This is a genomic window from Brevibacterium sediminis (assembly GCF_024895295.1).
In the GTDB taxonomy this organism is placed as follows: Bacteria; Actinomycetota; Actinomycetes; order Actinomycetales; family Brevibacteriaceae; genus Brevibacterium; species Brevibacterium sediminis.
In genome coordinates this window covers 56,190-113,860 of sequence record NZ_JAHQRN010000009.1, presented here as the reverse complement: position 1 = coordinate 113,860, position 57,671 = coordinate 56,190, and the positions used below count along the sequence as shown (strand labels likewise).

Annotated in this window: 48 protein-coding genes (1 of these 48 only partly in view); 31 read left to right on the top strand and 17 right to left on the bottom strand. The window is 61.9% G+C overall.

The features are described from left to right. The first annotated feature begins 155 nt into the window (after positions 1–155). Together KTJ89_RS17470 and KTJ89_RS17465 are read left to right on the top strand one after the other, a co-directional pair. Entirely contained in the window at positions 156–1,544 is a 1,389-nt protein-coding gene (locus KTJ89_RS17470; RefSeq protein WP_259358701.1) for an MFS transporter, read from the top strand. Positions 1,545–1,619: 75 nt separating this feature from the next. Then, positions 1,620–2,606 carry a DUF2804 domain-containing protein gene (locus tag KTJ89_RS17465; RefSeq protein WP_259358700.1) on the top strand — a complete coding sequence of 329 codons (987 nt, stop codon included), beginning with the start codon at positions 1,620–1,622 and terminating at the stop codon, positions 2,604–2,606. Between the two features lie 11 nt (positions 2,607–2,617). Here the strand turns inward: KTJ89_RS17465 and KTJ89_RS17460 are convergent, their stop codons facing one another. Then, positions 2,618–3,523 (bottom strand): patatin-like phospholipase family protein, encoded by a 906-nt coding sequence (locus KTJ89_RS17460; protein WP_259358699.1) that lies wholly within the window; start codon positions 3,521–3,523, stop codon positions 2,618–2,620. 271 nt (positions 3,524–3,794) lie between these two features. Here KTJ89_RS17460 and KTJ89_RS17455 point away from each other — a divergent pair, with 271 nt between their 5' ends. The 8 genes from KTJ89_RS17455 (at position 3,795) to KTJ89_RS17420 (ending at position 14,022) form a co-directional block, all read left to right on the top strand. Next, on the top strand, positions 3,795–5,066 hold the full coding sequence (locus KTJ89_RS17455; protein ID WP_259358698.1) for a hydroxyacid-oxoacid transhydrogenase: 1,272 nt from the start codon (positions 3,795–3,797) through the stop codon (positions 5,064–5,066). Then, complete coding sequence (locus tag KTJ89_RS17450) at positions 5,063–6,433, top strand: MFS transporter (RefSeq protein ID WP_259358697.1); 1,371 nt, start codon at positions 5,063–5,065, stop codon at positions 6,431–6,433. The genes KTJ89_RS17455 and KTJ89_RS17450 overlap by 4 nt, the downstream gene beginning before the upstream one ends. Positions 6,434–6,446: 13 nt before the next feature. Further along, entirely contained in the window at positions 6,447–7,229 is a 783-nt protein-coding gene (locus tag KTJ89_RS17445) for an IclR family transcriptional regulator (RefSeq protein WP_172174597.1), read from the top strand. Positions 7,230–7,350: 121 nt separating this feature from the next. After that, positions 7,351–8,244, top strand: a complete 894-nt coding sequence (locus KTJ89_RS17440; RefSeq protein ID WP_259358696.1) for a universal stress protein — start codon at positions 7,351–7,353, stop codon at positions 8,242–8,244. 12 nt (positions 8,245–8,256) lie between these two features. Further along, positions 8,257–9,765 carry a MocR-like pyridoxine biosynthesis transcription factor PdxR gene (gene pdxR / locus KTJ89_RS17435; protein WP_259358695.1) on the top strand — a complete coding sequence of 503 codons (1,509 nt, stop codon included), beginning with the start codon at positions 8,257–8,259 and terminating at the stop codon, positions 9,763–9,765. A 158-nt stretch (positions 9,766–9,923) separates the two neighbouring features. Beyond that, on the top strand, positions 9,924–11,315 hold the full coding sequence (locus tag KTJ89_RS17430; protein WP_259358694.1) for an aspartate aminotransferase family protein: 1,392 nt from the start codon (positions 9,924–9,926) through the stop codon (positions 11,313–11,315). Between the two features lie 10 nt (positions 11,316–11,325). Next, positions 11,326–12,438, top strand: a complete 1,113-nt coding sequence (locus KTJ89_RS17425) for a phosphotransacetylase (RefSeq protein WP_259358693.1) — start codon at positions 11,326–11,328, stop codon at positions 12,436–12,438. Between the two features lie 15 nt (positions 12,439–12,453). After that, the gene (locus tag KTJ89_RS17420) at positions 12,454–14,022 is read left to right on the top strand and encodes an APC family permease (protein ID WP_259358692.1); all 1,569 of its coding nucleotides are present in this window, start codon (positions 12,454–12,456) and stop codon (positions 14,020–14,022) included. A 145-nt stretch (positions 14,023–14,167) separates the two neighbouring features. Here KTJ89_RS17420 and KTJ89_RS17415 read toward each other — a convergent pair whose 3' ends face one another. From KTJ89_RS17415 to KTJ89_RS17405, 3 genes are read right to left on the bottom strand one after another with little or no spacing between them, the layout of a single operon-like run. Beyond that, the gene (locus KTJ89_RS17415) at positions 14,168–15,886 is read right to left on the bottom strand and encodes a cobaltochelatase CobT-related protein (protein WP_259358691.1); all 1,719 of its coding nucleotides are present in this window, start codon (positions 15,884–15,886) and stop codon (positions 14,168–14,170) included. Continuing rightward, positions 15,886–16,836 carry an AAA family ATPase gene (locus KTJ89_RS17410; RefSeq protein ID WP_259358690.1) on the bottom strand — a complete coding sequence of 317 codons (951 nt, stop codon included), beginning with the start codon at positions 16,834–16,836 and terminating at the stop codon, positions 15,886–15,888. Before KTJ89_RS17410 ends, KTJ89_RS17415 begins: the two co-directional genes overlap by 1 nt. A 32-nt stretch (positions 16,837–16,868) precedes the next feature. Further along, a complete protein-coding gene (locus tag KTJ89_RS17405) occupies positions 16,869–17,756 on the bottom strand; it encodes an IclR family transcriptional regulator (RefSeq protein WP_259358689.1) in 888 nt (295 codons plus the stop codon). Positions 17,757–17,913: 157 nt separating this feature from the next. Between KTJ89_RS17405 and xsc the strand changes: the two genes are divergently transcribed. The 9 genes from xsc to KTJ89_RS17350 all read left to right on the top strand — a co-directional run bounded on the left by xsc (position 17,914) and on the right by KTJ89_RS17350 (position 29,720). After that, positions 17,914–19,734: a sulfoacetaldehyde acetyltransferase gene (gene xsc, locus KTJ89_RS17400; protein ID WP_259358688.1), complete on the top strand. Its 1,821-nt coding sequence runs from the start codon at positions 17,914–17,916 to the stop codon at positions 19,732–19,734. 115 nt (positions 19,735–19,849) lie between these two features. After that, complete coding sequence (locus tag KTJ89_RS17395) at positions 19,850–21,583, top strand: amidohydrolase (protein ID WP_259358687.1); 1,734 nt, start codon at positions 19,850–19,852, stop codon at positions 21,581–21,583. 4 nt (positions 21,584–21,587) lie between these two features. Further along, entirely contained in the window at positions 21,588–22,532 is a 945-nt protein-coding gene (locus KTJ89_RS17390; RefSeq protein ID WP_259358686.1) for a CobW family GTP-binding protein, read from the top strand. A gap of 27 nt (positions 22,533–22,559) precedes the next feature. After that, positions 22,560–24,203, top strand: a complete 1,644-nt coding sequence (locus KTJ89_RS17385; RefSeq protein WP_259358685.1) for an ABC transporter substrate-binding protein — start codon at positions 22,560–22,562, stop codon at positions 24,201–24,203. 2 nt (positions 24,204–24,205) lie between these two features. Continuing rightward, positions 24,206–25,246 carry an ABC transporter permease gene (locus KTJ89_RS17380; protein WP_219729019.1) on the top strand — a complete coding sequence of 347 codons (1,041 nt, stop codon included), beginning with the start codon at positions 24,206–24,208 and terminating at the stop codon, positions 25,244–25,246. Next, positions 25,243–26,157, top strand: a complete 915-nt coding sequence (locus KTJ89_RS17375) for an ABC transporter permease (RefSeq protein ID WP_259358684.1) — start codon at positions 25,243–25,245, stop codon at positions 26,155–26,157. Before KTJ89_RS17380 ends, KTJ89_RS17375 begins: the two co-directional genes overlap by 4 nt. Further along, positions 26,154–27,071, top strand: a complete 918-nt coding sequence (locus KTJ89_RS17370; protein ID WP_259358683.1) for an ABC transporter ATP-binding protein — start codon at positions 26,154–26,156, stop codon at positions 27,069–27,071. Before KTJ89_RS17375 ends, KTJ89_RS17370 begins: the two co-directional genes overlap by 4 nt. Next, positions 27,068–27,964: an ABC transporter ATP-binding protein gene (locus KTJ89_RS19280; protein WP_310650308.1), complete on the top strand. Its 897-nt coding sequence runs from the start codon at positions 27,068–27,070 to the stop codon at positions 27,962–27,964. The genes KTJ89_RS17370 and KTJ89_RS19280 overlap by 4 nt, the downstream gene beginning before the upstream one ends. A gap of 229 nt (positions 27,965–28,193) precedes the next feature. After that, positions 28,194–29,720, top strand: a complete 1,527-nt coding sequence (locus tag KTJ89_RS17350) for an amino acid permease (protein WP_259358682.1) — start codon at positions 28,194–28,196, stop codon at positions 29,718–29,720. Positions 29,721–29,771: 51 nt separating this feature from the next. Here the strand turns inward: KTJ89_RS17350 and KTJ89_RS17345 are convergent, their stop codons facing one another. Then, positions 29,772–31,787: an ABC1 kinase family protein gene (locus tag KTJ89_RS17345; protein WP_259358681.1), complete on the bottom strand. Its 2,016-nt coding sequence runs from the start codon at positions 31,785–31,787 to the stop codon at positions 29,772–29,774. Positions 31,788–31,944: 157 nt separating this feature from the next. After that, positions 31,945–32,799 carry a sugar-binding transcriptional regulator gene (locus KTJ89_RS17340; RefSeq protein WP_259358680.1) on the bottom strand — a complete coding sequence of 285 codons (855 nt, stop codon included), beginning with the start codon at positions 32,797–32,799 and terminating at the stop codon, positions 31,945–31,947. A 218-nt stretch (positions 32,800–33,017) separates the two neighbouring features. On the opposite strand from KTJ89_RS17340, the gene KTJ89_RS17335 reads away from it, so the two are divergent. From KTJ89_RS17335 to KTJ89_RS17320, 4 genes are read left to right on the top strand one after another with little or no spacing between them, the layout of a single operon-like run. Continuing rightward, positions 33,018–34,352, top strand: a complete 1,335-nt coding sequence (locus KTJ89_RS17335) for an MFS transporter (RefSeq protein WP_259358679.1) — start codon at positions 33,018–33,020, stop codon at positions 34,350–34,352. 5 nt (positions 34,353–34,357) lie between these two features. Continuing rightward, positions 34,358–35,905, top strand: coding sequence for an FGGY-family carbohydrate kinase (locus tag KTJ89_RS17330; RefSeq protein ID WP_259358678.1), 1,548 nt, complete (start codon positions 34,358–34,360; stop codon positions 35,903–35,905). 41 nt (positions 35,906–35,946) lie between these two features. Next, positions 35,947–36,945 (top strand): NAD(P)-dependent oxidoreductase, encoded by a 999-nt coding sequence (locus KTJ89_RS17325; RefSeq protein WP_139908349.1) that lies wholly within the window; start codon positions 35,947–35,949, stop codon positions 36,943–36,945. 37 nt (positions 36,946–36,982) lie between these two features. Beyond that, on the top strand, positions 36,983–37,618 hold the full coding sequence (locus tag KTJ89_RS17320; protein ID WP_259358677.1) for a class II aldolase/adducin family protein: 636 nt from the start codon (positions 36,983–36,985) through the stop codon (positions 37,616–37,618). Between the two features lie 112 nt (positions 37,619–37,730). Here KTJ89_RS17320 and dctP read toward each other — a convergent pair whose 3' ends face one another. The 4 genes from dctP to KTJ89_RS17300 form a co-directional block, all read right to left on the bottom strand. After that, entirely contained in the window at positions 37,731–39,008 is a 1,278-nt protein-coding gene (gene dctP / locus KTJ89_RS17315) for a TRAP transporter substrate-binding protein DctP (protein WP_259358676.1), read from the bottom strand. Positions 39,009–39,149: 141 nt separating this feature from the next. Further along, the gene (locus KTJ89_RS17310) at positions 39,150–40,745 is read right to left on the bottom strand and encodes a TRAP transporter large permease (protein WP_259358675.1); all 1,596 of its coding nucleotides are present in this window, start codon (positions 40,743–40,745) and stop codon (positions 39,150–39,152) included. Beyond that, a complete protein-coding gene (locus KTJ89_RS17305) occupies positions 40,742–41,236 on the bottom strand; it encodes a TRAP transporter small permease (protein ID WP_259358674.1) in 495 nt (164 codons plus the stop codon). Before KTJ89_RS17305 ends, KTJ89_RS17310 begins: the two co-directional genes overlap by 4 nt. Next, complete coding sequence (locus KTJ89_RS17300) at positions 41,236–42,174, bottom strand: LysR family transcriptional regulator (protein ID WP_259358673.1); 939 nt, start codon at positions 42,172–42,174, stop codon at positions 41,236–41,238. The genes KTJ89_RS17305 and KTJ89_RS17300 overlap by 1 nt, the downstream gene beginning before the upstream one ends. Before the next feature lie 110 nt (positions 42,175–42,284). On the opposite strand from KTJ89_RS17300, the gene KTJ89_RS17295 reads away from it, so the two are divergent. Together KTJ89_RS17295 and KTJ89_RS17290 are read left to right on the top strand one after the other, a co-directional pair. Next, positions 42,285–42,998 carry an aspartate/glutamate racemase family protein gene (locus KTJ89_RS17295; RefSeq protein ID WP_172174534.1) on the top strand — a complete coding sequence of 238 codons (714 nt, stop codon included), beginning with the start codon at positions 42,285–42,287 and terminating at the stop codon, positions 42,996–42,998. Positions 42,999–43,105: 107 nt separating this feature from the next. Continuing rightward, the gene (locus tag KTJ89_RS17290; RefSeq protein ID WP_259358672.1) at positions 43,106–43,474 is read left to right on the top strand and encodes a hypothetical protein; all 369 of its coding nucleotides are present in this window, start codon (positions 43,106–43,108) and stop codon (positions 43,472–43,474) included. Here KTJ89_RS17290 and KTJ89_RS17285 read toward each other — a convergent pair. From KTJ89_RS17285 to pabB, 3 genes are all read right to left on the bottom strand, one after another. Further along, entirely contained in the window at positions 43,458–44,243 is a 786-nt protein-coding gene (locus KTJ89_RS17285; protein ID WP_259358671.1) for a hypothetical protein, read from the bottom strand. The genes KTJ89_RS17290 and KTJ89_RS17285 overlap by 17 nt on opposite strands. Before the next feature lie 61 nt (positions 44,244–44,304). After that, positions 44,305–45,159 carry an aminotransferase class IV gene (locus KTJ89_RS17280; protein ID WP_259358670.1) on the bottom strand — a complete coding sequence of 285 codons (855 nt, stop codon included), beginning with the start codon at positions 45,157–45,159 and terminating at the stop codon, positions 44,305–44,307. After that, positions 45,156–47,582 (bottom strand): aminodeoxychorismate synthase component I, encoded by a 2,427-nt coding sequence (gene pabB, locus KTJ89_RS17275; protein WP_259358669.1) that lies wholly within the window; start codon positions 47,580–47,582, stop codon positions 45,156–45,158. The genes KTJ89_RS17280 and pabB overlap by 4 nt, the downstream gene beginning before the upstream one ends. A 167-nt stretch (positions 47,583–47,749) precedes the next feature. Between pabB and KTJ89_RS17270 the strand changes: the two genes are divergently transcribed. Continuing rightward, positions 47,750–47,914 (top strand): hypothetical protein, encoded by a 165-nt coding sequence (locus KTJ89_RS17270; RefSeq protein WP_259358668.1) that lies wholly within the window; start codon positions 47,750–47,752, stop codon positions 47,912–47,914. 75 nt (positions 47,915–47,989) lie between these two features. On the opposite strand, the gene KTJ89_RS17265 is transcribed toward KTJ89_RS17270, so the two are convergent. From KTJ89_RS17265 to pheS, 3 genes are all read right to left on the bottom strand, one after another. After that, a complete protein-coding gene (locus KTJ89_RS17265) occupies positions 47,990–48,871 on the bottom strand; it encodes an SDR family oxidoreductase (RefSeq protein WP_259358667.1) in 882 nt (293 codons plus the stop codon). Between the two features lie 179 nt (positions 48,872–49,050). After that, positions 49,051–51,636, bottom strand: coding sequence for a phenylalanine--tRNA ligase subunit beta (pheT, locus tag KTJ89_RS17260; protein ID WP_259358666.1), 2,586 nt, complete (start codon positions 51,634–51,636; stop codon positions 49,051–49,053). A 1-nt stretch (position 51,637) separates the two neighbouring features. Next, positions 51,638–52,681 carry a phenylalanine--tRNA ligase subunit alpha gene (gene pheS / locus KTJ89_RS17255; protein ID WP_259358665.1) on the bottom strand — a complete coding sequence of 348 codons (1,044 nt, stop codon included), beginning with the start codon at positions 52,679–52,681 and terminating at the stop codon, positions 51,638–51,640. Positions 52,682–52,862: 181 nt separating this feature from the next. Between pheS and KTJ89_RS17250 the strand changes: the two genes are divergently transcribed. Genes KTJ89_RS17250 through KTJ89_RS17235 form a run of 4 tightly spaced genes read left to right on the top strand, consistent with a single transcriptional unit; the run spans position 52,863 to position 56,596 of the window. Further along, entirely contained in the window at positions 52,863–54,494 is a 1,632-nt protein-coding gene (locus tag KTJ89_RS17250) for an acetolactate synthase large subunit (RefSeq protein WP_259358664.1), read from the top strand. A gap of 46 nt (positions 54,495–54,540) precedes the next feature. Continuing rightward, complete coding sequence (locus KTJ89_RS17245; RefSeq protein WP_259358663.1) at positions 54,541–54,954, top strand: hypothetical protein; 414 nt, start codon at positions 54,541–54,543, stop codon at positions 54,952–54,954. A 43-nt stretch (positions 54,955–54,997) separates the two neighbouring features. Beyond that, positions 54,998–56,068 carry a DNA polymerase III subunit beta family protein gene (locus KTJ89_RS17240; RefSeq protein WP_259358662.1) on the top strand — a complete coding sequence of 357 codons (1,071 nt, stop codon included), beginning with the start codon at positions 54,998–55,000 and terminating at the stop codon, positions 56,066–56,068. A gap of 21 nt (positions 56,069–56,089) precedes the next feature. Then, positions 56,090–56,596: a hypothetical protein gene (locus KTJ89_RS17235; protein ID WP_259358661.1), complete on the top strand. Its 507-nt coding sequence runs from the start codon at positions 56,090–56,092 to the stop codon at positions 56,594–56,596. 22 nt (positions 56,597–56,618) lie between these two features. Here KTJ89_RS17235 and KTJ89_RS17230 read toward each other — a convergent pair whose 3' ends face one another. Next, positions 56,619–57,278 (bottom strand): pentapeptide repeat-containing protein, encoded by a 660-nt coding sequence (locus KTJ89_RS17230; RefSeq protein ID WP_259358660.1) that lies wholly within the window; start codon positions 57,276–57,278, stop codon positions 56,619–56,621. An 84-nt stretch (positions 57,279–57,362) separates the two neighbouring features. Between KTJ89_RS17230 and KTJ89_RS17225 the strand changes: the two genes are divergently transcribed. Beyond that, a protein-coding gene (locus tag KTJ89_RS17225; RefSeq protein WP_259358659.1) for a hypothetical protein crosses the window boundary here: on the top strand, positions 57,363–57,671 show its 5' portion. 69 nt of this gene lie beyond the right edge of the window; only the first 309 of its 378 coding nucleotides appear in the window; the start codon lies at positions 57,363–57,365; its stop codon lies off the right edge, out of view.

Below are 57,671 nucleotides of genomic sequence, written 5' to 3'. Positions count from 1 at the left end.
GCACCTTCGGAAGTCCGCACTATCGCCGAATCTGCTCACACCTGCTGCTTGTCATCTCAACTGACGACGCCCTCAGATGGACCGGCAAGCAGCACCACCGCCAAATAGGCCGTAGACAGCGAGAGCTGCAACGCCTGGAATGATCAAGGAAGCTCATGCCTGTGAACACCACCGCAAATCCGGTCACATATCGGGACCCCGAGAAGCCGGGGCGCATCGAAGAGCTCGGCTATGGAATGGCAGGCGGTGCCAATAACGTCGTCTGGACCGGAATATCGACCTTCCTCGTCTACTTCTATACCGACGTCGTCGGCATCGCCGCCGGCCTGATCGGCACGATCTTCCTCTTCTCCCGCATCGTCGACGGCGCCAGCGACATGGTCATGGGCGTAGTCCTCGACAAGACCCGGACTCGCTTCGGCAAGGCTCGGCCGTGGCTGCTCTGGCTGGCGCTGCCATTCGCAGTGGTTGCGACCGCGCTCTTCGCGGTCCCCGACGCCAACAGCACCACCCAGATCATCTACATCATCGTCACCTACAACATCGCACTGCTCGTCTACACCGCGGTCGAGATCCCACACGGCACCCTCGGTGCCCTCATGACCTACGACCAGCACCAGCGTTCAGTGCTCAACGTGGCGAAGATGATCGGTGCTTATGTCGCCATCATCGCCATCACAAACATCACCCTGCCGATCGTCGACTTCTTCGGCGGCGGCCAGTCCGGCTGGATCTACACGTTCGTAATCTTCGGACTCGTGGCTGCCGCCATCTATTTCTTCACCTTCTGGTCGACGAAAGAACGCACTGACCCTGTCGGGACTAAGCAGGACAAGGACCGTCCGAGCGTCAAGGCCAGCCTGATCTCGCTCGCGCGCAACAAGTACTGGTTCATCGCGACCCTGGTCCTGCTGCTCATGTACATCTACAACGCCATCACCGCCGGCGTCGCAATCTACTACTCCGAGTACGTGCTCGGCTCACCAGCCTTGGTCGGCGTGGTCGCGACGGCTCTCACACTCGCAACCTTGGGCGGAATGTTCCTCGTCGTCCCCATCACTCGACGCTTCGGAAAACGCAATACAGCAATCGTCGGCTGCCTGATCGCGGTCGTCGGCTCACTCATCATCTTCGCTGTTCCCGACAGCACCGCAGTCGTGGTCGTCGGACAGGTCGTCCGCGGGATCGGCAAGGCCGCAATCATGGGAGTCATCTTCGCCATGCTCGCCGACACCATGGAATACGGGGAATGGAAAACGGGCATCCGCATCGAAGGTCTCATCTACAGCGGTGCCAGTATGGGGATCAAAATCGGCACCGGACTCGGCAGTGCACTCATCGGTTGGGGCTTGGCGGCCAGCGGGTACCTCGGCGGTCAGGAGACTCAGTCCGCAGAAGCCGTCTCCATGATTTCGAACCTCTTCATCTGGGTCCCATCGCTCGTCAGCGTCCTAATGGCAGTGCTCCTGTACTTCTTCAAACTCGACAAACAGTATCCGCAGATCCTCGAGGAGCTGCGGGCCATGAAAGAACGTCAGGCCTGACCGCCGAGAGCACGCCGGCCCCCGTTGAGGACCCCATCGACTCAGCACACCAAACCACGAAATCAAAGGAACCAAATGGAGAAAGAACTTCACCAGCCCGTCGACATGTGCCTCAAGAACGGGACACTCAACGAAGCTGCAATCGGGTGGAGTCGGTTCCCGGTGCACAACGCCAACCTCAAGGGCTGGGGCCGCAGGAAGCGGTTCGACTACTGGTGCATCGTGTCACCGGAGATGATTCTCGCATTCTCCATCTCAGACACGGACTATAAGGCCGCTACCTCTCTGTTCTTCTTCGACAGAAAGACCCAGACCGAGACAACCGCGAGCTCAATGGACTGGTTCAGGTCCAATCCGTCCTCGCGCGCACCGTGGTGCTCACAGCAGATTCGCTCCGGGGACAAAGACGTCGATATCTCGATTACCTTCGGCGATCAGATCATCGCGCTGAATGTCGCCAATGCGAACGTCAACGCCGAGGTGGAAGTCATCGTTCCAGACGACCACCAGTCGATGGGCGTCCTTGTTCCGTGGAACAGTCGACGCTTCCAATACACACGCAAGGACAACTGCCTGAGCGCCAGCGGGCGAGTTCGGGCCAACGGAGTCACCTATCGCCTCGATGAGTCCACAACAACAGCGACCATGGACCATGGCCGCGGCAAATGGCCCTACGACACCCTATGGAACTGGGCCTCCGGCAGCGGCACGACAGACGGGGAAGAGATCGGGCTGCAGTTCGGCGCCAAATGGACTGCCGGAACTCCGTCGACCGAAAATGCGCTGCGGCTGGGCGGCCAGATCGAAAAGATCAGCGAAGAGCTCGAGTGGACCTACAACACCGGTGACTGGATGGCCCCGTGGGCAATCAAGGGCGAACGAGTCGACCTCACCTTCATCCCCGAGTACCACCGGCACTCCGAATTCGACAAGAAGATCGTCAGCAGTCGCGAGGAACAGGTATTCGGCCATTTCTCCGGCGCAGTCTGGTCCCTAGCGGGGCGGGAGTATCGTGTGGAGAACATCTTCGGATGGGCCGAAGAAGTCCACAGACGGTGGTGATGGTCGGCTCCCTACGCTGTGGTCTGCACCCCGAGGAACTCTCGGATGGCCGGCATCTCTCGCCTCGCCTGCGACAACCCCATCCGGTGGGCCGCAGCGAGGCGAGAGAGGTCGCGGGTGCTGTTGTCGACGGGCATGCGGTCGGGAGCAAAGACATGAGCTTTCCCCTCCGCTTCCAGCTCGAAGATACGTTCGCGGGTTTCGTTGTACCGCTTCCAGCGGGTCAACAAGGCGTCGGCCAAAGCCGGATACCTGCGGAATATTCCACGGAAGACTGCAAGGAATCGCTGCGGCGCTTTCTTGTAACCACGTTCCTGCGTGAGCACAATTACGAACTTCTCGAAGCCTTCGCGTTGCGCTTGGGTCAGTGCGATTCCACCGTCCTCGCCCATAGCACCGTCGACGTAGACGTGCCCGTCGAGGTGGACAGGCGGCATGAGGCCTGGCATCGTCGACGACGCACGGACACGGATCATCAGGTCATCGATGCGCGGCGTATCCGCCTTCGACCACACCACGTCTTCACCGGATTCCGCATCGAAGCCGATGATCCGCATATCCCCCTTGCTCGCCTGGAACGCTTCCCAGTCAAAGGGCAGCGCCTCGTTGGGCCCGCCTGCCCGCTGATAGATGTACTCAGCATTGAACATTCCTTGGCCGCGGGCGAAATAGCGGAGTCCACCGAACTGCTCGTCGGCAGCGAACTCCACGAAAGACCGGCGAGCGCGCCATGCATCCCCGGAAAGATAGTTCACGGTGTTCGAAGCACCGGCACTGATACCGGCAACCCAGTCGAATGACAGACCAGCGTCCAGCAGACTGACGACCATCGCGCTGGTGAGTGAGGCTCGCATGCCCCCACCTTCGAAGATGAGAGCCGTATCCCTGATTCGCGTCGCAGTCGAAGGTTCCGTCATGCCCGCCATCTTAACGACGTTCGTTCAATCGCATTCATCGGGCCTCGCAGCGAGGCACTGTGCCGCCATCGAGATATCCCAGCGTCTTCCCGATTTCCAACTGCGAACATCTCTGCTGGTCAGATAGCCAAAAGTGCCATTCTCCCCTTCCCACCCTCGTGACATGAGCACAATTTCTTCTGTGAAGTGCTTCACATTTGCGCCCTCAGCTTTTAGGGTCGAAACACAATGTGGGGAGCCTTCCCACATATGAATGCAAAGGAGCATCAGCATGGGCACATCTCTGCAGAACGAATCCGTATTCACCTGGGCCGCACCGCCTTTGAAATTCGGAAACGGATCCCTCAGCGAGCTCTACTCAGACATCAAGGCATTCGGCGCGCAGTCGTGCCTCATCATCACGGATACTCACGTCCGCGCCACAGGCATACCCGATGACGTTCTCCACGCACTCCAGAACGAAGACATCTCGACCGACATCTTCGACGAAGTGGGAATCGAACCGACCAACGAAAGCATCGACTATGCCGTGCAGTGGGCGCGACAGAAGGACTGGGACTGCTACGTCGCCATCGGCGGCGGATCCGTGATCGACACAGCGAAAGCCGTCAATCTGCTCACAACCCACCCCGGCGAACTCCTCGACTACGTGACGCCGCCCATCGGCGAAGGCACCGCTCCCACGCTGCCGCTGAAGCCCCTCATCGCCGTGCCGACCACTGCAGGCACCGGCTCCGAATCAACGACGATCTGCGTCATCGACTTTCTGGACATGCACCTCAAAGCCGCGATCAGTCACGCCCGGCTTCGCCCGTCCATGGCAATCGTCGATCCGCTGACCACCGTGTCCCTCCCCTCCCAAGTCACTGCGGCGAGCGGAATGGACGTCCTCTCACATGCACTCGAAAGCTACACCAGCGTTGCCTTCGATGCGAAGCCTGCCCCCGACGATCCGACGAGACGTCCGGCCTTCTGCGGGTCCAACCCCATCAGCGACATCTGGTGCGAACAGGCACTTAAGCTGGTGGGCCGCAACCTGCGCAAAGCCGTGATGAATGGCCGGGATATCGATGCGAGAAGCCAGATGGCCCTGGCTTCGGCATCTGCCGGAACCGGGTTCGGCAACGCCGGCACCCACCTCCCCCACGCAAACGCCTACCCGATCGCCGGCGCAGTTGAGAACTACCATGCTGAAGGCTATCCGGAGATGGTCATGGTCCCGCACGGCCAAGCCGTCTCCTCAACCGCTCCCGCCGTCTTCCGCTGGACCTACCCGGCCGACCCTGACCGCCACCTCCGCGCCGCAGAGCTGCTGAGCGGTCAGACATTCACCCGCACCGACGGCGCCGAGGCGCTGGCCCATGTGCTCACGGAGCTGATGCACGACATCGATATGCCGAAGGGACTGCGCAGCTTCGGCTACATCGAAGACAACATCGACCAACTCGTCGATGGGACCCTCAAACAGACGCGACAGATGGCCGTCGTGCCCCGTCCGGTCACACGCGAGGCACTGACAGGAATCTTCCGGGAGTCATTATGAACTCGAATCCTCAGCCAACCGACGTCAGCTCTTTTACGAAGAAGGACATCCGCGTCGTCATGATGTCCTGCATCGTCGGGACCACAGTCGAATGGTACGACTTCTTCCTCTACGGAATGGCCGCCGGGCTCGTGTTCAACAAGCTCTACTTCCCCAGTGACTACCCCCTCATCGGCACCATTCTCGCCTTCGCCAGTTTCGCCGTCGGATTCGTTGCGCGACCCGTCGGCGGACTGGTCTTCGGCCATATCGGTGATCGGGTCGGACGGAAGAAGACTCTGGTCACCACCATGATGATCATGGGTATCGCCACATTCCTCATCGGCGTCATCCCCACCCACGCGATGATCGGCTTCGCCGCTCCCCTCCTCCTCGTCATCTGCCGAATCGCTCAAGGCGTCGCCGTCGGCGGCGAATGGGGCGGAGCCGTGCTGATGGCGGTCGAGTACGCGTCAAAAGGCAAGCGCGGCCTCTACGGCAGCTTCCCTCAGATCGGCCTCGCGGTCGGTCTGGTCCTCGGCACAGGTGTCTTCGCGTTCCTCGGCGGGGTGATGTCCGATGATTCATTCCTCAGCTGGGGTTGGCGAGTCGCCTTCATGTTCAGTGCTGTGCTCGTCGGCGTCGGCCTCTTCATCAGGCTGAAGGTGATGGAGACACCGGCCTTCGCCAAGCTCGAGAAGGCAGAAGCTCGCGCAGTCATCCCCGCCGTGGAACTGGCCAAGGACAGGCAGAGTCGACGCAACATCATTCTGGGAATGGGCGCGCGCTGGGCCGAAGGCGTCGCGTTCAACCTCTGGGCCGTATTCATCATCACCTATGCCACGACGAGCCTGGACGTCAGCCAGGGAACGATCCTGACCGCGGTCATGCTCGGCGCGATCATCATGGTCGGAGTCATCCCGCTCATGGGTCGGCTGTCCGATCACTTCGACCGACGGCGCATGTACGCTCTCGGCGTCGTCGCGCTGGGCATCCTCACCTACCCGACACTGCTGCTCATCGGCACCGGAAATCCGCTGCTGATCTTCATCAGCATCGGCATCGTACTCGGTGTCGTCTACCCGGTCGTCTATGCCCCGGAAGCCTCGCTCTTCGCCGAGCTGTTCCCCACGTGGACCCGATACAGCGGAATCTCGGTCGTCTACCAGATCTCTGGAATCGTCGCCTCCGGGATGACGCCGCTCATCCTCTCCTATCTTCTCCGAGAGAGCGACGGACATATCGGGTCGATCGTGGCCTATGTCCTCGCCGTCACGGTGATCAGCGGAGTGTCAGCTCTGCTGATCCGACGCACAGACATGTTCACCGAAGATACGGAAGACGATAAGCACCGTGAGCGGTCTCACAAGGCGCCTGTCGGCCCCTGATAAGCTCACCACCATGGCGAATGGGCATCCAGCAGGCACTCAGGCCGTCGGTCGTGCGCTGAACATCCTCAAGCTTCTGGCCGGCACCGAGGCGGATCTGCCCCTCTCCTCCATCGCTGAGGAGTTGGGGCTGTCCTCCGGAACCGTCTACCGCATTGCGAAGGCGCTTCTTGCTGAAGGCCTCATCGCCCAGAACCCGTGGAACGACGCGTACTACCTGGGCAGCGGCGCGGTGCTCCTCGGCCAGGCGGCGCAGCGGAGCTTCGGTATCGATAAGATGATCCCGTTCTTAGAACGGCTCAATGAGATGACCGAAGAATCAGTCAATCTCGCCATCCGCGACGGCGGCGAATCGGTCGTCATGACCCGCGTCCAATCCACCCTCCCCCTGCGCTTCGTGCAAAGAGTCGGAGCGCGATTCCCTCTGTACGCCACAGCCTCGGGCAAAGTGATCCTCGCGTTCTCGGACAATGCAGACGAGTACTTCGACTCGCTTCCCGATCGGCTCGAACCGGTCACAGCGAACACGCTGGGCACTCGCGACGATGCCCGGTCCGCCGTGCGTGCCACACGCGAACGAGGCTTCAGCATCGACGATCAGGAGAACGTGGACGGAGTTCGCTGTGTCGGAGCGCCGGTCCTCGATGCGACTGGCCAAGCGCAGGCCGCCATCGTCATCCAGGGGCCGACAGTGCGGATGGACGACGCCCGCCTCATCACATTGGGTGCGGACGCAGTCCGAGCGGCGCAGGAGGTCTCTCGGTTCTTGCCCGTCGACCATCCGCTCTCCATGTGAGGAAGACTCCTCATTCGACTGACCTGCGCTTTGTCGACGGTCAGAGGCCTCACCTATAGTCGACTTGGGGCACGGAAGAGCGCCCCAATCAGTTACAGAGCACCAGGTCAAAGGAGACTCAATGCGTTACGTCGTCGGAATCACTCTGGACAGACGCGACAGAGATGCCGTCTCTTTGGCCCTCACTCTGGCACGCTCCGTCGTTGCCCCGCACAGTGTCGCCATCGAACTCGTCCATGTCATTCGCGGGCCGCAGCCCGACCATGCTCAGTCAGCTCAGGAACGCGAGTTCCAACAGCTGCGCAAGGACTCAGCGCTGGAGGGTCTCGCCAAGGTCAGCGACCTCATTCCCAAGTCGATCAGGTCCACTGTCACCGTCCACTTCGCTGAATCGATGGCTGAAGGTCTGCTCGAAATCGCGTCCACCGCGCCCTGCGATCTCATCATCGTCGGCGCAGCCAGCCGCGGCCCGTTCCGACGGTTCACGGTGGGGTCCGTCGCCAATGCCCTGCTCCACTCGGCCTCCGTGCCGGTGGCCCTCGCACCGTCGGGTTACCTCCCTCCGAGCAGACTGACACGACTCACCTGTGCGATGGGAACACGAGTCGGTGCCGACGCAGTCCTCGACGTATCCGTCAGCTCATCGGTCCGACACGACGTCCCGCTGCGACTCATCTCACTCATCGGCTTGGACGCGTCCCCGAACACACCGGACGGACGGTCTCCCGCCGACCACGCGCGAGCGCTGCTGCTGAGCGCGTCTCAGCAGGTCGACGACGCGGTCGAAGTCATGGTCGATGTCGCCCACGGGCGGTCCGTCGACTCCGCGGTCGAAAGGCTGAGCTGGGACGACAGCGAGATCGTCATCATCGGTTCCAGCCGGCTGGCACAACCGAAGTCGCTGTTCCTCGGTGCCACGGCCAACAAAATGCTCCGCAGCATTCCCGTCCCGATGGTCGTCGTCCCCCGCTACCCGGTCGGATACGACAAAAACTCGAACACATTGGCACTGTAGGCCTACACCGCAATGACTCCAGACCCCGACATGGACCACCACCGCGACCAGGCGCAGCTCAGAGCCCCTATCGAAATCTCACCGAAGTCGAAAGAGCCGCTCTATCGGCAGCTCCGCAAGGCGCTCGAACACCAAATCCTCTCCGGCACGTACAGCCCCGATGTGCCACTTCCGTCATCGCGGGATCTGTCGCACGAACTCGGACTCTCACGCAATACCGTCAACGCCGCTATCCAGGAGCTTGTCGCCACCGGACTCATCGAGGCCCGACCGCGCAGCGGGCACTTCGTCAACAGCAGACTGCTCGCCGATGTGGCTGCCGTCAGCGCCGGCACCCGCCGCATGACCGGCCCCATCGATTGGGAACAGAAGATCAGACCTGTCCGCGACATCCACCTGCCGGAGATCACGAAGACGAAGAACTGGCAGACCTACCCATATCCATTCGTCGCAGGTCAGGTCGACCCGGAAGAGTTCCCCCGGCTCGCCTGGGCAAAAGCCCTTCGCACCGCCATGGAACCCGAGCATCTTCAGTACTCTGTCCGCGACGCCATCGACGAAGACGATCCGCTGCTGGTCAAGCTGCTGTGCCAGCGCGTTCTGCCGAGCCGCGGAATCCATGTCGATGCCGAGAACGTCCTCATCACAGCGGGTTCCCAACAGGGGCTCGACCTCCTGGCACAGCTGCTCGTCGGCCCGGACACCACGGCCGGCGTCGAAGATCCCGGATACGTCGACGCCAAACATGCCTTCGCCCGCGTCGGCGGTCAGCTGTTCCCCTTGAAAGTCGACAATCGGGGCATGATCCCACCGTCCGACCGGCTTGACCTCGTCTACGTCACCCCCAGCCATCACAGCCCCACCAACGTCACTCTCGATTCGTCGCGTCGAACCCAGCTCCTGACACACATGCGTGACACGGACTCCCTCATCATCGAAGACGACTACGATTCGGAGTTCCGCTACCGAGGCAAACCCACCCCAGCTCTCAAAGCCCTGCCCGGTTCCGAGCACGTGATCTACCTGGGCTCCTTCTCCAAATTCCTCGCTCCCGGCCTGCGGCTCGGCTACATCGTCGCCGAGCCCGAGCTGATCGGGCGCATGCGCCGGCACCGTCGCTATTCCATCCGCCACGTCCCCGGACACACCCAACGCGCCATGGCGCTGCTCATCGAATCCGGCCAGTACCATCGAACGATCTCGCGTCGCCGCACCCAGCTGCGCAAGAAATGGGAAACCCTCACGGCCGCTCTCGACGCACACCTTCCCTGGTCCGTTCCCTACCCTGCCGGCGGGGTCAGTGTCTGGATCCAAGCGCCCGCGCATCTCGACGCGAGCATCCTCGCTGACGAATGCCTGCGTCGAGGCGTCGTGATCGAACGCGGCGATCCGTTCTTCCTCTCCCCCGACTCCCACCGGAACAACTTCAGACTCGGCTTCGCAGCCATCGACCTCGAATCCATCGAACCCGGCGTGCGAATCCTCGCCGAGGTGATCGACTCGGTTCTCGGAGACCGCTGAACCGCCACTGACATCTGGCACCAAAGAAGTCATATCGGACTGGGTCTTCATTGGGAACCAGATAGTCGCGAGAGTGATGTCAGGCGCTCCAACGACGGAGTTGCCGGAGTCGGGACGCCTCGACGTGCCGACCCAGACAGTTCGAATGGAGGGTTCGCGTGACGATCTCGGATTATGCAAATCGTGCCCAGCAGCATCTTTTCCCCCACTTCACCACCGGCAGAGTGTGGAATGACGACGATCTTCCGATCATCGTCGAAGGGCACGGAAGTTACCTCATCGACGAACGAGGCGACCGGTACCTCGATGGTCTGGCCGGCCTGTTCTGTGCGAACATCGGCCACGGGCGACAGGATATTCCCCGGGCCGCCTATGAGCAGATGAGCAAGCTCGCGTACTGGACGAACTGGGGTTCGGCCCATCCCGCAGCCGTGGATGCGGCGACCCGCATCGCCGGTCACGCCCCGGGCGACCTCGACACAGTGTTCTTCGTCAATTCGGGTTCCGAGGCCGTTGAGTCCGCTGTGAAGTTCGCCCGCCAGTATCACCGTTCCCAGGGACAGTCCCAGCGCACGAAGATCATCGCCAGGGACATGGCCTACCACGGCACCACCCTCGGCGCCCTCGCCGTCACGGGCATCCCCGCCTACAAGGAGCCTTTCGGCGAACTCATGCCCGGAGTATTCCACGTGCCGAACACTTTGGGAGAAGAGGTCCCGGCCGGAGGCACCGCCGCCGACCTGCCCTCGATCCAGGCCATCAGAGAACTCATCGAGCGGGAAGGCGGAGACACCTTCGCCGCGCTCTTCGCGGAGCCCGTCCAGAACTCGCGCGGAGCACTCGTACCGCCGGAGGGCTACTGGCAGGAGCTGCGGAAGATCTGCGACGAACACGGAATCCTCCTCGTCGCCGACGAAGTGATCACCGGGTTCGGGCGGCTGGGCGAATGGTTCGGTTCGATCAAATTCGACGTCGTGCCCGACCTCATCACCTTCGCCAAGGGTTCGACCTCGGGCTACATGCCCCTCGGCGGAGTCATCATCCGCAAGCCGCTCGCAGAGGCCCTTCTCGACTCGCCCGATGCCGGGACTTTCACCCACGGAGCCACCTGGGGTGGTCATCCGGTGGCCACCGCGGTCGCCACCGCCAACCTCATCGCGCTGGAAGAGGAGAATGTCCCCGGCAACGTCCGCAGCCTCGCACCCTACTTCCAGAACGGCCTCGATCGGATCACCGACTCCTATCGCTGCATCAAGGAATACCGTGGCACCGGGTTCTTCTACGCCATCGAGATGATGGCCGACCGAGACACGGGTGCCGAACTCACCCCCGATGCGTCGAAGAAGGTGCTCACCGAGGTCATCCCGAAGGCGATGAAGGAAGTCGGGCTCATCACCCGTCCCGACAACCGCGGTGCGACGATGCTCGTCCTCTCTCCGCCTCTCGTCGCTGACCAGGCCGTCCTCGATGATCTGCTCGACAAGGTCGACCACGTCATGGGATCTGTCGACAAGCACCTCGGCGTCTCCACGCTGTCGGCTGCGGTCTGAGGATCGACCGATGTTGAAGACGCCGGCAGCTCGCGACCGCACTGCGGCCGAGGCCACCGTCGAAGCCGAGCTCGAGTCCGTCTCGATCGACTCGATGCTCCTCGATCGGGTGCTCGACCTGTGCGGAGAGGGACCACGGCCGAGGATCGTCCTCGCCGAGTCTCACGACGAACGTGTCCTTCGCGCTGCCGGCGCCCTCGCCGAGGCGGGCGTCCGCCCCGTCCTGATCGGCGACGCCCATGAGGTTCGCCACCGTGCGAAGCGACTGGGCATCGCCGCTGCCGACGGGTGGTCCGTCGAAGACCCGGCGAACCTCGCGGCCGGTCCAGCCGGCGAACGAATCCGATCCAGTGCGCAGAGGAAGCATCCTGAACTGGCCGCGCAATGGCTGACCGACCCTGTCTTCCTCGCCGCTGCAGCCGTCAAAGAAGGATTGGCCGAAGCCGCCGTCGCCGGAGCGGATCGGCCCACTGCCGATGTCATCCGGGCGGGGTTGGCCGTCGTCGGTCTCGCTCCGGATGCGCCCCTGCTCAGCTCCTCGTTCCTCATGTGCCTGCGCGACGGACGTTACCTGGGATTCGGCGATTGCGCGGTCATCCCGGTCCCCGATGACCAGCAGCTCTCAGCGATCGCTGTCGCCACTGCGCACACGTTCACAGCGATCACCGGCCTGGCGCCCTCAGTGGCGATGCTGTCGTTCTCAACAAGGGGATCGGCTCAGCACTCCGACATCGATCGGGTCAGAGCAGCGACCGAGCACATCCGCCGCAGCCACCCCGGCCTCGATGTCGACGGTGAACTCCAGTTCGACGCGGCCATCGTCGAATCCGTGGCGAAGTCGAAATGCCCCGAATCCGCGGTCGCCGGCCACGCGAATGTGCTCGTCTTCCCGAACCTCGCCGCGGGCAACATCGGATACAAGATCGCCGAACGCCTCGGCGGAGCACACGCCTACGGCCCGCTGCTCCAAGGACTCGCGGCCCCGATCAACGACCTCTCCCGGGGGGCGAGCGTTTCCGACATCATCAACGTCGGCCTCATCACGTGCCTGCAGGCGCTCACTCCTGCGCTGGGTGACCATCGCGGGATGAATTCCACTGCCCATACCTTCACAGAGAAGTGACGAAAGTAAGGTGCCATGTCGAAGTCAATAGAGAATCCGACCGAGAACGTCGCCGCCGCGCCACCTGGAGCACACGGTGAACAGCCGGAGAGGATGGCCAAGACACTCAAGCCTCGCTGGGTCTTCGCCATCGCTCTGGGCTCGGCGGTCGGATGGGGTGCGTTCATCCTTCCCACTGACTGGCTGGCGATGGGTGGTCCCTTGGGCACCCTCGTCGGCTTTGCCCTCGGCGCCGGACTCATGCTCATCATCGCCGTCAGCTACGGCTTCCTCATCCGCACCTTCCCCGTCTCCGGAGGTGAGTTGGCCTACGCCCTCATCGGCTACGGACGCGTCCACGCCTTCTTCGCCGGCTGGTTCCTCACACTCGGATATGTCTGCATCGTCGCACTCAACGCTTCGGCATTGGCTCTGCTGTTCCGGAAGCTCATGCCTTCGATCATGGAGCAGGGGTATCTGTACACCGTCGCCGGCTGGGATGTCTATCTGCCGGAGATCGGCGTCTCGATCACTGCGCTCGTCGTCTTCGCCATCCTCAATATCCGCGGCACCGCGCTGTCGGGGCGGGTCCAATACTGGGCCTGTGTGCTCATGATCATCGCAGTGTCTGCGATCATCATCTCCGTCATCGCGAGCCCGACAACCCATCTCTCCAATATGTCGCCGGCACTGCCCGATGGTGTCAGTCCGGTGGCCGCGATCATCGCCATCGTCGCCATCGCCCCGTGGGCGTTCATCGGCTTCGACAATGTTCCCCAGGCCGCCGAGGAGTTCGACTTCTCTCCGGCCAAGGCGCTGCGCCTCATCGTGCTCGCGATCCTCACAGCTGCCGCCCTCTACATGGCGATGATCGTCTCGGTCTCCATGGCTGAACCGTGGCAGGCACTGGCAACCTCCGGTTCCGCGTGGGGAACGGCTGAAGCGATCACCGGTGTCATCGGCGGTTCGGGCCTCCTGCTGCTGGCCATCGCCATCACGATGGGTGTGAGCACCGGCCTCAACGGCTTCTACGTCTCGGCCAGTCGCGTGCTCATGGCCATGGGCCGAGCACAGATGATCCCGCCGATCTTCGCCCGCCTGCATGCGAAGCACAAGACCCCGCACATCGGGATCATCGCCGTCCTCATCGTCTGCCTCATCAGCCCTTGGTTCGGCAGGGCGGCTCTGACCTGGGTCGTCGACATGTCCTCGATCGGTGTGACCATCGCCTACCTCTACACCTGCCTGTGCGCCTTCCGGATCTTCCGCCCCACTCGTGAGGCTCAGGACCCAGAGGCTCTCCCGGGAATGTACTCGACGACGAAGAAGGTCCTGTCCGGTGTCGGAGCGGTCATTGCGATCATCTTCATGCTGCTCCTGCTCATCCCGGGCTCGCCCGGTGCGCTGGGACCGCAGTCGCTCATCGCCCTGGCCGTCTGGATCGTCATCGGTGTCGTGTTCTTCCTCTCCCGCATCCGGCACAACAGGAAGCTCACCGACCTGCAGGTCGATCGTCTCGTCCTCGGCGACGAGCGTCCCGCCGTCACTCGGTTCAGCGAACGCGCTCAGCTGCGCCGCGAAGGACGCCTGACCGAGGCTGGCTGAGTATCGTCCGTGGCCCGCAACAGCATAGTGGTCGGCCCGCTGCCAGGATTCACGGCAGCGGGCCGACCGCCGTCATCTGACCGATCGCCGAGATGCGCGGGCCGACGAGCAGGATAGTTCACGACGGCCGTGCCGGCATCGTCGTTCAGCGATGGAGAACGGTGAGAAGTCCATCGACGACCGCCCGCACAGACTCCCGGCCGCCCAGGGACTCGGCACCGAGTTCGACGCCGGCGGGATAGAGGAGCCCCGGGTCTGTGCCGATGCCCACTCCGAGGACACCGATATCGCCGGATCGACGCAGGTCGGCCACCGTGGACTCGAGATCTCGGGCCAGGTAGTCCTCATCGTTGGCTGCGGCTGTCGCAGAATCAGCCGGGAGCCCATCGCTGATGACGACCACGGCTGATTTCGCCGCCTGCTGGCGGCGCAGCCGGCCGACCGCCCAGCGCAGAGCCTCAGCATCGATGCCCTCTCTGTACAGAGAGGTCTTGAGCAGACCACCGAGGTTGTTGCGCGTCCGCCGCCATGAGGACTGTCCGGACTTGATCACGATGTGATGGATTTCGTTGAGTCGACCCGGCCGGTCCGGTGCCCCGGACTTCGCCCACTCGGCGCGGACGCGTCCGCCGTTCCAGGAGTTCGTGGTGAATCCGAGGATCTCGACGGTCACATCTGCACGGTCGAGGGCGGTGGCGAGCACGTCGAGGAGGGCACCGAGCCCGAGCGCATGAGCCTTCATCGACCCCGAGAGGTCGAGCAGAAAAGTCACGGCGCAGTCGGTCTCGGCACGGTGCGACCGTCCGCGGAAGACGCGCGGATCGCCAGGCGAGGTGACCAACCGCGTCAGGCGGGCGGAATCGAGGACACCATCCTCGGAATCGACGAGCTCGTGCGCCTCCTTCGCTGCTTCCACCACGGCCTGGAGCCGAGTGACCAAGGGGGCCAAAGGCACCTGCAGTCGTGCCGTCTCCGCGGCGATCGCGGCACGACCGCTGCGCAGGCTCGCATCCCTGACGTCCTCGGCGATCGTCGAAACCCGGTCGAACCGCTTCGTCCATACCTGATAGCCACGGCAGCGCCGGAGCCCGCTGCTGTCTGCCTGCTCTGCGGGAGCGAACAGGTCCTCGGAGATGTCGAATACCAGAGGCAGGCTCGGGCTGAATCGCCGGCGCCGCGCTCCCGAACCTCGACCTTCTTCGCCTTCGATGTCCGCAATGCGGTCAGCGAGCGTGCGCGCGAGTTCGAGCGCCACCTCGGTGAATACGCGTTGGCTGTGTCGCGCATTGCGCAGCTGGATGAGGAAGGGACCCAGTTCGGGCGCGAGCTCGAACCGGGATTCTTCGATGAGGTCGGAGTCCGCGGGGCTGATGGCCTCCCTGGTGATCACGGAGTGGGTGACGAGGACGACCGTGAACAACAGCAGGCCCAGGCGAGTCTCGTGCAGACGGCTGCGAAGGTATTCACTGCGCCAGTGTGCCTGTCGAGCAGATAGATTGGCTCGGACGCCGGCCTGTCCAGCCAAGGATTCGCAGCGCTGCTGTTCGAGGATTTCGACGATGAGGCGCTCTTCCTGCGATTCCGGCAGCATCTGCCTGTGCAGATGAGGATCGCTCCACTTCCGGCGCATGGCCATGGCATCTGTGGCACCGCGCAGAGAAGTGAGGCTCGACGTTCCGGGATCGGGGTAGAGATGGGGTGCATTCATGGGCAGCAGCCCGTCTCCATCGGCGGGTCGGTGAGCCCACAGGTCGACCGTCGGATCGCCGCTGAGCGCCCTGAACACCGACGCCAGGCGTCGTTCCCGGGCGTGAATCTCACGATCCGATCGACTGATGCCGGGCCGTGCTCTCTGTTCAGCCATCAGCTGGCCGTCGCCGCGTCATCGACGCTGAGTTCACCGCCGAAGCAGCGCTGATAGTACTCTGCAACGACAGGATGTTCGGTCACGTCGCAGCGGTTGAGAAATGAGAACTTGAAGGCCAGCTCGACATCGCCGAAGATCACCGAGTTCTGGGCCCAGGAGATCACCGTGCGCGGTGACATGAGCGCTGATACGTCTCCGGCGGCGAAACCCGTGCGCGTCAACTGAGCGACGTCGATCATCTTTGCGACGGTCTCCTCCCCCATTGCTGAGGCGATCTCTGGGACCTGACCGGTGACGACGAGTCGTTCTTCGGATGGGTCGAGGTAGTTGAGTGAGGCGATGATGTTCCAACGATCGAGCTGCGCCTGATTGAGGCGATGGACCCCATGGTAGAGACCGTTGACATTGCCCAGCCCCACGGTGTTCGCCGTGGCGAAGAGTCGGAAGTGCGGGTGCGGACGGATCACCCGATTCTGTTCGGTCAGGGTGAACAGGCCGTCGCGTTCGAGCAGGCGTTGGATGATGAACATGACCTCCGGACGGCCGGCATCGTATTCGTCGAAGACCAACGCCATCGGTCTGGTCAAGGCATAGGGGATCACTCCCTCTTCGAATGCCGTGCGAGGCTGGCCGTCCTCGATGACGACCTGGTCCTTGCCGACGAGATCGCTGCGAGAGATCTGTCCGTCCAGATTGACGCGCATCAGCGGCCAGTTCAGGCGTGCCGCGATCTGCTCGATATGCGTGGATTTCCCCGTCCCGTGCAGTCCCTGGACCAGCACACGCGAACCGTGGGAGAACCCCGCGAGTATCGCTCGCGTCACCTGCGGATCGAAACGGTAGTTCTCGTCAATGGTCGGAACCAGGTCGCTATTGCCTTCAAGCCTCGGAACCGGCGTATCGGCATCGATTCCGAAAAGCTCCCGGATCCCTGATGGAGTGCTCATATGGACAGTCCTTTCGCAATCGGTCGATGTGGTCAGGCAGTCGAAGCAGTCGGATCCGAACGGTCGATCTCGTCGAGCACCGCCATGCGCTGGGCAGCGGCGCGCACCACCGGAAGCAGCTCGATGAGGTCGTCGATCGACTTCCGCAGCACCGGTGCCTGAATGGCCAATGCCTGATTCGACCGACCGACGTCGGTGGGGATGAGCACCGCCAAGCAGACGAGCCCTTCAAGGTACTCCTGCCGGTCGAGGGCATAGCCGCACTCGCGGACAGATCGCAGTTCCGCCTCCAGCTGTTCAGGATCCGTGACCGTGTTCGGGGTGAAGGCTCTCAGCTCGGTACTGGTGAGCAGACGGCGGCGGGGAGTGTCTCCGTACTGTGAGGTGATCATCTTCCCACTCGCGGAGGCGTGGATCGGCACACGGCTGCCCGCCTCGAGATGCACTCTCAGCGGATGTGCCGTCTCCACGCGGTCGAGATAGATGACGTCATTGCCCGAGACCGCGGTGAGGTTGCAGCTCTCCCCGATCTCTTCGGACAGTTGGGACAGGATCATCCGCCGCGCTCCCTGCCTGGAGTCGTTGAGCAGCACATCCTCGGCCATACGGCGCAGTCGCGCTCCCGTGCCGTAATGGCGTCCGTCGCTGTGGCGGGTGAGCAGGTCGGCGCCCTCCAGCTGCTGGAGCATCCGGTGCAATGTGGGCTTGGGCAGCCCGGTCTGAACGACGAGGGACTGCAGAGTGAAGATCTGGTCGCGGGTGGAGATGAACTCCAACAGCGACACCAGCCGCAGTGCCGGTGTCTCGCCCGCGAGAGAGACCTGCTCATCCCCCGCCGGTTCCGTCAGATCGTCCATGCTCGTCCTCTCCACCTCGTCCTCACCGGACTCGACGCTGTTGCCATCGGCCAGAATTGCCAAGTTCCGTTTTATCGTACCAAATGAAATCTTTTCCGGAACTTCGTTGACACCGAGGAAGGCGATCGCCTAATGTCACAGATGTTCCGCTTTTCGAAGTGAAATGAACAGAAAACCGAGACCACAGAGCTGTGGTCCCCGACGAACAGGAGACGTTACGATGACGGAACTGGCCGATCGAACCGACAAGGCGACACTGAGTGAAGCCGTGAAGACCCAGAAGATCACATCGTCCGAAGCCTTCGTCGAAACGATGGTCGCCAACGGCGTCACCGACATCTTCGGCATCATGGGTTCGGCGTTCATGGACGCCATGGACATCTTCGCCCCCGCGGGCATCGATTTCATCCCCGTGGTCCACGAACAGGGCGCTGCGCACATGGCAGACGGCTACGCCCGCGCCTCGGGCCGTCACGGTGTTGTCACAGGTCAGAACGGTCCGGGCATCTCGAACTGCGTCACCGCGATTGCGGCCGCCTATTGGGCCCATTCCCCCGTCGTCATCGTCACCCCGGAGGCCGGCACGAATTCGATCGGCCTCGGCGGATTCCAGGAGGCCAATCAGCTGCCGATGTTCCAGGAGTTCACGAAGTACCAGGGGCATGTCAGCAACCCGACCCGCATGGCCGAATTCACCGCCCGCTGCTTCGATCGCGCGAAGTCGGAGATGGGACCGACGCAGCTGAATATTCCCCGCGACTACTTCTACGGCGAATGTGCACCGGAGATCCCCCAGCCGCAGAAGATCGATCGCGGACCCGGTGGAGCCGAAAGCCTCGAAGAGGCCGCCGCGCTGCTCGCCGCGGCGAAGAACCCAGTCATCGTCTCAGGCGGCGGAGTCGTCATGGCCGATGGCGTCGATGAGTGCATCCCGCTGGCCGAGCGCCTCGGTTCGCCGGTGGTCAACAGCTACCAGCACAACGACTCCTTCCCCGCCAGCCACCCGCTGTGGGCAGGCCCCCTCGGCTACCAGGGTTCGAAAGCTGGAATGACCCTGATCAACCAGGCCGATGTGGTGTTGGCACTCGGAACTCGCCTCGGCCCCTTCGGCACGCTGCCGCAGTACGAATTCGACTACTGGCCCACCAACGCAAAGATCATCCAGGTCGACGCCGACCAGAAGATGCTCGGGCTGGTCAAGAAGATCGACGTCGGCATCTGCGGCGATGCCAAGGCCGTCGCCGAGGATCTCCTCGCCCGCCTCAACGATCGCAAGGTCGCCTGTGATGCCACGAAGGACCAGCGAGCAGAGCTCATCCGCGCTGAGAAGGAGGCGTGGGAGGCCGAGCTGGATTCGTGGACCCATGAGAAGGACGAGTTCTCCCTCGACGCCATCGAAGAGGCCGAGAAGGAGGACGGCAACTGGCTGCACCCACGTCAGGTGCTGCGGGAGCTCGAGAAGGCGATGCCGGCCGACGTCATGGTCTCCACCGACATCGGCAACATCAACTCCATCGCGCACAGCTACCTGCGCTTCGAACGTCCCCGCAGCTTCTTCGCTCCGATGAGCTTCGGCAACTGCGGCTATGCGCTGCCGACGATCATCGGCGCCAAGCGCGCCGCCCCTGATCGCCCGGCCATCGCCTATGCCGGCGACGGCGCCTGGGCGATGAGCATGGTCGAGGTCCTCACTGCCGTCCGCCACGACATTCCGGTCACTGCCGTCGTCTTCCGCAACCGTCAGTGGGGTGCGGAGAAGAAGAACCAGGTCGAGTTCTACGGACACCGCTTCATCGCCGGCGAGCTCGACAACGGTGAGAGCTTCGCAGCGATGGCCGAGTCGATGGGCGCAGACGGCATCGTCGTCGACCAGCTCGACGAGGTCGGCCCTGCTCTGCAGAGAGCCGTGGAGGCGCAGATGAACGAAGGCAAGACCACGGTCATCGAGGTCATGTGCACAAAGGAGCTCGGCGATCCGTTCCGTCGCGACGCTCTGCGCAAGCCGGTGCGGACCCTGGACAAGTACAAGGACTTCGTGTGAGTCGATGACCCTCAGGGCTCTTCTCGCCTGATGGTGTTCGGGTGCCGACCCCGTCTCGGTGCCCGAACACCATCGTCCCTGGTGACGTCGACGCATTACTGTAGCGCTGGCGTCATTGCCGACACCACTGCACCACCTCAATACTTCCGATCCGCGGTTCGACGACGTTGCCGAGACCGCAGAAAGCTGGCTCCCAGAGATGGAATCCTCCGAGCAAGTCATCTACCCCGCGAAACTCGTGAGAACTCTGGACCCGGCGCGGCCGAGTGCCGAAGCGATCATGGTCCGCGGCTCCCGCATCCGCGCCATCGGCTCGCTGGACGAGGTCAGGGCCTACGGTCCCTCACACATCGACGATCGCTATGCGGACTCGGTGATCTTCCCCGGTATGGTCGAAGCCCACGCGCATGCGAAAAGCGGCGGAATGTGGGAACAGACCTACATCGGCTACTACACCCGGAAGGGACCGGACGGCACGGTCTGGACCGGCTGCAAGAGCATCGAAGAGGTCCAGGACAGGCTGAGGGAAGCCGACTCGAAACTCGCCGACGGTGAGATCCTGAGAGCCTGGGGGCTCGACCCGATCTTCTTCCCCGGTGATCGGCTCGACCGCACTCACCTCGACGAGGTCTCGAACACCCGCCCGATCTTCGTCATGCACCAAAGCGGTCACCTCGCCACAATCAATTCCGAGATGCTCAGTCAGGAAGGCATCGACCGGGACTGCCCTGTCGAGGGAGTTGTCAAAGACTCAGCCGGTGAGCCCACAGGTGAACTGCAGGAACCGCCCGCGATCGCGCTCGTCAAGAGCGCAACGTCCGTTCTGGGTGGAGAATTCAGCGCGTCGGCCCTACGGAATTTCGGTGCCGACGCCTGCAACCACGGCGTCACGACAGCCGCCGACCTGGGCAACCCGTACCTCTTCACCGACGACCTCGAAGCGCACCGGGAGATCATCGACGATGAGTCGTATCCGGTTCGACTCTCCTTGTTCCACCGTGGGGGTGGGATGGGCGGCAACGGTGATGCGGCCGACGAAGCCGCTCGTCTTGCCGATCTGACGAGCACCAGCAGCGACAAGGTCCACCTCGGCGGGGTCAAACTCTTCCTCGACGGATCCATCCAGGGCTTTACTGCCCGACTCCAGGCTCCCGGCTACATCGAAGGTGATGACAACGGCATCTGGCTGTCCTCGCCCGAACAGTTCTACACCGCGTTCCGCGCGTATCACGCGGCCGGTGCGCTCGTTCACGTCCACTGCAACGGCGACGAGGCTACCGAGCTCTACCTCGACACCGTGGAACAGGTGCTCCAGGAGGTTCCCCGCTGGGACCACCGCCACACGGTCACACACAGTCAGCTGTCCACACCGGCGCAGTATCGCCGGATGAAGGCTCTGGGAATGTGCGCGAACATCTTCTCCAATCACATCTGGTATTGGGGCGATCAGCATCGTGATCTCATTCTCGGACCAGATCGTGCCGAACGGATGGATGCCGCAGCCACCGCGTTGCGCATCGGAGTGCCGATCTCGTTCCACTGCGATACGCCGATCACTCCGCTCGATCCCTTGGCGACGGCGTCCTATGCCGCCGAACGTGCCACACCCAGCGGCAGGATCCTCGGCGAACACGAACGGATCAGCGTCCCTGACGCGCTTGACGCGGTGACGATCGGAGCGGCCTATATGCTCAAGCTCGACCATCTCGTCGGCTCGCTGGAGTCCGGCAAATTCGCGGACTTCGCGATTCTCGACCGGGACCCATACGAATGCGAGCCTGCGGAATTGCGTGAGATCACAGTTCGCGGCACCGTTGTGGCCGGTCGACATTTCTCGGCGGTCGGGTGAACCCATGATCGAGCTGACAGTGATCGGCGGCTATCTCGGTTCGGGGAAGACCACCCTGCTCAACGAGATACTCGATCGTCAGGACGGCGAGCGCATCGCCGTCATCGTCAATGATTTCGGAACTGTCAACATCGATGCTGAGATCATCGGCTCCAGAGACGGCCGGACGATGGAGATCGCCAACGGATGCATCTGCTGCGATCTCTCAGACGGGATGGCCGCAGCCGTTGCAGCTGTGCGTCGTGCCGAACCCCCAGTCTCACGGATCTACGTCGAGGTCAGCGGCGTGGGCCAACCCGATATCGTCGCCCGCTGGGGCGATCATCCCGGCTTCTCCAGGGGCGGTGCCGTCGTCTGCGCGGATGTCACGACGATTCGCCGGGACGTCAATCGCAAGTGGGTGGGCGAAACAGTGCTTTCGCAATTGCGCGGCGCCGACAGGCTGCTGCTGACAAAAACCGACCTGGTCGATGACCAGACGGTGCACACGGTCGCGGACTGGCTGATCTCTCGTCCGGGCATCAATGCGGAGGTTGTCGACCGCAGCGAGATCCTGTCCGGGGAGCCGCCTCGGCGGTGGGATGTCCCGGCGGAGGATCCGACTCGTCCCCAGCAGGATTCTGTCTCCGACCATGTCTCACAGGTCCACAGCTCGTGGACGATCACGACCTCCTCGGCGATCGACCCGGACGGGCTCTGTGCGCTGGTGCAGAGACTTCCAGAGACGTTCGTCCGCGCCAAGGGAACCTTTCCCGACAGGCGGCACCCCGGACGCCGGTTCCTCATCCAATACGACGGATCGAGATGCGCGACCGGCCAGGTCGCCTCGGTCGGCACTACCTCGACGGACCCCGGGCACCTCGTCCTCATCGCGGTCGGCAGCCATACCGAAACTCCCGCGCCAGTGAACGAATTGGCACGAGCACTTCACGGACACGTCGGCGGCTAGCCGCCGACAGCCGTGAGAAAGGGAACAATGAAGTTCATCCGGAGAAAGAACGACGCGGACAGACCACGACGGCGTTCGTCGGTCCGCTGGATCATGCCGGCCGTGGCGTTCGCTGCAGCGCTGACAGTCACGGCGAGCGGCTGCGCCGCACCGTCAGCGCTGGTCGGCACGACCGACGACACCTTCATCTTCGGCACCAGGTCGGCACCACGTGTCCTCAATCCTGCTGTCCAATCTGGGCTGGCGACAGCCACCCCTGGTACCCAGCTGTTCGCCAGCCCGATTCGCCTCAACGACAAGCTCGAACCCGAGCCGTATCTCGCGAAGTCCTGGAAGGAATCAGCTGACGGGAAGACGATGACCCTCCATCTGGTCGAGAATGCGAAATTCCACGATGGACAGCCCATCACCTCCCAGGATGTGGCGTTCTCTCTCGGTGTGGTGAAGAGGGAACACCCGTTCGGTGCCAACCTCTTCGGACCTGTCACAAAGGTCGAGACCCCGGATGTCCACACTGTGGTAATCAAGATGTCCCGACGGCATCCCGCGCTGATGTCGGCGATGAGTCCGCCGTTCCTTCCCGTCATCCCCAAGCACGTCTACGGCAGCGATGACACGGTGGCCGACCATCCGCAGAACGCCCACGATGTCGTCGGCTCCGGCCCCTACCGGTTGGCCAGCAATATCGAAGGCAAACGAATCGTGCTCGACAAGGTCGACAACTTCTTCCTGCCCAATGACGATGCGCCGAAGCAGGTGCTCTTCGAGATCATCGGCGACGAGAACACCCTTGCCCTGGCGACGGAGAAGGGCGAGGTCGACATGATGGTCACGAATACCCCATCTGTTCTCTCCCGCCTGGGAAACGTCGATGACATCACAGTCGCGGACAAGGGGTACGAGGGCATCGGCTCGATCTCCTGGCTCGGGTTCAATGTGAAGAGCAAGAATGTCACCGACAAGCGGGTGAGGCAGGCGATCGCCTATGCCATCGATCGTGACTATCTCACCAACAAACTCCACCGCGGACAGTTCGAGCCTGCAACGAGTCCGATCGCCAGCGGCAGCCCCTACTTCGATGAGTCGATGCCGCACTATGATCGCGACCTCGACAAGGCCGCGGACCTGCTGGACGACGCAGGATACCCGATCGGCAAAGACGGCACACGGTTCACCATCCAACTCGACTACCTCCCCGGAAGCGCCGAGATGGCGTCGAGTGTGGCCGAGACCATCAAAGCCAACCTCAAAGAGGTCGGAATCATCGTCCGGATCCGCAGTTCCGCAGACGAACCGACCTGGGGCAGTCGTGTGTCCAACTACGACTACGACATGACGCTCGACAATGTCTGGAACTGGGGCGACCCAGCGGTCGGAGTCGAACGCACTTACCTGTGCAGCAACATCAAGAAGGGTGTTCTGTGGGCGAACATGTCCCAGTACTGCAATAAGGACGTCGACCGGCTATTCAAGAAGGCCGCCGCCGCACCTGACGAAAAGACACGCAAGGACGACTATTCGAAGGTTCAGAAGATTCTCACCGATGAGCTCCCCGTGCTTCCACTTGAGAATCAGACGTACCGCAACATCTATTCGAACGCTGTGAAGAATCCGCCCAATGGCCCGTTCGGCATCATGTCGCCGCTGCTCGACACCTCGATAGAAGGTTGACCATGTCATTGACCGCCCCACCGAAGATCAAGCTCAAGGGACGCAGGAGCATGGCGCTGGCCAGAGGCCGCTCGATTGCCTCCCGCATCGCCCAAGCTGTGCTCCTCCTGCTCGCAGTCATCATCTTCAACTTCATCCTCATTCACCTCGCTCCCGGCGATCCTGCCACCGTCATCGCCGGTGAATCCGGCGGCACGACCCCCGAGCAGCTCGAATCGATCAGAGAAGCCTACGGGCTCAACGATCCGATCATCGTTCAACTCTGGCACTACCTGGTCCAGATCGCCCATTTCGACCTCGGCTATTCGTTCTACTTCGGCCAGGACGTCACGGCTCTCATCGGTGAGCGGCTGTACCCCACGGTTCTCCTCGCCGGAACCGGAATGCTCGCCGGACTCATCATCGGCACGCTGCTCGGAGTCGTCGCCGCGATCAAACCGCAAGGGATCCTCAGCTACTTCGTCACAGTCATCGCCCTCGTCGGCTTCGCCGCTCCGGTGTTCTGGACGTCCGTGCTGCTGCTCCTGGCATTGTCGATCGCTATTCCGATCTTCCCGATCCAGGGAATGAACTCGATCATCGTCTCCCCGCATGCCCTACCTCAGATGTGGGACACGACGATGCATCTCATCCTCCCCGCCACCGCTCTGGCACTCATCTATGTGGCGCTCTACAGCCGCACTGCGCGCACGAGCATGCTCGAGGTCCTCGACTCCGACTACATCCGCACGGCCTGGGCAAAAGGGTTGGGCGGCAAAGTCGTCATCTTCAAGCATGCGCTGCGTAACGCGGTCCTGCCCGTCGTCACACTGCTCGGCCTCCACGTCGGTGCGCTCCTGTCGAGCGTGGTGCTCATCGAGGTCGTCTTCAACTGGCCGGGACTCGGTTCACTTCTGCTCGAATCGATCCTCCGCAGAGACACGCCAGTGATTCTCGGGATCCTGCTGGCCAGCTCCGTACTCGTCATCATCGCCAATCTGGTCACGGACGTGGCCTACCGCATCATCGATCCCAGGATCGCGATCTCAGGAGGGCCACAATGACCGACATCATGTCGGTGCCGGGCACCGGACAGGACCAACCCGAACAATCGCCCGCGGCAGCTGTGCAGACGAGGAAACGTCCCACGACGGCGTGGACTTTGTTCCGACGCAACCGGGTGGCCCTCGTGGGCCTTTCACTGCTCGCAATCATCCTGCTCGCCATCACCTTCGGGCCGATGGTCTATCCGAACAATCCGTTCGAAATCGTCGGCATCCCGATGGAAGCGCCGGGAGAATCCGATGTGCTGCTGGGAACAGACGCCTTGGGACGTGATCTCTTCGCCGAACTCCTCTACGGCGGACGCGCCACCATGCTCGTCGGTGTGGTCGCTGCCATCCTTTCGACGACCATCGGAATCATCCTCGGCGGCTTTGCCGGCTACCATCGCGGTTGGGCAGACTCCGTCGCCGTGCGCATCACCGAGTTCTTCCAGGTCCTGCCGCCGCTGCTGCTCGCGATGGTCCTTGTCACTCTGTTCAGTCCGAGCCTTTTGACCATCACGATCGCTATCGGAGTCGTCAGTTGGCCCGCGACGATGCGCATCACTCGAGCGGAATTCCTGCGCATTCGCGAACTCGACTATGTCAGGAACGATCGTGCGGCAGGCGCCGGCGACTTCTGGATCATCATGAAGACGATCCTGCCCAACGCTCTGCCGCCGATCGTCGTCATGTCCACCCTCGTCATCGGTCAGGCAATGCTCTTTGAAGCAGGATTGAGCTTCCTCGGCCTCGGTGATCCGAACACGATGAGTTGGGGACTGATCCTCGGTAACAACCGCGAACAGATGCTCACTGCGTGGTGGCCGGTGGCGTTCCCAGGTTTGGCAATCTTCCTCGCTGTCCTCAGTGTCAGCCTGTCCGGCGACGGTCTCAACGACGCCCTCAATCCCAAAGGACGTGAACGATGAACGCCACAGCGCTCACCGCTGATCCCGTCAGTGGTCCCACGGCAGCCGGTGGAGATGAGTCACCGATTCTGTCGGTGAAGAATCTGTCCGTAAAGTTCCAAGACAACGTTGCTGTCAATGACGTGTCCTTCGATGTCAGTCCCGGAGAGGTCTTGGCGATCGTCGGGGAATCAGGCTCGGGAAAGTCTGTGACTTCACTTGCCATCATGCGGCTCGTTGAACTCTCCTCCTCAGGGAAAGTCACCGACGGTCAGATGACGTTCTCTCGGGCAAGCGGTGACGTCGTGGACCTGCGCACCGCCTCGGAAGCGACAATGCGCACGATTCGCGGCAATGACATTTCGATGATCTTCCAGGAACCGCTGACGTCACTCAACCCGGTCTATTCGGTGGGCAACCAGCTCGCCGAGGTGCTGCGCGTGCACAAGGGGATGTCTCGCCGAGAAGCGAAGAAGGGCGTCATCGAGATCATGGAAAGGGTGCGGATTCCCGAACCGCATCGGCGTGCCCGCCAGTATCCGCATCAGATGTCGGGCGGAATGAGGCAACGTGTCGTCATCGCCATGGCGCTGGCGTGCCAACCACGGGTCCTGATTGCTGATGAGCCGACGACGGCTCTGGACGTGACGATCCAGGCGCAGATCCTCGCACTGCTGCGAGAACTCAAGAACGACCTCGACGCGGGGATCATCTTCATCACCCATGATATGGGCGTGGTGGCCGAGATCGCCGACCGAGTGCTTGTCATGCGGAAGTCCTATGCCATCGAAACCGGCAGTGTGGAAACGATCTTCCACCGTCCCCAGCATCCCTATACGAAGAAGCTCTTGAGCGCTGTTCCGACACTGGGGTCGATGAACGGCACTGACTCCCCCGCGCTGTTCCGCCTCGATCAGGAAGAGGTCGCCCAATGACGAGAATTCTCGAAGTCGAAAATCTGGTCAAGAGCTTCTCGATCTCGGGCGGAATGCGCGTCCATGCGGTCGAGGACGTGAGTTTTCATGTCGACAAGGCAGAGACTTTGGCGCTCGTGGGTGAGAGCGGTTGCGGAAAGACCACATTGGCGAACTTGGCTATGCGCCTGCAGAAACCCGACAGCGGGTCGATCAGACTGCTCGACACGGATATCACAGACCTGGGGACGAAGGAACTGCGACCGCACCGCCGGCATCTGCAGATGATCTTCCAGGATCCCTTCGCCAGTCTCAATCCGCGCAAGCCGGTGGGCAGGATCGTCGGCGATCCGATGCGTCTCAACCGAACGGCGTCGAATGCTGACGCGGAGGCTCGTGTTGCCGAGCTGTTCGAACTCGTGGGACTGACTGCGGACGATATGCGAAAGTACCCGCATCAGTTCTCCGGAGGTCAGCGCCAACGAATCTGCATCGCTCGAGCACTCACCCTCAATCCGAGTCTCATTGTCGCCGACGAGGCAGTGTCTGCGCTCGATGTCTCTGTGCGAGCCACCGTGCTCAACCTCATGATCAAACTCCAGAAGGAGTTCGACCTGTCGTATCTCTTCGTCAGCCACGACCTGGCTGTCGTCGAACGCATCGCCCACCGCGTTGCCGTCATGTACCTCGGGCAGATCGTCGAGATGGGCCCACGGCGACAGGTATTCGAGAACCCTCAGCATTCGTATACTCAGCGGCTCATGGACGCGGCTCCGATCGCCGATCCGGGGCAGAGGCGCGAACGCGCGCTCATCGCCGGCGAAATTCCGAGCCCAGTGTGGCCAGAGGGTCAAGGGCCGGAAAAGGTGACGCTTAAGGATCTCGGAGGCGGCCACCTCGTGGCTATCGACTGAGCACTCTCACACGCGCACGCCCTGCTCCGAGGCGTCCCTGGGCTCAGGAGCAAGGCGTGCGTCGGCGTGCGCTTCACCCTGCACATTCGGACACCCGAATCGCGATCAGATCTGGTACCGAATAAGTGATCTGGATTGGGTCTTCAGGTGGCACCACCACGCGAGGACAGTGAAGAGGGTCACATTGGCCAACTCTCACCGACACGGGCACCGCCGCCCAGGAGGACACATGACGCAGCTCAACGACGAGCCTATGGATCCGCAGGTATGGCATTCAGAGCACGATCCCGGCACCGATGCACAGCCAACTGAACTCAAACGGACGCTGAAGAATCGGCACACCTCGATGATCGCCCTCGGCGGGGTCATCGGCGCAGGCCTCTTCATCGGCTCCGGCAACCTCATCGTCTCCACTGGCCCCATCGTGATCTTCTCCTTCCTGCTGGCGGGGCTGCTGGCGGCCCTGGTCCTGCGGATGCTGGCCGAGATGGCGATCAACAAACCGATCACCGGCTCGTTCTACGAATACGCTCGCGTCGTCCTCGGCGATCGGGCGGGTTTCATCACGGGATGGACGTATTGGTACTTCTGGGTCGTCGTCATCGCTTTCGAGGTCTCCGCCTCCACGGCTCTGCTCAAGGGGATGATCCCAGGTGTTCCCTCGTGGATCATCGGTCTGGCCATCCTCATCGCACTTACCGTGACGAACCTGTTCTCGACGAAGTCGTTCGCCGAGTTCGAATACTGGTTCGCGATGATCAAGGTCGTTGCCATCACCGCGTTCATCCTCGTTGCCGTCATCTACATCTCGGGGCTGATCAACGGTGCCGACGGCCGACCCTTCGCCGATGGACTCGCGAACTGGATGGCCGGTGCCGATGGCGAACACGGAGGCGGCTGGGCCGGCTTCGCACCGCTGGGCATCATCGGCATGCTCATCGCGGTGGTGCCCGCCACCGGCTTCTTCTCCGGAGCCGAGATCGCGACGATGGCTGCAGCAGAGGCCGAGGATCCTGAGAACTCGGTCAGGAAGTCCACGCGGTCGGTGATCTACCGCGTGCTGCTGTTCTATGTCGGTTCCATGCTCGTCATCCTGACGATCACTCCATGGTCGAAGAAGACCGAGATCGCAGGCAATGTCGTCGGCTGGCTCTCGGCCGATGCACACGGCCCCTATGCCGGGACTCTGATCACGATGGGGATCACATGGGCCGGGATCGCGATCAATATCCTCGCGATCGTCGCTGTGCTCTCCTCGATCAACTCGGCACTCTATGTCACCGGTCGGACGATGTTCGCCCTGACTCGCCAAGGCCATGCGCCGAAGGCGCTGACGACACTGTCGAAGACCGGTGTGCCGCGCCGCGCCGTCCTGCTGGCAACGGTGCTCGGATATCTCGCCGTCCTCATCGATCATCTTGTTGGAGGCGGAGTCGTCCTCGATATCCTGCTGCATTCCTATGGGGCGCTTGCTCTCGTCGTCTATGCGTTCATCGCCGCATCGCAGATTCGCATGCGTCGGCGGATGGAGAAGAAGGGGGAAGTCATCAAGATGAAGATGTGGCTCTTCCCATATGCTTCGTACTTCGCACTGTTTGCGATGATCGCCGTCATCCTCGCGATGGCGATCCTGCCCAGCACCCGGCTCGACTTCACGTATTCGATGGGCTCACTCGCCGTCATCGCGATCGCCTACGAGTTCAATAAGCGGTATCGCAAGAAGCACGGAGTGCGCGAGCACCAGGTCGACATCTGAGGAGGTCGATTGGGTCGGCCCACCCGGCTCATTTTGTGAGTCGGTGGCCGACTACCCCAAGCCTTCCCACGTCATCCTCTGCCGAAGCGCCGGGGCGAGGACCAGGGCAGCGATGACGCTGCCGGCCAACAGCATCCACGCACCGAAATACGTGAAGAGTTTGAGTTCTGGCGCCAATGCCGGGCCGAAGTCTGCGGCCATGAGGATCACTCCACCGAGGATGAGGGCCGTCGAGACGATGACCTGGATGAACTGTTCGACAGTCGAGACAAGCAGATTTTTGATAGTCGCAATGTTCAGCCCGCTGGTGCCGACGTCGAGAGTCCCGTCCTGCAGGTGACCGGCAATGCGGGAGATCTGTCCGGGCAGCTCGGCGATCTGTGGTGCGGTCGCCGCCGCGTAGAGCGTCATCTCGTGTCGGTCGACTCCCAGTCCCCCGACCTCTCGCAGCAGTGTCTTGCCGTTCTGAGTCACCAGCGCCAGCAGGTTGAGTTCGGGCACCAGCCGGGTGATCGATCCCTCGAGGGTGCTGATGGCACGGAACGCCGTGGCCACCGAGGCAGGCATCGGGAACCCGAAATCGACAACGAAATCGATGAGCTCGCCGAAGAGCGCCGCCGAAGTCGACCCCGGAGCGCCGTCTCCGTATTTGAGCATGATCTGCCCGATCTCGCGCTGCAACTCCCGCAGGTTCACTTCGCTCGGAGTCCCGAGCAGCTCGAGGATCGCGGCGGTTGCCGCCTGCGAGTTCTGCGAGTCGAAGGCCATGAGCAGCAGTGCGATCGCTCGGCGATCGCGTTTGTCGATGCGACCGACCGCACCGAAATCGACGAGGCCGGCACGACCCGCGCTTGAAACGACGATGTTTCCGGGGTGGAGGTCGGCGTGGAAGATGCCCTTTCCGAGCACCTGGCGGACGACCATGAGGAAGAGGTCCTGGGCGATCTCTCTGCGCGCGATTTCGGAGAGGTGGTCGACCACCTCGGCGCCGTGGGACAGAGGGGAACCCTCGACAAGGTCCATGACAATGACGAACTCGCCGGAGAGTTCCTTGTACACGTGAGGGATGTGGACGACGGACTCGGTCTTCGTCGTCGACCGGCCGGTCTCATCGGCGAGGCGGAGGGCTTCGATGTGCGCGAGCTCGCCGCGGTAGTCGAGTTCGCCCTGTAGTGAATCGACGAAGCTGCGGGCGAGCTTCGCGATGCCGATCTTCTTCGCCCAATCGGTGGTGCGATCGAGACGGTCGGCCAGGGTGAGGACGATATCGCAGTCTGCCCGGACCTGTTTGCGGATCTTCGGTCGTTGGACCTTGACCGCGACGACGCGACCTTCCCAGGTCACGGCGCGGTGGACCTGGGCGACGGAGGCACCTGCGAAGGGTTTCTCATCGAACTCGGCGAACACCTCGGCGACGGGACGCCCCCATTCAGCTTCGAGTTGGTCTTTCACCTCGGTGAAGGGAACGGGCTTCACTCCGGCTTGGAGGGTGGAGAACTCCTCGACGAATTCGTGCGGGATCATGTCACCGCGGGTGGCGATGAACTGGCCGAGCTTGATGAACGTGACCCCCGAGGCGGCCAGGGCGTCACGGGTGGTGGCGGCGATCTCTCGGAGGGAGACGCGCAGGGTCGGGATTCGTGGCCTGAGGTAGCGGGAGAGGCCGAATTTGATGAGGATCTTCTGGATCTGGGCCAAGCGATTGACGCGGCGGTACCAGGTGGGGATCTTCGGTGCATTGCGGATGAGTGAGCTCAGCGTGCCCGAGGGCATGATGAGTTCGATCGCCAGGAGGACGAACATCTGGATGACGATGAACCAGGCGAAGAGCAGCAGGAAGACCATGATGGCGGGGAAGCTCATCGACAGATTCGGGTATTGGTCGGATTCGGAGATGCCGAGGAGTTTGTAGGCCTGGAGGGTGATGGGCCAGATCGAGAGGCCCATGATGAGGGAGACGATGGTGTTGCGGGCGGCTCCGGTGCCGGTGAGCATCATCCGCCGGACGAGGAATCCGACGATGAGCGCGCTGAGGACGCCCAGTCCGATGGTGTAGAGGATCGTCACCCGTCAGCCCTTCCCACTTGAGATACGTTCCGCGACCAGCCTAGTTGAACCGCTGCTTTAGACCCACGAGATGCTCAGACTCAAGGCGTTCTGTCATCTATACCTGCTGCCCGGTTCTCGAGTGCGTCGGCCAATCTGTCACTTTCACGACTGCCGCTCAGCCCGACTCTTCGAGAAGTGACTGTGCACACGACAGGTCGGTTGCAAGATAATTGACCATTCCTGAGACCAAGACAGCGCGAACGGCTGCCACTTTTGCTTGGCCTCCTGCAATTGCCAGTCGATTTGAAATTCTCCTCATTTGCGCGAGAGACAGCCCAATTACCCGACTGTCTAAGTCTTCGATGGCCGGCTCCCCCGAGGAATCAAAGAAGCGGGCAGAAATATCACCTACCGCAGTAGACCGTGCGATCGCCTCGAGATCGGGTTCACTGGTCTGCTGACGGAACACTGGTGCGACCTGATCAGCAGAACCCACGCCTACAATCAACAGATCAGCTCGCGCCGCCTCGTCAAGAACGTCTGCACACCCTGCTCTGTCCATAAGCGCCCCGTAGACTCTAGAGTCTGCGGCGATCAGCGGTGCTGGCAATTGATAACCTTGACCTCCTGTCGCGGTCGCAACAGTTGCCACCAACTCCTGCGGATTGGATCCACTGGCGCGGCCAGCTCTACCGCCAGCCAAAGGGAAAATCTCAAGTTCTGGAGCCGAAAACTTTGGCAGTTGCTCTGCGCTCGCGCTCACCGCTGCGCTCAGTCCAATTACCACTCGTCTAGTTCGGCTGAGTAGCAATTGCATTGCTTCGGCCCCAGTGACCCCTAGCACTTTTCCGTCAAATGCCTGTCCAGGCGCGTCGACACTATCCACCGGCGGTGAAACCCATACTCCTTTCAGCCCAAATTTTCTAGCAATTGCCCTCTCGACTTCAAAAAACGGTCGCTCATCAGAGTGGACAGTGATCTTCACGATGCCCAGATGCTTTGCTTCCGCCAGCATTCGCGTGACTTTCACTCTCGAGAGATTGAAGAGCTTTGCAATGTCTTGATGTGTCAAGCCGCTCTCGTAATGGAGCCGAGCTACCCTCCCGATCATTCGCCTATCACTCATCAACACCCACCCCTTCGTGACAAACCATTACGGGTTCCTCTTGACTTCGCCCTCGCAATGCTTATCCTACCTTTACGATTGTTCACTTGGGTGAACAAATGTTCAAGCTCAAAGGAGAGACGATGTCCGATCTCACTGCCGCACCACAGCCGAGCGGCTTCTCTCGATTCCTCACCAGCCAAGGAATCTCGTCGAAACTCGCCTGGGGCTTCCTGGCTCTGATGCTTTTCATGGTGGGCGACGGAATCGAGCTAAGTTTCTTGTCCAACTACTTGACCGACCAAGGGTTTGGCGCAGGCAGTATTGCCACACTGTTCTCCGTCTACGGCCTGATCGTTGCTATCGCCGCATGGCTCGCTGGAGCTCTAGCTGAATCGTGGGGTCCTCGGAGAGTGATGATCATCGGAGGCGCGATCTGGATTGCCCTCGAAGTGGTGTTCCTCGTCGGAGGAGTAATTCCGGGCAATTACACGATCATGCTCATCGCATACGCGATCAGGGCTATCGGGTATCCCTTTTTTGCTTATGGATTCCTTGTCTGGGTCACGATGGAAACGCCCAATGAGGTCATGGGCAAAGCAGTTGGATGGTACTGGTTCTTCAACGCGATGGGGCTCGGAGTTATCAGCGGCTACTTCGTATCGGCAGTAGTCGAGCCATTCGGAGCGCTCGGTACTTTGTGGTCTGCAATCGTCTTCGTCATTATCGCGACCGCGATGGTGGCTGTACTCGTCAAAGCCCCGAAGAACGACCGCCGGCCGACTAAGAAGGAAACCATTGACGGCCTGGTCAAATCTGTCACGATCATGGCGGAGAAACCTAAAGTTGCAGTCGGCGGAATCTTGCGACTTATCAACACCATGTCCTACTACTCGTTTGCAGTCTTTCTCAACGTCTACATGGTGCAGACAATTGGTTTCAGCCAGTCCGAGTGGTCCTCGATTTGGGGCACAATGCTTTTCGCGAATGTTCTCGCCAACCTTGTCTCGGGCTACGCATCTGACATCTTCGGACGCCTGAACGTAATTGCCTGGGGTGGAGGCCTTGCCACCGCGATCACCGTGCTCGGCTTCTACTATGTGCCCCAAGCCGTCGGCGCCAACTACTTTGTCGTCATGTTCCTCGGAATCATTTACGGTCTCGCTCTCGGCATGTATGTTCCGCTATCTGCGGTTGTCCCCCTGCTTGCTAAGGAGCACAAGGCCGCTGCCGTCGCCGTGCTCAATCTTGGTGCGGGCGCGTCGAACTTCGTTGGGCCCGTGATAGCAGGGCTCGTGCCTCTCATGGGCGTAGCACCAGTGATTTGGGTGCTCGCAGCGATCTACATTATTGGCCTGTTCCTTACATACCTACTCCGCGCACCAGGAATTGAACCTGAGAAGATTGAGGCTCGAAGGGCTTCACGTGCCATACGACGAACTGAACTCAGCGGTGCGGCAAAGGCTGCGGAAGGCTGATCGAAGTGACCACAGAGGCAATTCTGGGCATCGACGCAGGTACCACAGCCGTAAAATCCGTAGTCATCTCGACCGCAGGTGAAGTATTAGGGTCTTCGCGGACTGAAACGGAGATCAGTCGGCCGACGCATACTCAGGCCGAGCAGGACATGTTGGGAGTCTGGGACGCTGTTTGCTTCACAACCAACAAGGCACTTGCGCAAGCCCCGTCGGCAAAGATTCTTGCCGTCTCAGTCACTGGGCAAGGAGACGGAGCATGGCTGATTGACAGCAACGGCAATCCAACCGGACCAGCTGTGCTGTGGTTGGATGGTCGGGCAGGCGATCGTGTCGATGCCTGGCAGTCAGATGGTCGTGCAGACGCTGTCCGTCGTATCACCGGATCCGCCCTATTCTCAGGAGCGCTACCAGTCCTTCTCGAAGAGCTTGAAGCCTCGGATCCCGAGAGACTTGAGGCATCGGCGCATCATCTCAATTGCAAGGATTGGATTCGTTTTCGACTAACTGGAGAGATCGCTACTGACCCCACCGAAGCGAGTCGAACCTACATTGATGTAGATACCGGAAAGTACTCTGATGAACTCTTCACAAGATTAGGTCAGGAACGATTTCGACGGCTTCTCGCTCCCATAAAGTCGTCAACTAGCCTCGCTGGATCAATCACTTCTGCGGCCGCGAAAGCAACAGGACTACCTTCTGGGCTTCCTGTGGTCACAGGCATGGTTGATACTCCGGTCGGCGGCATTGGGCTTGGTGCCGCAAAGCCTGGGCAGGCATATGCAATCATGGGAACGACTAGCTTCGTCGGTGCAGTACATAGCCAAAAGACTGCCGCGACCGACCTACCGGTCATCACTTTGTCATTTGATGGTGAGGGACAGGTCCTCGAGTGTTTTGCACCGATGAACGGAACTCCTAACCTCGACTGGGCGCGAGATTCTCTCGGGCTGTCCGAACTCAGCTGGAAAGAGATTGAGTCACTTGCAGACACTTCTGGACCAGGCGCCGGTGGAGTCATCTATCTTCCCTATACCAGCACCAGCGGCGAACGAGCCCCTTTTGTAGATACTGCGGCATCAGCCGGTTGGGCGAATCTCTCTGTAAGTACGAAAACGTCTGACATGGTCCGCGCAGTCTACGAGGGATTGGCACAATCCCTTCGTGAGTGCATGGACACCCTCGGCATCGATTCGACCACCACTATTCGCCTAAGTGGCGGTGGCGCACAGTCGGATATGATCTGCCAGATCATTGCTGACGTATCTGGTCGAACGATTGAGAGATCAGACGACTCTGAACTCGGAGCTCGCGGCTGCGCCGCGCTTGCTCTGGTCGCCACAAGACATGCAGACAGCGTCCACAACGCAATGGATGTGTTGATGACTCCAGTGCGACGCTTCGAACCAACCCCGGATGTTCAGCAAATCTATAAAGTTCAGTCGCAAGCATTCCGGCAAGTTCGCGACGCCATTCAACCCACTTGGAAAACCCTGCGTCAGTTACGGGCAGACGCTCACCAGATCAAGGACGCAACCTTGATTCAGGCACCGTAACGGCACTGACAAAACTACTCACTGTTTCAGAAAGGACCCTCATGACCTCAAAACCCAATCTGGTCATCACCGCAGCCTTCGATCCGGCCAAAGCTGAGAAGCTCAGCGAGCATTTCACCGTTCACTCAGTTGAACCTTCTATCGCCGGGGAATCGCTGAGTTCACGAGGAATCGACGAACTACTGTCCACCGCAGAGGTGGTCATCACAGAACTTGATCGTGTCGATGAAGCTTCGCTGGCCAAATCACCACGGCTACGCGCCGTTGTCTCATGCCGAGCTAATCCCGTGAACGTCGACATTCCGTCATGCACTGACCGTGGAATCCCAGTGCTTGCCACTCCAGCAAGAAATGCAGAAGTCACAGCAGATCTTGCCTTCGCTCTTCTGCTCATGACTGTTAGGCACACGAGTCAGGCGGAGCGCTGGTTGCGCGGCGGCAATTGGACACAAGACGATGTCTTCGAACCATATTCACTCTTTCGGGGAATCCAGCTTTCGGGCCGGACGCTAGGCATCCTTGGCGGAGGTGCCGTAGGAAGGGGTGTGCTTCGGCGTGCACTCGGATTCGGTATGGATGTCATCGTCTACGACCCGTTCCTTCCGGAAGATGCCTTTGGTGGGGATGCCCGCGTGGCGCCACTAGACGAAGTCCTCGCTACCTCGGACATTATTACCCTCCACGTCCCACTCATGGAGTCCACAGTCGGACTTCTCGGTGCTCGAGAACTGTCACTCATTCAACCGAATGCATACCTGATCAATGCCGCTCGAGCGGCATTGATCGATGAAGAAGCCCTCGTCCAAGCAGTTACTGAACGACGGTTGGCAGGTGTTGGGCTTGATGTCTTTTGGCAGGAACCGACGGCTACAGATCACCCACTTTTCTCATCAGATATCGTCACCATGACCCCGCACATTGCAGGCGCTTCAGACGATGTCATCCGCGAGCATTCCAGGATCGCAGTCGACGGACTTCTGGAGTGGACCCGCAACCAAAAACCTAAGACTGTGAAGAATCCCGAAGTCTTTTCAGACTGACCCTGACGCGATTCATTTCTAACAAGAAAGTACACCCATGAACGAACAGCTGTTCGAACTCGTCACCGAACTCAGCCAAGTCGGTCTGAACGCGGTCCAGAAAGGACTCGCACTTGCGAGCGGTGGCAATCTCTCGGTTCGAGTGCCCGGCGCCGACGAATTCGCAGTCACCGGCGCAGGAACCTTCCTCGACAAACTGACTGTCGACTCGTATGCAACCGTTGACTTAGCGGGGAATCCCACTAGCAGAGCGTCCGCAGTGCGACCGTCTTCTGAGTGGAAACTTCACCAAAGAACTTACGAAGCACGGCCAGATGTCAATTGCATAATCCATCTTCACCCACAGTATGCGGTGCTGCTAGATGCTCTTGGACACAAGGTCCGACTATTCACACTCGACCACGCCTTCTATGTGAAGTCGATAGGTAGAACTGACTTCTATCCGAACGGGTCAGATGAGCTAGCAGACACCGCCGCAGAACAGGCAGGCACCCACAATTGCATCATTATGGGAAATCACGGTTCGTCGGCGATTGGACCCGACATCGAGATGGCGTACCGCAGGGCCGTCAATATGGAGCAGGCTGCGGAGGCGACCTATCGCGCACTACTCCTCGGAGATACCGAAACTGAATTTCCACGAGACCAGTGGGAAATGTTGCACCACGCATGACCTGTGGCCGCACTCAACCATGATTCGAAGCAGACTGAAAACTAAGCCATCGAATACGAACCGGCCCGGCTCAAACTCATGAACCGGGCCGTCGAACTCTATGCTCTACAAATCACTCAGGCCGGTGCTCGGCCATGACCTTCTCGAACAGCTCGTCGCCGAGCTTGTCGTAGTTCGCATCCTCCGGGTACCACTCGTCGAGTGAAGCGAAGTCGCCCTTGTCGTCATAGCCGAGTTCGGACACGGACTTCGCCCACTCAGTTCCAGCGTCACCCAGCGTCTTCGGCGCATCGGTGACGCCAGCTTTCTCAGCGGTCTTGTCCGACAGATCCTTCGCGTACTTCGCCATCTGCTTCTGTACGTCATCATCAAACGGCTGAACTGAACCGTCGTTGTCCTTCGCCAGCTCGACGGCCTGCGCCTTGGCTCCGATGACGACCTCCATCATCGTGGAGAACGTCGTGGACATCGAGTCGAAGATGACCTGCTGGTAAGCCACCGGCAGCTCCGAATACTTCTTACCTGCCGTGATCGCACCGGCCGAACGAGCAATGCCCGCGTCCGAGGCCACACCGATGTTCGGGGCCACCTCGAAGGTGCCCGCCTCGACGTTCGGCGCGAGCTGTCCGAGATCGCAGTCGACGGTTCCGCGCTGCAGCGCCTCATAGGTCTCAGGGAACGACAGGGACACCGGAGTCGCACCGAGATCCGTCACCTGCTTGCCTGCGGCGGCCGAACCGACGCGAACCTGCTTGCCTTTCCAGTCATCAAGTGAGGTCATCGGCTTCGAGCACATCGTCGAATACCCACCGGCGGCAAGCATCGGAATGAGCGGAACGAGGTTCTTCTTCTCAAACTCTTCGAGCACTTCGGGTGTCTCCCACGCGGCCTGGACTCCGGCCGCGTTCGCCGCCAGATCACTGGCCACCGGCGAGGACGGCAGCGTCGACATGGCCGTGCCGATCGCGTCGAAGGCCGGGTACTCGGCCGGGGTGTACGACGGCAGAGTGAATGCGAGATCGACGCGGCCATCGGCCAGAGCGTCATCGACGTCTTCGTAGCTGGCGATCGCCTGACCCCAGACGATGTCGACGGAGATCTTTCCGCCCGAGCGTTCCTCGATGGCCTTCTTCACGTCGAGGCCGTTGGGTGCGAGGATCGACTTCTCCGACATCGCCGAAGGCTGGAACTTGATCGTCACTGGGTCTAGGTCGGCGAGAGCCTCATCGATCTCGTCTTGGGAGGCGTCATAGGCGAAGCCCTCCCCCGCGGAGTCTCCGGAACCTGATCCGTCGCCGCCGACGGATCCGGCGCATCCGGCCAGCAGTGCCAGCGATGCGACCGCCGCGATCGCCTGAGCGGGGCGGGCTGCCGTGCGGATGCGCTTCATGGGACTCCTTTGAACGAAGGCTGAGAATTCCCTCCAATCATATGCCTGAATGAGGTCACCCTAACCATGAGTCCGCTCACACCGTGCGGCAGCCATTCGAACGACACAGGGCACGGATGGGCAGGGCCACCTCGGCGAGGATTACCCGGACATTCCCCCGCTGGTGCGGCTGATGAGGTCGGGCAGCCATTCGGTCATTCCGGGCACGGCGACCATGAGGATGAGGAAGATGACGACGACGGGCAGGAACCACAGCAGGGAGATGAAGATGTCGCGCAGCGTGACCGTGGCACCGAGGTTGACCTCGGGGTTCTTCGCGATCGAGTGGACGATGTAGGGGATGATGCCGACCGGCGGGGTGACCATGGCGAACTCGCCGAGGAGGACCACGAAGACTCCGAACCACAGCGGGCTGACGCCCATCGTCTCGAGGGTGGGCAGGAGGATCGGGATGGTCAGCAGCATCATCGACAGGGTGTCGAAGAACATGCCCATGACGATGTAGAGGACGATGAGGACGAGCAGGAATCCGATCCGCGACAGCCCGAGGTCCGTGATGAGGCCGGTGAGGATGGGGGCGAGTCCGGTGATGGCGAGCAGGCTGGTGAGCATAGTCGCGCCGATCATGATGAAGAAGATCGCCGAGGTGGCCGCCACCGTATTCATGGCCGAGTCCGCGACCTTGCGCCACGGTTGTTCCCCTCGTTTCTCCCATAGGCACAGCAGGAGTGAGCAGAGTGCGGCGGCGGCTCCGGCCTCGGTGGGGGTGAAGATGCCGGAGAACATGCCGCCAAAGAGGACTACGAGGATGACGGCGAAGCCCCAGACGCTGGTCAGGGAGGTGAAGCGGTCGCGCCAGGTAGTCGTCGGTCGGGTGGCGTCTGTTCCGTCTGTTGGGTTTTCGGTGTTCTGGCCACGGCCGACGAGTTTCGGGGCGATGACGCCGATGGCGAAGATGAAGGCGGCGAAGCAGACGGCGAGCAGGATTCCGGGGACGGCTCCGGCCATGAGGGCGGGGCCGACGGGAACGGAGGCGATGCCGGCGTAGACGACCATGAGGATCGAGGGTGGGATGAGGTTGCCGGTCATGCCGGAGACCATGATCGTGCCGACTGCCATGCGGCGGTCGTAGCCGGCTTTGAGCATTTCGGGGATGCCGGCTCGGCCCAGGGCGTAGGTCATGCCGATGGTCGACCCGGTCACGGCGGACAGTCCCGCACCGGCAAAGGTGGTGCCGATGCCGATGCCTCCGTGCAGCCAGGAGAACCAGTGGTCGGCGACGCGGTAGACCTTGCCGGAGAGTCCGGATTGGGTGAGCAGCATGCCCATGAAGATGAACATGGGGAGCACGCTCATCGACCAGTCGGAGACGGCGCTGAATGGGGCGGTGGAGAGGATGTTCATCGTCGCCGGAATGCCTGATACGGCGTAGACGCCAATGATCGACGGCACGGACAAGGCAATGGCCACCGGCACGGAGAGGAAGAGGAGGACGAGCATCATCCCGATGCACCAGGCTCCCCCTATGGCGGCACTTGGGCTGGTGAAGAGTCCGGCGAGGCAGACAGCGACGAGTCCGAACCCGATGGTCAAGGCCAGTGCGCCAGGGCGTTCGCGGCGGGAGCCTGTGGGGAAGAGTGCTGTGGTGGGTTTCTGGGTGGTGGCGCCGGTGATGCTCGCTGTGTTGGAGTCTTCTGGCGGCAGAGGTGCGCTGGTGAGGTCGGTATTGGCGCTCACTGCTCCTCCCCTCCCTGTTTGCGGCGGCGGAGGATGGCGATGGCGTCGAGGATGTACAGCACTGCGAGAAGCACGAACACGATCGGCACAAGGTAGTACACGGGCCACGTGATGACAGCGGAGACGTCGGCAGTCGACCCGATCGCCGTGTTCTCGAGCGCCTTGCTCAGCCCGAACCAGGCGAAGGCGACGGAGACGAGCGCACCGAGGATGCATGCGAACATTGTGAACACCGCGGCGGTGGCGGGCTTCGCCCGCTCGATGGCCATGGTCACGGTGATGTGTTCCTTTTGCAGTTGCGCGGCCGGGATTCCGAGGAGGGCGACAATGGGCAGATACCAGTATTCGACGATCTCATTAGTGCCATAGAGCGGGGCGTGAAAAATCGACCGGGCCAAGGCGTGGGTGACGATGTGGAGCATCATCACGATGATCGCCGCGGCCGTGGTGACGGTCAGCCACTTGTCGAGAACTTTGGTGAACGTGCTCATCAGGAGTCACCAACTTGGAGAGCGTCGAGGAGGTCGACGACTTCGGAGGCTTCTGCCAGTCCGTCGGGGATCATCGCTGTGACGCGGCGGGCGCCGGCCTCAGCAAGGGCGATCGGGTCGATGCCGGGGATCTGGGAGTAGCGGCGGGCGCTTCGAGGCAGCAGTGCGACGCCGAGTCCGTTGGAGACGAGTGATTGGATGGCGCCGGGGTTGTCGGTGATGTGGCGGGTGCGGGGTTCGAAGCCGGCGGTGCGGCAGAGACGTTCGGCGGTCGACCGGCAGCGCATGCATCCCATGATCCACGGCAGTTCGGCGACATCGTTGAGGTGTTGGATCTGCCCGGCACGATTCCAGCGTTCGGGCACGAGCAGGTCCAGGTGGTCGGCACCGAGATCGACGGTCATGTGTCCGGCCAGCTCGGGCGGGGCTTCGTCTTCGTGATGGAAGAGGAAGGCGATATCGATGGCCCCGTCGTCGAGCAGGCGAAGCGCTTCGGGCGGTTCAGCTTCGGAGACTTCGTACGAATGGTGAAGAGGTGAGTCCGTCTGAGTGCCTGCGTTTGCCTCGAGTCGGCCGAGAGCCGCAGCCAGTGGGCCGATGACGAAGCTGGGGAAACCAGCGAGGCGGACATTGCGTCCACCGAGCCCGAAGGCTTTGGCGAGGTCGCTGCGCAGTCCCGTCACCGAGGCGGCCACTTCGTTGGCGCGGATGCGAGCGAGTTGGCCGGCAGTGGTGAGTCGGATACCGCGCGGGGTGCGGTCGAAGAGGGTGACACCGAGGTCCTTTTCCAGGGCGTTCATGTGTTGCGACAGTGCTGGTTGGGACCAACCGAGTTCACGGGCGGCGGCACCGATGCTGCCGGATTCGGCGATTGCGCCGAAGATGAGGAGGCGTTTGGGCTCGCCGAGGTCGAGAGCCTGCTCGAAGACTGTAGCCATAAGTCCAACTTATGTCAGAGTAGAGGGAACTGGGTCTACTGAAGGCAGATGATACGCACCACACTGGAAGTAGTCGCGTTAAAGTCATTGCCGAGTTGAGGAGTTCGAGTATGCGCAGGATCGGTCTGCTGGGTGGAATGAGCTGGCATTCGAGCATCGAGTACTACACGAAGATCAATGATGCCGTGGCGAAACAGCTCGGTGGTCACCATTCGGCGCAGATCCTCCTCGACTCATGCGACTTCGCAGATATCCGGGAGCTACAGGAAGCCAACGATTGGGCGGGCAATGACGCGTCGCTCGTGGCGACGGCACAGCGTTTGGTCGACGGCGGCGCCGAGGCCGTTGCAATTGCCACGAACCTCATGCATAAATGCGCTCCGGCGATCGAGGTCTCAGTCGATGCGCCTCTCATTCACATGGTCGATTCGATCGCGACTATGGCGAAGCGCCAGGGCTATTCGACGCTGGCGGTTCTGGGCACCCGATGGACGATGCTCGAAGACTTCTATACCGGCCGGCTCGAAGCCCAGGGCATCAAGACTCTGGTACCGGATGAGGCAACGTGCCTCGAGGTCGATCAGATCATCTGGGACGAACTCACCCAAGGAGTCTTCACTGACAATTCGCGGGCCCGGTACGTCGAAATCATGAACGACCTCAAAGATCGCGGAGCTGACGCAGTTGCACTGTCGTGCACAGAGATCGGCCTCCTCGTCCCCCCGGAGACCGCTCCCCTACCCGCGATCGACTCCGTCGACGCGCACGTCGCTGCGATCGTGGAGTGGATGATGGCGGAGGAACCCGCACTCGCTCAAGCGTAATTGCTGCCTAGGTCTGGGCTGTCGTCCAAGTCTACCTTCCTGAAAGTCCCCAACTGCTGATTCTCTAGGGGTTACCGCAGGGAGCCTGTCCGAACTACAGTCAGCACATGACAACTCAGGTCTCGCCGAAAGCGGGAATCGATCGGTGGGGCCCACTACTGATCATCTTCGGCGTGTGGTTCGTTGCTTTCGTCATCTTCTTCATCACGTGGCTGCTGGCGTCCGACACTGCGGTCGGCAATCCCTGTCAAGGTGCGGGCTTCGGCTGCTTTGAAACCGAACGACAAGGAATTGAGTTCCTCGGGTTCCTCATCGGCCTGCCGGTGACTTTCGGGTGGCTCGTCCTCGGTCTGGTCGTGACGTCGCTGGTCGGCCTGATCAAAAACTTGCGCTGGTGGTGGAAGGGCTTACTCTCACTTGGCATCTGCCTCGCCCTTGCCACCGCCATCGTCGCCATCATTATTCAGGTTCGCTAGATCCCGCTGATTCCGGCATCCGAGCCTCTTCAATCTTCTTCTGACGGCGTTTGAGATTACTGCGACTTGCGAAATAGGCCAGCAGGACAAGCAACCCAATACGTAAGGTGGTCGTCACCCAGTCCGGGACTCCCAGGGATATGTCCGGGATCCACCCGAACAGCAGATTGAACAGCCACTCGAAAAACTCACCGACCGGAGCCAGCACCGACTGCAACCAGTGAGCGATCGGCTCAAACCACGGCCACAAATGGTTCTTCATCCATCGTGCAATCGGATCTAACAACCAAGCAAGCAAGGCGCCCAGCCCAAGCAACGGGAGAAGCAACCGCACCAGCATCGTCAGCCCCGAGAACAGGGCGTATCTCTCCGGATGCGCCGCACGTCGACGCTCACGCGCCTCTGAACGACTGCCGGCCTCGGGCAGCAAGGGCACAAGATCGAGATCTTTCCGGACCTCGACCTCACCAGCACCGCCCATCGCCGCACTCGTCACGAGAATTTCTTCCCGCGGAGGCATCGATCCAATGTCGGTCCGCCGATGAACTTTGAGCCGAGTCTTCAGCCATCCACTCGCTCGGACGGCTACCTCAGGCTCGTCCTCGGTGCCTGCCGAAGATCGCCGACCGATTGGATACTCGACATCGTCGATAGAGACCGCTGTGACCGTCGTCTTCCAGGGAGTATGTTTCGCCGTTACCGAATACTCACGCTCGAACGCGCTTCCGGAATAGCTGGTGGTCGCGACAAACCTCGAACCTCCGGTCACAGAACTCCCTCACACAGCAAACAAACTTGTCAGTCGGAAAGACAGACTAGCTTGTCAGTTTTCACATGCCCGGAGCGACCTTAATCGTTTCCAACCATTCACGCCAACGACCGAGTCGGACCGCATCCGCACGGTGCCCGCTTCTACGCTTAGTCCAAGCCTGATTCGGCTCGCCGCCGCGCTGCGCACTGTCGTGAAAGTCACGCCCATCAACGAATTCACGCACTCGCCGAATCCCATGGAGCGCGTTGACGAGCCATACCTCGTGCCCGAAAAGTTCCTCGGGCCGCAACCGCCGAAACTCGACCGGTACCGACCGAGCGCGAGCCTCCTCGAGGATCACCGCCGAGGTGACTCCCGGCAGCGCTCCCAACTCCGGATCCGGTGCGCAGAGGGTCTCTTCGTCCCACCACAGCAGGCTCGTCGTTGCTCCCTCGATGACGTACCCGTCCCCATTGATGAGCAATACCTCGTCACAGCCATACTGCTCACGGGCATCCGTCCGCAGCCCCTCAAGCAATGCGATATCCGGACCTTTGCGGCACGGGGTAGTGCGCGGGTCGGAATGTGACGGGACGAGAACCCGCAACTCACGAGTCCGAGGCGGTGCCGGTCGCAATCGGAATGCCAACTCACGATCGGCGTCAGGCGAAACCTCGAGGACGTCCACACGTGGGAACCACTCCCCCGTCTCCGGGATCTCCTCGACCACTGCCGCCCAGAAATCATCGGTGACCGTCTCACCGATTCCCATCTCGGAAGCCGCACTAGCGAACCGTGCCCGATGGCGTTCGAGCGCTCGTACCCGCCCGTCTTCAACAAACCACGAATCGGCAGCCATCAGCGTCGAGGAACTGATGTCAGCCGGTGGCTCCTCGAAACGGCGATCCTGTTGATTCCACAGCCACACGTTCATCGCTCAACTCCACCCGAGTGTTCGGCCACAGCGGTATCGGTCGGTCCGGCCTCCTCGGCGGGAATCATGGTGTGGAAGCCAACATCGCCAATCTGCTCAGTCGAATGGTTATGTGTCCTCAGTTCGGACGGATCGTCCGCATGAACGACCACCTCGCCGGGGAACTCCGTTCCACCGAGCAACCTCAGCACCGGAGCCGCCTTTACCACGGTCTCCTCGTACTCCTCCTCGGAATCTGAGAGTGCGACGATCGCTCCGCCGACCCCATACCTCAACTTCTCACCCTGGACGACGAGCGTGCGGATGACGACGCTGAGATCGACGGCACCGCCGAGCGAGAAATACCCGACCGCGCCGCTGTACACCCCACGCGGGCCGGCCTCGAGCTCATCGATGATCGCCATCGTCCGCAGCTTCGGCGCCCCGGTCATCGACCCCGGTGGGAACGCCGCCCGCACACACGCCACCGGACTGGCGTCCTCGGCCAGGCGTGAACTCACCGTCGAAACCATCTGATGCACCGTCGCATAGGATTCGATCCCGAACAGCGTGTCCACCTGCACCGACCCCAGTTCGGCCGTGCGCCCGAGGTCGTGCCGGACGAGATCGACGATCATGAGGTTCTCCGACCGATCCTTCACCGAGGCGGCCAGCTCAGCCTTGATCGCCTCGTCCTCGTCCGGGTTCGCTCCCCTGGGCCGAGTGCCCTTGATCGGCTTCGACTCCACCCGACCGCCGGCACCGATGCGCAGAAAACGCTCAGGCGAGGTACTGAGAATCGATGCCTCTCGCGTCCGAATGAACGCCCCGAACGGCGTCGGGTTGTCCGCGCGCAGCCGCAGGTACATCTCCAGCGGAGTCTCGTGCGGGTCGGCGGTGCCTTCGAGCATGTTCGTCAGGCAGACTTCGTAGGTCTCGCCATCGGTGATCTTCTCTTGCACTTGGTCGATGAGGTCGAGGTACTCGTGCCGACTGTGCCGTGCCTCGAGGGTTGGATTGCGCCGTTCCTCTGGGGTTGCGGTGTCGGCCTTCGCCGAGGTGGTGCTCGGTTGGTGAGTCCCAGTGACCTCATCAGGGGAGATCGATGCAATCCGTGTGCGTGTGTGGTCGAGCCATTCTTGGTTTGTCGCGCGGTCTGCGGGGTCGTCGTCACGACGCAGTGCCAGAAGGTGAATGCTATTGGTGTCATGGTCGATGACAAGTGCGCGATCAAGGAACATCATGACGGCGTCAGGCAAGTCGGAATCGTGCAGGTTCGGCGAGCCGACCTCGGTCTTGAGCTCGTAGCCGAGATAACCAACCCACCCAAGGCGGAAATCGAACGGCAGATCGTGGTTGTCCGCACGCATGTCGGGGATTTCGGATCCGGCGCTGGGCGGTTCAACCCATGTGCCTGACACTGAGACAGTCGTGCCAGCGAGCTCGACATCGAGCCAGTCGAAGAATCCGGACGACTGAATGATGTTCTCTGATTCGCCACTGGCCGAGCGAACTTCGACAGTCCCTTCCGGCACCGAAGCGGTCGCTACATTGCTCAGCGGACCAGTCGGTGCACCCATGATTGAGAACCGGGACGAGTCGTTGCCAGGTAAGTTTCCGTCGAGCCAGACGGCCTCGGGTTCATCACCGAAGAGCTCGGCGAAGAGACGTTCGTCGGAGACCTTTTGTGGGAGCACATCGGAGTCGAGTATGTAATGGTGTCGAGGGTTAGAGAGACTGGTGGTCCTTTGGGACGGATCGAGTACTCCGCACGTCCCCGCGGGGACGTCGGAACCGGAGGCCAAATCCTTGCCAACCCAATCTTCCGTAGCCGGCAGGTCATTCTCGTGCTGACCGCGGCGGTTCCACGCCTCAGTCAGCTCGGCAAAGTTCTGCAGTAGCGTCCGTGCCTGCTCGGACGCGATCGATTCCGGATGGAACTGAACTCCCCACTGCGACTTGGTCCGATGCCGCAGCGCCTGGATGACTCCGTCTTCCGACCACGCGGTCGCTTCCAAACAGTCGGGCAAGTCCGTCGCTGCGAGCGAGTGATACCGCACCGCCGAGAACGGCGAAGGGATACCGGCGAACAGCTCGTTGCCGGTGTGACTGATCTGAGAAACCCGACCGTGCCGGGGCTCCGGAGAGTGCACCACGGCTCCCCCGTGCACACGAGCGATCCCCTGATGACCGAGACACACGCCGAGCACCGGGATCGGGGAATGTTCGATCACCTCGGCGCAGATGCCGAAGTCGGCCGGCCGCTCCGGAGTTCCCGGTCCCGGGGAGATGACGACGTTGTCGAACTCGTCGAGCACGCTCAGCTCGAATTCTTCCCAGTCGTTGGGCACGAGCGTCGGCGCACACCCGTTGACCTCGGCGAGGAGATGGAAGAGATTGAGGGTGAACGAATCAGCATTGTCGATGAGCAACGTCCGAATCACGCCTGCCTCCTCATACACAGCGGTGTGGCACCTCAACGAATCCAGCCGTCCGTGCGTCGTGGAAGTGAGGCAGCAATCATCGTATTCGACAGACAAGCACAGCTGGTAGCGTCGCTCACGATCACATCCAATGAGACAGGAGAACGGCGGTGTTCACAGTTTTGAAATTGACTGCGTGGATTCTTCTCGGCATCGGGCTGATCGTGAACGTGGCTTTCCTGGCCGACCCGAACAACGGCCGGTACCCGCTGTGGGCATTGCTGCCCATCATCGGTGCACTCGTTCTGATGATTCCGATTCTCCGCAACCGCCGGTCGCAGGACCGACGATGAACGGGCTTTGATGAGCACGCGGCTCAATCGAGAACCTCGCTTGAGTCGCGTGCTCCTCAGCACCTCGCGACGCGGTCAGCCAAGCACGAGCCGGCGGGTCGAATCTGCTAATCCACCGACCGCCTCGGCGATCAGGGACTCCTCCGAATCCTTACCCGCACGGACGTACCGCCCGGTGAACGCATCTAGTGTCCCCGAGGCCAGAGCCAAGGCGAGACCCGTGACCTGCTCGGGTGAGGTCCAATCATCGCCCTGACGGAAATCATGAACCGGCATCGACTTCGTCATCGCCGTCTCGACGACGCCAGGAGCCATCTCGAAGATGCGCAGCCCCTTCTCGTGACCGTAGTGGACGACCGAATCAGCGATGCGGAACAGCGCCGCCTTCGACGCCGAGTACACGGCATACGCTGGCGTTCCCTTAGCCCCCGATCCCGAGTTGAGGTCGATGATCCTGCTGGGACGTCCGGTCGCCTCGGCGCCCGCCATCAGAACAGGTGCAAAGACATTGACCATGAGCGCAACCCCGGTGACGTTCGCGTCGACGACGCCTTTGAGGCTCTCCGGATCGGCATCCCACAGCGGGCCCTCGCTCGACTCGATGCGCCCCGCATTGTTGATGAGCACTTGCAGACGCTTGCCCGTCGACTTCTCGAGCTCGGCGACAGAGTCACGCAGCTGGTTCACCGCCGTGATGTCATCGGTGCGCAGACCGACACCGGTCACCGCTCCCCCGGTCGCCTCAGCCATCTCATCAGCCGCAGCTTCCGCCTTCTCCGCCGACGTTGCCGTCACGATCACGTCATAACCGGCCTTAGCGAACGCCTCCGACAGATGACGCCCGATTCCGCGGGCACCGCCGGTGATGAGCGCGATCGTCTCGGACGGAACCGCGGTCGCTTCAGAGGCTCCGTCGGTCGTCGGCATGTTTGTTCCGTAGGGCAGCTTCTCGGACATGATCGGGACTCCTCGGTGTTGGTCGGGTGTGGGTGGTCAGTTGTCCAGGTGCGCGGAACAGGTGCTCACGCCCGCGCGTTCGGTTGCTCGCGTGCTCGCTGCTGCGATGGTCGGCGCGAATACGACAGAGCCCGGTCGAACCACTGTATCGGTCGACCGGGCTCTGTTACGCACTGTTCTCAGCTGCGGACTTCAGCGCCGTGACGCTCGGCGGCCAACTTCGTCGCCGCTTCACGCATCGCCGAGGCCTCATCGGCCTTGAGCGTACGATCCGGGGCGCGGAAGGTCAGGCGGAACGCCAGCGACTTCTTGCCCTCGGGCAGCTGGTCGCCGGTGTAGAGGTCGAAGGTCTCGAGCAGTTCGAGCTCCTCCCCCGCACCTTCACGCAGCGTCGCGGCCAAAGTCTGCGTCGGCAGCTCGGCATCGACGATGAGCGCCACATCCTGACGCGACACCGGATAGGTCGACAGCGCACCGTCCCAGGCACGCAGGTCATCCTGAGCCAGCAGCGCATCGAGATCGATCTCGAATCCGACGGTCCGTGCCGGCAGGCCGAGGTTCTCGCACACCTTCGGGTGCAGCTCGCCGGCATGGCCGAGAGTCTGCCCGTCGGCAAGGAGGAACTTCGCAGCCCGTCCCGGATGCCACGGAGCGATCTGATCGGCCTCGACGGTGACCTCGAGTCCGTTCGTTTCAGCGATCCGGCGGACGGTGTCGATGACGTCGGCGGCCTCGGCCTTGCGGCCCTTGCCCCAGACTCCGGGCATCTCCGCATTCCCGGAGATGATGCCCGCGTAGTGGTAGGGCTGGTGCGGCACCGATGCGTAGATCTTTTCCAGCTCGTCATCGCTCGGGTGGTATCCGGGCAGGTGACGCGGTCCGGGCCCCTCAGGCAGGCCCGCCGAGGTGGACACGAGTCCGGCCTCGAACAGTGCGACGTCCTTCGCCCCGCGGCCCTGGTTGCGAACCACGAGGTCGACGAGTGTCGAGAGCAGGTTGGTGCGCATGAGCGGCAGGTCTTCGGACATCGGGTTGGCCAGGCGCACGTGCTTGCGGCGCACGTCATCGGCCTCGAGCCGCAGCTGATCGTCCCGTTTGTCGTTCGTGAACGGGTAGGACAGCACCTCGGTGAATCCGTCGGCGGCCAGCAGGTTCGAGACACGGCGACGCGTCTTCTGCGCGACCGTCAGTCCGTTGCCGGCCCGAGCGGCGGGCTGAACGGACGGAATCCGGTCATAGCCGCCGGTGCGGGCGACTTCCTCGATGAGGTCGACGTCGTCGGTGATGTCCGTGCGCCAGCTGGGCACGGTCACGGACACGGTCTCATCGTCCTTAGTCGACACGGTTGCGCCGATGCCCTCGAGCAGTGAGGTCACCTCGGCGACTGAGTAATCGATACCAACCAACGATGCCACACGGGCGACCTTGAGATCGAGCACGGTCGGTTCGGGAGCCTGCCCGATCTGTGTGGTCGCTGGGCTGAGCGTTCCGCCGCCGAGTTCGACGAGCAGGTCCGCGCAGCGACGTGCGGCAACAGGCCCGAGCTTCGGGTCGACGCCGCGCTCGAAGCGACGCGAGGCCTCCGAGGACAGCTTGTGGCGACGCGAGGTGCGGGCAATCGAGATCGGGTCGAAGTGTGCGGCCTCGATGACGACGTCGGTCGTCTGGTCATTGACCTCAACATCGGCGCCGCCCATGACGCCGGCCAGGCCGATGATCTTTCCACCCTTGCCAGTCGCACCAGCACCGCGGTCGGTGATGAGCAGATCCTCGAGATCGAGCTTGCGCTCGACATCGTCGAGAGTCGTGAACTTCTCCCCCGCACTCGCACGGCGCACGACGATCTCGTCGCCGAGCAGCGAAGTGTCGTAGGCGTGCAGAGGCTGGCCGAGTTCGAGCATGACGTAGTTCGTGACATCCACGGTCAGGCTGATCGGACGCATTCCCGCCTGCTGCAGGCGACGCTGCATCCAGAACGGAGTCTTCGCCTGAGGATCAAGCCCGGTGACCTGAAGGGCCGTGAACTGGTCACAGCCGGCCACCTCGTTGATGGGGTTGTTGTCCTCGATCGCAACCGGGAATCCATCGTCGGTGGCGGCGTTGGTGGGAGCCACCTCGGCGGATCCGATGTCGGTGAAGGTCTGACCCTTCATCTGCGCGTATTCGCGTCCGATGCCGCGCATCGACAACTGGTAGCCGCGGTCGGGGGTGACGTTGACGTCGAGGGTGACCTGGTCGAGGCCGAGCAGCGTGATCGCGTCATCGCCGGGCTCACCGGTCAGCCCAAAGTCGGAAAGGACGATGATTCCGGAGTGATCCTCGCCGAGGCCGAGCTCCTTGGCCGAGCAGATCATGCCGTCGGACTTGTGACCGTAGGTCTTGCGCGCGGCGATGGCGAAGTCGCCGGGCAGGACGGCTCCGGGCAGGCAGGCGACGATGAGGTCGCCGGGCACGAAGTTGTGCGCACCGCAGATGATGCCGCGGCTGGGCACCTCGGTTCCGGGCTGCGGGTCCTTCGGATCGTCGAGATCCTCGTTGTGTTCGGGGCCGACGTCGACACGGCACCAGTTGACGGTCTTGCCGTTCGAGTGCTCTTCCTTGACGAGTTCGAGCACACGGCCGACGACGAGGGGGCCGGTGATCTCGGGGCCGAAGAAGTCCTCTTCCTCAAGTCCGATGGCCGCGAATTCGGCGGCGAGGGCATGGGGGTCGGTCTCGGCTGGGAGATCGACATAGTCGGCCAGCCAGTTCAGTGGGACGCGCATATCAAGCCTTCATTCCGAAACGGGCCGAGAAGCGCACATCGCCTTCGACCATGTCATGCATATCGTTGATTCCCTCGCGCAGCATCAGGGTGCGCTCGATGCCCATGCCGAAGGCGAAGCCCTGGTAGACGTCGGGGTCGATGCCGGCGGCTCGCAACACGTTGGGGTGGACCATTCCGCAGCCGCCCCATTCGATCCAGCCGGGGCCGCCGACCTTGTTAGGGAACCAGAAATCCATCTCCGCACTCGGTTCGGTGAACGGGAAGAAGCTCGGGCGCAAGCGGGTCTTCGACTCGGGGCCGAACATTTCGCGGGCAAAACCGTCGAGGGTGCCCTGCAGGTTGGCCATGGTCAGGCCCTTGTCGATGGCGATGCCTTCGATCTGGTGGAAGACCGGGGTGTGAGTGGCGTCGAGCTCGTCGGTGCGGAAGGTCTTGCCCGGGCACACGACGTAGAGTGGCACGCCGCGCTGCAGCAGGGAGCGTGACTGGACCGGTGAGGTGTGGGTGCGCAGGACGAGTCCGGCGTCGGAGGGATCGACGAAGAACGTGTCCTGCATCTGGCGGGCCGGATGGTCGGGTCCGAAGTTGAGTGCGTCGAAGTTCAGCCACTCGGATTCGATTTCGGGGCCTTCGGCGACCTCCCAGCCGAGACCGACGAAGTAGTCTGCGGCCTGTTCCTGGATGAGGGACAGCGGGTGGCGAGCGCCGAGGCGGCGACGATCGGTGGGCAGGGTGACGTCGATGGCTTCTTCGATGAGCACGGCCGCATCGCGTTCGGCTTCGAGCTCGGCCAGGCGTGCGTCGTGGGCCTGCTTGACCTGTCCCCTGGACTTGCCGACGATCTTGCCGGCGGCGGCCTTATCGGCCTTGTCGAGTGAGCCGATGGCTCGGTTGGCGAGCGCCAGCGGGGCTTTGTCGCCGGTGTGGTCGATCTTCGCCTGCTTGAGCTCGTCGAGAGTCGTCGCATCCGCGAAAGCCTTGAGTGCCGCGTCGACGGCCTGCTTCACGGCCGACTCGTCCAAGGGGTCGAGTTGGTCTGTCATCAATGTCCTTTTGTCCGTACTTGCCCGTAGCTGTGGGGACGTCATTCTTCTTCGCCTGCCAGTCTATCGTCTCCCCTGCCGGGACCTGGGGCGGCGTCCGCTGGGTGGGTGGGCCACCTCGGTGATGGTGGTGTGGGGCCGGTCATAGGGACTGAGCGGAGAAAAGCGTAGGGTCGGGAACATGACGACACAACGTGCATCAGATGTCATGGTCAGAGCCTTGGAGAACGAGGGCGTCGAGCGGATCTTCGGCATTCCCGGTGAGGAGAACCTCGACTTCGTCGACTCCCTGCGGAACTCATCGATCGAACTCATCCTCACCCGCCACGAGCAGGCGGCCGCGTTCATGGCCGCCACCTACGGTCGGCTGACGGGCAAGCCCGGTGTGGTGCTCACGACCTTGGGGCCGGGCGCGCTCAACCTGGCGACCGGGGCTGCGTACGCCCACCTCGGCGGGATGCCGGTCATCATGATCACCGGCCAGAAGGGCATCCGCACGGCCGAGCAGGCGGCGTTCCAGATGGTCAATACGGTGGCGACGATGGATCCGCTGACGAAGGTGAGCAAGCAGATCACCTCGGCGGCGATGATCCCGACGATGGTCCGGGAGGCGTTCCGCGCCGCTCAGGCCGAGCGTCCCGGACCGGTGCACCTCGAGCTGCCCGAGGACATCGCCGGGATGCCGGTCGACGGGTTCGAGCTCATCGAACCACATACGAACACTCGGCCCGTCGCCGGGGATACGGCGATTGCGAACGCCGCGAACGTCATCAAGGAGGCGAAGAACCCGCTGCTCATGCTCGGTGCGGATGCCTCCCGGGCCTCGTGCAGTGAGGCGCTGTCGCGTTTTGTCGCCCAGATGCGCATCCCCTACGTCACCACGCAGATGGGCAAGGGGTCGGTGACGGGCGCGTCGGATCTGTACATGGGCACGGCGGCGCTGACGTCCGGTGACTACGTCCACGACGCGATCGATGCCGCCGATGTCATCGTCACCATCGGTCACGATACGACGGAGAAGCCGCCGTTCACAATGGACGAGACCGGGCCGACCGTCGTGCACATCGGGTACCGTCCTGCGATCGTCGAGCAGGTGTATTTCCCGCAGTTCGAGGTCATCGGTGACCTGGGTCCGTCCTTGGATAAGCTCGCCGAGGCGCTCGGCGGTCCCGTGCCCACCGCCGAGGCGCTCCTGCCGATGCGTGATGAGATCCTCATCAAGATCCACGAGGGAGCCGATGAGGATCGGTTCATCCCGCAGCGGATCGTCCAGGAGGTCCGAGACGTCGTGCCGACCGATGGGATCGTGGCCCTGGACAACGGAATGTACAAGATCTGGTTCGCCCGTAACTACCGCACGACCCGGGCGAATACGCTGCTGCTCGACAATGCTCTGGCGACGATGGGCGCTGGCCTGCCGTCGGCTATCGGGGCGAAGCTGACCTACCCGGAGCGTCGGGTCATGGCCGTGGTCGGCGACGGTGGGTTCATGATGAACAGCCAGGAGATGGAGACCGCTGTCAGGCTCGGGCTGGACCTCGTCGTGGTCATACTCGAGGACAACGCCTACGGCATGATCCGTTGGAAGCAGGCCGCGGACGGATTCCCCGACTACGGGCTGACCTACGGCAACCCGGACTTCGTGAAGTACGCGGAGTCGTATGGGGCCACCGGCACCCGCGTCGAGGATGTCGACGGCATCAGCGATGCCCTGGAGAACGCGTTCGAGGTCGGCGGAGTGCACGTCGTGGTCGTGCCCGTCGACTACTCGGAGAATAAGCGCGTGCTCATCGACGAGTTGGGCAAGCGGTGAAGCGCTGTCTTTTGGTGCTTCCGACCCTGATCGGCCAGTAGGTCAATTGGTACGGTCACGGCTCTTCACGATTCTGCTAGGGATCTCCACGCTGTGCGCGTGGGGATCCCTCGGCGAGATCGTCAAGGCACTCCTGCGGGACCGGCCGATCGATTCACTGCTCTGGGCCATGTTCGGGGTGGCGGCAGCCTCGGCGATCGTGGTCTGGTCTGTGTTTCGGGCGCGCGGTGTCAGGCTCGAGGTCAGGAGCTTCATCGGCAGCGTTCCGTTGGGAGTTGTGCTGCTGTGCTCGCTGGTGGGCGGGTTCGTTCTGCCGTCGCTGTTGGTCGGCAGAACAGATGTCATCGACGTGGCAATCACCGCGATCGTCATCGCTGCGATCTGCGGTGGAGCGATGCTGTACCTGCGCAGGACCTACTTCACTCCCCCGGATAGTCCCGAAGGGTTGGACGACAAGTGACAGGGGTTGATTTTCAAGTCGGTTGAGACCGGACAATGTTCGAGTGACTGATTCTGACTTGATGCCGATCGGCGCCTTCGCCCGAATAGTGGGTCTGACGGCGAGCGCGCTGCGATTCTACGACGATGCCGGCATCCTCCGCCCTGACCACGTCGACGCCCAGACCGGATATCGCTTCTACAGTGAGGAACAGGTAGTCACGGCACAGCGACTAAGGGAGCTTCGTGAGCTCGGAATGCCGCTGTCCGATGTCTCTCGGTTCTTCGCGGCCGAAGCTGCGTCCGATTCTGCGGAATCGCTGCGGCTGCTGAATGACCATATGCGCAGGGTCTCGACTGAAAACGCGCGATCGCAGCAGGTGGCCGCACGGCTCACCGAGTCATTGCAATCGAAGGCTTCGGCATCGTTGTGCGCTCTTCCAGGGCCCATCTTCGCCGCAGCAGTCGACCAGCTTCTGGCGACTACCACCGACGATCCCAGCTTCCCCGTCCTCAACGGTGTTCGCCTCTGCGTCGAACCGGACGCGCTCACATTGGCGGCGACGGACCGCTACCGATTCACCAGTCGTACCCTGGTGCCGAGCCGGTCTGCAGGAACGACGTGGGCAGGCACCGTATCAGGCGCTACCCTTCGGAACACCGTTTCAGTGATCCGCAGAAGCCCGACAGTGACTCTCGCTGCAGGCGACGGCTTCCTGCGCGTCGTGCTCGAAGATGGCACCGTGTGCCAGTGCACGTTGATAGAAGAGCCTTTTCCGGACACTTCCGACTTCTTAGAGTCCCTACCGTCAGCAATCCACCGCTGCATGGTCGACCGCAGGCAGCTGTTGCGGACGATGGAACAGCGGCCGCTGGAAAAGCTCGGTTTGCGACTCACCTCGAGCGGGATACAGGTTCTGGCTCCTGATGACGTCCCCGATCTCGAAGGCACGGGTGATGACTCTGAGCTGACTCTGTGGTTCGAACTCACGACACTGCATCCGGCGATGACCAATGCGCTCGGAAACGATCTCATCCTCGACGTCTCTGCGTCGGATCAACCCGTCATCCTGCGCTCAGCTGATGACGGAGACTTCACCACCATCATCATGCCGTGCCAGGCGCCCGCCCACTGATACAGACAGGAACAGACCACCATGACCTCTACACCAGCCGCACCAGATCCGACGATGGAGACGATCGGCCGAGCCGTCGAACTCGGGAGAGCAGGTGACGTGGACACGGCTCGGCGCCAGCTAGCCGACCTCTGGCAGGAGGTCGGCCCCTCCGGCGATCCCTTCCATCGCTGCACACTTGCGCACTATCTCGCCGATCTCTACGATCACCCAGCCGAGGCACTCATCTGGGACATTCGAGCTCTCGACGCCGCTGCTTCGCTCAGTGATGAACGCGCGCAGGCACATCACCAGTCGCTTCAGGTCGCCGGCTTTTATCCCAGCCTCCACCTCAATATCGCCGACAACCTCCGTCGGCTGAGTGCATTCGATGCCGCACAGGAGCACATCTCTCGCGCCGAAGAACGCAGTGTCGCATTGCCCGACGATGGTTATGGACGAATGATCCGCACCGCGATCGAGGAAGTAGGTGCTGCCATCGACCTGCGCGATACCGCTCGCCGCGACTCGGCGCCCGGCGGTTCGTAGAACGACCGGCTTCGGGCCCTCCTCACTCCACGGTGATGCCGAGTTCTGAGGCGAAGAGTTCGGCAAAGAGCATGAGCTGGGTGTCGTCGATGGTCGCTCCGCGCAGAGAGTGCACGCCGGAGATCTTGTGCGGTTCCAGTCCCCGGATATCGACGTTGCCGAGCGTGGCGCCTTCGCACTGGAAAACGCCGACGTTACTTCCCGGAAATGCGACCCGGCTGACCTTCGCTCGGGCGAGGTCGATCTCGTCGATCTTGCAGTCGCGGAACTCGACATCGGTGAGCTTCGACCCACGCAGGTTGAGGTAGGAGATACGGCAGTTGGTGAATCGCACCTTCTCCCACACGCTGTCGTAGACAACGCCGGCACCGATCCGTGTTCCAGAGATCGCTGTGTGCAGTAGGTTTCCACGGGACATAGTCCACGTGTCGGCGCGGCAGTCCGTAATCTCAGTGCCGGAGATCCTGGCCTCGGTGAGATCGACCGGCACGTCGACATCGCCGAAATTGACGTTCGACCATCGACAGTCGAGGAACGTCGCTTGGGTGGCGTCCACCTCGGCGAGGTCGAGATCGGTGAATTCCATGCCCTCGAGGAATTCCTCGGGATCGATATCCCCGAGGTAGCCCTGGGCAAGTTCGCCGAGGTTGATCTTCGGTGGTCGCGGCGTCTCCGTGGTCATGGGCCCACCCTAATCGCTGCCGGTGACATACCCCGTCGTTGCGAGTTCACCCGAACGAAAACACGCCTTGTTATCGTCGGGTGCATGGACTCGCGGCCACGCTCACCCAATGACCGCGATGCACCCTACGCAGTTGCGTTTGCAGCAGGCGGGGTGCTCGCTGTTGTCTACCTCGTGGTCCGTTACCTGCACGCTCAGTACATCGGCTGCGGTGGAGCCGGCTTCCAGTGTGGCGGGGCCATCAATGACCTGTTCTTCGGGTACGGAAGCTGGTTTCTTGGATTTCTTATCGTCCTTGGCTGGGTGGCCACGGCGGTGATTGCACCGTCGATGCTGAATCAGCTCCGACCACACACGTCATGGTGGTGGCGTGGACTCACCGCCACTGGATTC

What these genes read in the sequence shown, in the direction of transcription:
- KTJ89_RS17470 (WP_259358701.1), top strand. Translation starts at nt 156, where the DNA reads ATGCCTGTGAACACCACCGCAAATCCGGTCACATATCGGGACCCCGAG.
- KTJ89_RS17465 (WP_259358700.1), top strand. Translation starts at nt 1,620, where the DNA reads ATGGAGAAAGAACTTCACCAGCCCGTCGACATGTGCCTCAAGAACGGG.
- KTJ89_RS17460 (WP_259358699.1), bottom strand. Translation starts at nt 3,523, where the DNA reads ATGACGGAACCTTCGACTGCGACGCGAATCAGGGATACGGCTCTCATC.
- KTJ89_RS17455 (WP_259358698.1), top strand. Translation starts at nt 3,795, where the DNA reads ATGGGCACATCTCTGCAGAACGAATCCGTATTCACCTGGGCCGCACCG.
- KTJ89_RS17450 (WP_259358697.1), top strand. Translation starts at nt 5,063, where the DNA reads ATGAACTCGAATCCTCAGCCAACCGACGTCAGCTCTTTTACGAAGAAG.
- KTJ89_RS17445 (WP_172174597.1), top strand. Translation starts at nt 6,447, where the DNA reads ATGGCGAATGGGCATCCAGCAGGCACTCAGGCCGTCGGTCGTGCGCTG.
- KTJ89_RS17440 (WP_259358696.1), top strand. Translation starts at nt 7,351, where the DNA reads ATGCGTTACGTCGTCGGAATCACTCTGGACAGACGCGACAGAGATGCC.
- pdxR (WP_259358695.1), top strand. Translation starts at nt 8,257, where the DNA reads ATGACTCCAGACCCCGACATGGACCACCACCGCGACCAGGCGCAGCTC.
- KTJ89_RS17425 (WP_259358693.1), top strand. Translation starts at nt 11,326, where the DNA reads ATGTTGAAGACGCCGGCAGCTCGCGACCGCACTGCGGCCGAGGCCACC.
- KTJ89_RS17420 (WP_259358692.1), top strand. Translation starts at nt 12,454, where the DNA reads ATGTCGAAGTCAATAGAGAATCCGACCGAGAACGTCGCCGCCGCGCCA.
- KTJ89_RS17415 (WP_259358691.1), bottom strand. Translation starts at nt 15,886, where the DNA reads ATGGCTGAACAGAGAGCACGGCCCGGCATCAGTCGATCGGATCGTGAG.
- KTJ89_RS17410 (WP_259358690.1), bottom strand. Translation starts at nt 16,836, where the DNA reads ATGAGCACTCCATCAGGGATCCGGGAGCTTTTCGGAATCGATGCCGAT.
- xsc (WP_259358688.1), top strand. Translation starts at nt 17,914, where the DNA reads ATGACGGAACTGGCCGATCGAACCGACAAGGCGACACTGAGTGAAGCC.
- KTJ89_RS17390 (WP_259358686.1), top strand. Translation starts at nt 21,588, where the DNA reads ATGATCGAGCTGACAGTGATCGGCGGCTATCTCGGTTCGGGGAAGACC.
- KTJ89_RS17385 (WP_259358685.1), top strand. Translation starts at nt 22,560, where the DNA reads ATGAAGTTCATCCGGAGAAAGAACGACGCGGACAGACCACGACGGCGT.
- KTJ89_RS17380 (WP_219729019.1), top strand. Translation starts at nt 24,206, where the DNA reads ATGTCATTGACCGCCCCACCGAAGATCAAGCTCAAGGGACGCAGGAGC.
- KTJ89_RS17375 (WP_259358684.1), top strand. Translation starts at nt 25,243, where the DNA reads ATGACCGACATCATGTCGGTGCCGGGCACCGGACAGGACCAACCCGAA.
- KTJ89_RS17370 (WP_259358683.1), top strand. Translation starts at nt 26,154, where the DNA reads ATGAACGCCACAGCGCTCACCGCTGATCCCGTCAGTGGTCCCACGGCA.
- KTJ89_RS19280 (WP_310650308.1), top strand. Translation starts at nt 27,068, where the DNA reads ATGACGAGAATTCTCGAAGTCGAAAATCTGGTCAAGAGCTTCTCGATC.
- KTJ89_RS17350 (WP_259358682.1), top strand. Translation starts at nt 28,194, where the DNA reads ATGACGCAGCTCAACGACGAGCCTATGGATCCGCAGGTATGGCATTCA.
- KTJ89_RS17335 (WP_259358679.1), top strand. Translation starts at nt 33,018, where the DNA reads ATGTCCGATCTCACTGCCGCACCACAGCCGAGCGGCTTCTCTCGATTC.
- KTJ89_RS17325 (WP_139908349.1), top strand. Translation starts at nt 35,947, where the DNA reads ATGACCTCAAAACCCAATCTGGTCATCACCGCAGCCTTCGATCCGGCC.
- KTJ89_RS17320 (WP_259358677.1), top strand. Translation starts at nt 36,983, where the DNA reads ATGAACGAACAGCTGTTCGAACTCGTCACCGAACTCAGCCAAGTCGGT.
- dctP (WP_259358676.1), bottom strand. Translation starts at nt 39,008, where the DNA reads ATGAAGCGCATCCGCACGGCAGCCCGCCCCGCTCAGGCGATCGCGGCG.
- KTJ89_RS17305 (WP_259358674.1), bottom strand. Translation starts at nt 41,236, where the DNA reads ATGAGCACGTTCACCAAAGTTCTCGACAAGTGGCTGACCGTCACCACG.
- KTJ89_RS17300 (WP_259358673.1), bottom strand. Translation starts at nt 42,174, where the DNA reads ATGGCTACAGTCTTCGAGCAGGCTCTCGACCTCGGCGAGCCCAAACGC.
- KTJ89_RS17295 (WP_172174534.1), top strand. Translation starts at nt 42,285, where the DNA reads ATGCGCAGGATCGGTCTGCTGGGTGGAATGAGCTGGCATTCGAGCATC.
- KTJ89_RS17290 (WP_259358672.1), top strand. Translation starts at nt 43,106, where the DNA reads ATGACAACTCAGGTCTCGCCGAAAGCGGGAATCGATCGGTGGGGCCCA.
- KTJ89_RS17280 (WP_259358670.1), bottom strand. Translation starts at nt 45,159, where the DNA reads ATGAACGTGTGGCTGTGGAATCAACAGGATCGCCGTTTCGAGGAGCCA.
- KTJ89_RS17265 (WP_259358667.1), bottom strand. Translation starts at nt 48,871, where the DNA reads ATGTCCGAGAAGCTGCCCTACGGAACAAACATGCCGACGACCGACGGA.
- pheT (WP_259358666.1), bottom strand. Translation starts at nt 51,636, where the DNA reads ATGCGCGTCCCACTGAACTGGCTGGCCGACTATGTCGATCTCCCAGCC.
- pheS (WP_259358665.1), bottom strand. Translation starts at nt 52,681, where the DNA reads ATGACAGACCAACTCGACCCCTTGGACGAGTCGGCCGTGAAGCAGGCC.
- KTJ89_RS17250 (WP_259358664.1), top strand. Translation starts at nt 52,863, where the DNA reads ATGACGACACAACGTGCATCAGATGTCATGGTCAGAGCCTTGGAGAAC.
- KTJ89_RS17235 (WP_259358661.1), top strand. Translation starts at nt 56,090, where the DNA reads ATGACCTCTACACCAGCCGCACCAGATCCGACGATGGAGACGATCGGC.
- KTJ89_RS17230 (WP_259358660.1), bottom strand. Translation starts at nt 57,278, where the DNA reads ATGACCACGGAGACGCCGCGACCACCGAAGATCAACCTCGGCGAACTT.